The organism is Enhygromyxa salina, from assembly GCF_002994635.1.
GTDB lineage: Bacteria > Myxococcota_A > Polyangia > Nannocystales > Nannocystaceae > Plesiocystis > Plesiocystis salina_B.
This window is the reverse complement of the sequence record NZ_PVNL01000100.1, coordinates 1-57,671: the sequence shown is the minus strand read 5'-3', so window position 1 is coordinate 57,671 and position 57,671 is coordinate 1. Positions and strand designations below refer to the sequence as shown.

The following is a 57,671-nucleotide window of genomic DNA, read 5'->3' as shown; positions in this document are numbered from 1 at the left end:
CGCTACGACATCTACTGCGCGCCCTGCCACGACCAGAGCGGGCAGGGGATCGGCCCGGTCACCCAGCGCGGCGGCGGCTTCAAGGTCGCGCCGGCCAACCTGCATCAAGAGCGGCTGCTGCCGATGCCGCTCGGCTACTTCTACGAGGTCATCACCAACGGGAAGCTGCCCAACATGCTGCCTTACGCGGCGCAGATCCCCGTCGAGGATCGCTGGGCGATCGCCGTGTGGGTCCGCGCGCTGCAGATCCACGGCAAGGACAAGGGCTGGGCGGCGGCGCCCGTGACCGCGAGCGCGGTCGTCGAGCCCCCCAACCCGCACACGGTGAAGGAGGGCGCGCAATGAGTGCTCACCATAAAAAAGTCTCGGACATCGAGGACAAGCAGATCCAGATCGACAAGGCCAGCCTGTGGGCCAAGCTGCCGATCATCGGCGCGGTCTTGGCTGTGGCCGGGTTCGCGCTCGGCTACTTCTCGCCGAGCCCCGGCGGGGTGTTCGCCGAGGACGCGCACCTGTGGCACGCCAAGCAGTGGACGGCCTACCTCAACGGCTTCATGTTCGCGCTCTCGCTCGGGTTTGGCGGGATGATCTTCGTGATCATTCAGCACCTGGTCCGCGCCAACTGGTCGATCGTGGTCCGGCGCCTGGCCGAGAACGCGATGTTCACCCTGCCGTTCGTGGCGCTCGGCGGGCTGCCGCTGCTGATGGGCGACACCGGCAAGAACGTGTTCGAGTGGATGCACGTCGAGGAGATGCTCCACGACCCGATGCTGCAGGCCAAGGCCGCGTACCTCAACACCGACGCGTTCGCGGCCCGGTTCGCCCTGTACCTGTTCTTGTGGGGGGTGGTCTGCCTGTTGTTCTGGAAGTGGTCGCGGGCGCAGGACAACGCCAAGACCACCGAGGAGGCCGACGCGCTCTCGTACAAGCAGCGCTTCTTGGCACCGATCGGGCTGGTGGTGTTCGCGCTGTCGATGACCTTCGGGGCGTTCGACTTCATGATGTCGCTCGACCCGCACTGGTTCTCGACGATCTTCGGCGTCTACTACTTCGCCGGCATCGCCCTGACCTTCCATGCTTTCCTGGTCATTGTCTGCTTTTTCTTGCAGCGCGGCGGGATGCTGCAGGGCGTCGTCACGCCCGAGCACTATCACGACCTGGGCAAGTTCATGTTCGGGTTCACGGTGTTCTGGACCTACATCGGGTTCAGCCAGTACTTCCTGATCTGGTACGCGAACATCCCCGAGGAGACCGACTGGTTCCAGTACCGGGCCCACGGCCAGTGGCTGAGCCTGAGCATGCTGGTGATCTTTGGGCGCTTCGTGCTGCCGTTCTTCCTGCTGCTTCGGCGCGGGTGGAAGCGCAACCCGAACTACCTGGTGTGGATGGCCTTCTTCGTGGTCGGCATGCAGTTCATCGACATGTTCTGGCTGATCCAGCCGCCCTTCGCCCACCACGCAGCCTCGGCCGCGCACAAGGCCGGGGCCGTCGAGGTCGCCGAGTACTTCCACAACAGCATCACGCTCACGGGCGCTGACTTCGGCTACTTCATCGGCTTTGTCGGCCTGTTCCTGGCGCTGTTTGGGTGGTCCCTGACGACCAGCAAGCTGGTTGCGATCAAAGATCCGCGGCTCGAAGAGTCGCTCAACCACGAGAACTTCTAGGAGCCGCGAACATGTCAGACCACGGACATCACGATCCCGGCGGACACGAGCTCGAGGCGATCAACACCAAACTGTTGTTTCGCCTGCTGGTCTCGCTCTCCTTCATCACCCTCCTGGCCTGCGTGGTGGTGGTGCAATGGTTCTACGCCCAGCGGCGCGAGCTCGACGCGCAGTACGCAGCCGACGGCTCGACCTTCCTGCTCGAGTACAAGGCCAAGATGGCCACCGACCTCGAGGGCATCGATCGGGTCGCGCAGGATATGGCTGGCAACCCGGCGCTGCTGGCTGCGCCGCCGGCCCCGCCGGGCTGGATGCACCCCGACGATCTCGTCGCGGGCGTGGCCGCGGCCCCCGCTGGCTCGCACGACGATCACGGCCACGACGAGCCCGATCTCGACGCGCCAGTGCCCGTCGAGCCGGCCAACGGCGAGCCGGTTCCCGAGGGCGAGGGCGAGATCGATACTAACGATGATGACGCCACGCCCGAGCCCGCAGAGGCCGACAGCGGCGACGAGGCCGCGCCCGCCGACAAGCCCGACAAGCCGGCCGACGACCAAGACGCGCCGAAGCCAGCCAAGCCCAAGCCGGCCAAGCCCGCCGAGCCCGCGCCCGCCAACGACGGCGAGTGAGCTCCCGATCCACCCCGATCCTCATCGTTCAGATCACCAGTCGCGTCCCATGACCACCCGCACCACAGCCGCCAAGCTGCTCGCCGTGACCATCACGTCGATCGGGCTATTGGTTGCGGGCCTGCTGGTGTTGGGGACGGCGCAGGCCCGGCCTGGCCGCGACGGTCCGCGGCTCGGTGACGCCCGCGCGGGCAAGAACCTCTCGCCCGAGGCCAACGAGATCGCGGTCGACGAGATGCTCGGCGGCCGGCTCGACATGGATCTGGCGTTCGTCGATCACGACGGCAAGTCCGTGAAGCTCGGCGACTACTTTGACGGCGAGCGGCCGGTGCTGCTGACCCTCAACTACTACCGCTGCCCAACCCTGTGCAGCCTGCAGCTCAACGGCCTGACTCGGACCCTCGACCAGTTCGACTGGCAGGCCGGCGAGGAGTACCGGATCGTCACGGTCAGCATCGATCCCCGCGAGGGGCCCGAGCTCGCGGCCAGCAAGCGGGCCTCGCACCTCGAGGCGCTCGGGGTCACGGATCTCGACTGGAGCTTCCTGACTGGCGACGCCGCGCAGATCCGCATGCTCGCGGCCCAGCTCGGGATTGGCTACGCCTACGACGCCGAGCAAGATCAGTACGCGCACCCGGCCGTGCTGATGTTCGCCTCGCCCGAGGGCAAGGTCGCCCGGTATCTCTACGGCCTCGAGTATCAGCCCAGCGACGTCAAGTTCGCGCTGATCGAGGCATCCGAGGGCCGCGTCGGCAGCCCCGTCGACAAACTCATCTTGTCCTGCTTCCACTACGACGCGTCGTTGGGGGAGTACGGACCGTTTGCAATGGGGATAATGCGCCTTGGCGGCGCGTTGATGGTCCTCATTGTCGGAATTCCACTGGTCTTCGTCTGGCGGCGCGAGCGTCGTCGGCGGATTCACCCCCTGGGTGGAAACCCCAGCGAGCTGGAGGCTACGGCGTGATCGCTACTTTCATCCCTCCCGAAAAACTCGGCACCCCCAAGATGTCGGACACCCCCTGGGAGCTGCTCCCGACCGCCTCGAACCATGCGGCCTCGCTCGATGGCCTCTATGTGTTCTTGACGATCATTTGCGGCATCTCCTTCGTGCTCGTGATCGGCGCAATGGTGTACTTCATGGTGAAGTACAAGAAGCGCAGCGACAACGACAAGACCTCGCCGCTGACCCACAACGGCAAGCTCGAGTTCGGCTGGAGCGCGGTCCCGGCGGTGTTCTTGATGCTGTTCTTCGTCTGGGGCGAGCTCGACTTCGTCAAGCTGAGCGCGCCCCCGGCCGACGCGATCGACATCCGGGTCACCGGTCAAAAGTGGTACTGGACGATCGAGTACCCCGGCCGGCCCGTGGCCGCGACGACCGCGGCGCTCGACGGTGAGGTCGCGCCCCTGCTGATCGTCCCGCTGAATCAGCCGGTCCGCCTGCTGATGACCAGCAAGGACGTCATCCACTCGTTCTACATCCCCGCGTTCCGGGTCAAGAAGGACGTGGTCCCGGGTCGCTACGCCTCGGTGTGGTTCACGGCGATCCAAGAGGGCACGTTCCCGGTGTTCTGCACCGAGTACTGCGGCGACGAGCACTCCTCGATGCTGGCGATCGTCAAGGTCGTGCCCCCGGACCAGTACGAAGAGGCGGTCCGGGCCGCGACCACGCTCGAGCAGGGCGAGGGCGAGACCGTCGAGCAGTTCGGCGAGAAGGTCTACAAGTCCTTCGCCTGCAACTCCTGCCACAACACCGACAGCACCATCAAGGTCGGCCCCGGCTTCGGCGGCGTGTTTGGCAAGACCGAGACCTTCACTGACGGCGCCAGCGTGGTCGTCGACGAGAACTACATCCGCGAGTCGATTTACACCCCCAACGCGAAGGTGGTCGCGGGCTTCACCCCGCAGATGCCGTCATTCGCCGGGCAGATCAACGACGAACAGATGAACGCGCTCATCGCGTACATCAAGTCGCTCGAGTAATCGGGAGATAGAGCATGTCTGACGACAGCAAGAAATCCCAGTCGGGGGCCCAATCAGGGGCCCAGTCCGAGGCCCAGTCCGAGGCCCACAAGCCGGAACCCAGCTATCTGACCGCCCAGCGCGGCCTGATGTCTTGGGTGGTCACCATCGACCACAAGCGCATCGGCCTGATGTACCTGACGGCCACGCTGTTCTTCTTCTTGATCGCTGGCCTCCTGGCCATCACCTTGAGGACGGAGCTGTTCACCGGCCAGCAGGACTTCATGTCGGCGGCGACCTACAACAAGGTCTTCACGCTGCATGGCGCGATCATGGTGTTCTTGTTCATCATTCCGTCGGTCCCGGCGGCGATGGGCAACTTCGTGCTCCCGCTGATGCTCGGGGCCAAGGACGTCGCGTTTCCCAAGCTCAACCTGCTGAGCTTCTACATCTACTGCATCGCCGCGGTCATGTTGATCCTGACCCTGGTGTTGGGCTCGCTCGACACCGGCTGGACCTTCTACACGCCCTACTCCAAGACCACCGGTACCGCGGTGATCATGGCGACGATGGGCGCGTTCGTGGCCGGGTTCTCGTCGATCCTCACCGGGATCAACTTCGTGGTCACCACCCACAAGATGCGCGCGCCAGGCATGACCTGGAACCGCATGCCGCTGATGGTGTGGGCGCTCTACGCGACCGCGCTGATCCAGGTGATGGCGACCCCGGTCCTGGCGATCACGCTGTTCTTGCTGGTCATCGAGCGGACCTTGAGCATCGGGATCTTCGATCCCGCGATGGGCGGCGACCCGGTCCTGTACCAGCACTTCTTCTGGTTCTACAGCCACCCGGCCGTCTACATCATGATCTTGCCGGGCTTCGGGATCATCTCGGAGCTGATCACGGTCCACAGCCGCAAGCACATCTTTGGCTACCGGGCCATCGCGATGTCCTCGGTTGCGATCGCGGTCATCTCGTTCGTCGTGTGGGGCCACCACATGTTCGTCTCGGGCCAGTCCGAGCTCGCGGGCATCGTGTTCTCGTTCCTGACCTTCGTGGTCGCGGTGCCCACGGCGATCAAGGTGTTCTCGTGGGTCGCTACGCTCTACGGCGGCTCGATTCGCTACACCACGCCCATGTGGTACGCGCTGGTGTTCCTGTGGACCTTCACGATCGGCGGGCTCACGGGCGTGTACCTGGGCACCCTGTCGATCGACGTGCACCTTCACGACACCTACTTCGTGGTCGCGCACTTCCACTACGTCATGGTCGGCGGCACCGTGGTCGCGTTCCTTGGCGGGCTGTTCCACTGGTGGCCCAAGATGTTCGGCCGGATGTACAACGAGACCCTTGGCCGGATCTCGGCGCTGTTGGTGTTCATCGGCTTCAACACCACCTTCATGACCCAGTTCTTCTTGGGTCACCAAGGCATGCCGCGTCGCTACTACGCGTACCTGCCCGAGTACGAGGCCATGCACCAGGTCTCGACCATCGGATCCTGGATCCTCGCGGTCGGGCTGTTCCTCGTGCTGTTCACCCTCATACACGCGATCAAATACGGCGAGCGCGCCTCCAGCAACCCGTGGAACGCGGTCTCGCTCGAGTGGCACACCGCGAGCCCGCCGATCGAGCACAACTTCCACACCACTCCGACCGTCACCGGGAGTCCCTACGACTTTCCGGAGATCGACAAGACCGGCAAGCACTGACATGCGACTGCGACTGGAGCGACTTCCATGAGCACCAAGGCATCAGAACACGAGGACCGTCCGTGGTTCCTCGCTCACCACTTCGACACCGTTGGTCAGCAGGTCAGCTCGGCCAAGCTGGGCATGTGGCTGTTCGCCTGCACTGAGGTGCTGATGTTCAGCGGCCTGTTCCTGGCCTACTTCATCATCCGGCAGCTGTACCCGGAGATGGTGCTGACCGCGTCCGAGGAGCTCAACAAGACCGCCGGTGGCTTCAACACCATCGTGCTGTTGACCTCGTCGTTCACGATGGCGCTCGGGGTCCGGGCCGCGCAGACCAACAACAACAAGGCGCTCCAGCGCAACTTGTTGATCACGATCGGCTGCGCGATCGCGTTCATGATCGTCAAGTACTTCGAGTACACGGCCAAGATCGAGCACGGGCTGCTGCCGGGCGAGTACTACAGCGCGCTCGAGCACGGCTACATGCTGCCCAAGTACTCGCGCGTGTTCTACGGCGTGTACTTCACCATGACCGGGCTGCACGGCGTCCACGTGTTGGTCGGCATCGGCGTGCTCTCATGGATCTACATCCGCGCGCGGCGGCGCGAGTTCAGCTCGGAGAACTACGTCGCGGTCGAGAACGTCGGGATCTACTGGCACATCGTCGACCTCGTGTGGATCTTCCTCTTTCCGCTCCTCTACCTGGTGAAGTGAGGCAGTCATGGCGCACTCAGACTCCACTCAAAACTCCACCGTTTATCTGAACGGAAAGCTGGTCGAGAACCCGCACGAGGACACCCACCACGTCAGCCCGGTGTGGGAGTTCTCGCTCGTGTTCGGCGCGCTGCTGTTCCTGACGATCTTGACCTACCTGGTCTCGTACGCGGGGCTCGGCCCGGCGAGCTTGCCGGTCGCGATGCTGATCGCGTTCATCAAGGGCTCGCTGGTCGTCGGTTTCTTCATGCACCTCAAGTATGAAGACCGGTTCTACGCGTTCTTGCTCTGCGTCACGATCTTGTTCGTCTCGATCTTCTTCACGTTCGTGTTGTTCGACATGAGCACCACCGCCGAACTCAATGAAGAGGCGGGCATCGAGTACAAGCGGCACGTCGAAGACAGCGCCGAGGCGGCCGAGGCCGCCGCCGCGCGACAGGCGGCCGAGGCCGCGGGGGCCGCACCTGCACCCGCGGCTGCCGGTCACCACTGAGCTCGAGCGATCGATCGAGCTGTCTCGAGAGCCCGGCCCTGCGCCGGGCTCTTTTGTTTTGGTTGGCGCTGGTTGGCCCAGCGAACTCGGCGCCTGTGCCCGTTCGCGCGGATCCTGGCGCAACCTCCCGTGTCCGGACGGGTGCGGGTGGGTGCATGGATCCTCGCGCTGTGGCAAGCTATGCGCGCGAATGCGGCGTTTTTTCTACGTGTGCGCCCGTTCTGTGCGGACTTCAGCGGGCGTATGCCCTCACGCTCGCGTGGGGCGACGCGCCACGGTGCGGCCATGAGGCTGGTTCAGCTGCGCAAGCCTGCCGCCGTTTTGGCGGCCGGGCAGTCAGTCGGGGCAGGGGACGACGGTCCCGTGCTCGTCGATCGGCTCGAGCGCCGGGTTCGGTACCTGCGGGTCTCGCTGACCGATCGCTGCAGCATGCGCTGCACCTACTGCATGCCGCCCGAGGGGATCGAGCACGTCGATCGCAGCGAGGTGCTCAGCCTCGAGGAGGTCGCGCGCATGGTCGCAGCGTTCGCCGCCTGGGGGGTCGAGCGCGTGCGTTTGACCGGCGGTGAGCCAACGTTGCGGCGCAACCTGACGTGGCTGGTCCAGCGCCTGACACAGCTGCGCACCCCCAGCGGCGCGCCGCTGCGGGTCGTGATGACGAGCAACGGCGAGCTGATCGAGCGGCTCGCCGGGCCCCTGAAGGCGGCCGGGCTCGAGACCCTGACGATCAGCCTCGACAGCCTCGACCGCGAGCGCTTCGCCGCGATCACCCGGCGCGACAAGCTCGACCAGGTCGTGGCTGGGTTCGCGGCCGCCCACGCGGTCGGGCTGCCGCTCAAGCTCAACACCGTGGCCGTGCGCGGCTTCAACGACGACGAGCTCGGCGCGCTGTGTCGGTTCGCGTGGCAGCACGACGCGACCCCGCGCTTCATCGAGCTGATGCCGATGGCGGGCGGTCGGCTGTTCGTGCCCGGCGAGCTGATGCCAGCGGCGGAGATCCGCGAGCGCGTCGGCGCCGAGCTCGGCGCCGTCGTCGAGCTCGCGGACCAACCGCAGGGGCCGTTTGGCCCAGCTCAGTACTACGTGCTGCGCGGCGGCGCCCACGACGGCCGGCGGTTCGGCACGATCGCCGCGATGACGGAGAATTTTTGCGGGAGCTGCAACCGGCTGCGGGTCTCCGCCACCGGCCAGCTCCACGCCTGCCTCGCCCGCGACGACGCGGGCGATCTTCGCGGTGCCCTGCGCAGCGCGCAGGGCGAAGCTGGAGCCGCGGCGCTCGAGCGGGTCGTCCGGACCGCGCTGGGTCACAAGCGTGACGCGCACGGGTTCGAGCAGACTGGCGAAGGCGGCCCGCGCAAGGCAATGATCAGCATCGGCGGCTAATCGGAGAACCACATGGCACTCAGCACAGGCACCCAGATTGGCATCGGCTTGGCCGTCATCGGCGCGGTCGCGTTCTTGGTCTTCTCGTCACCCGACGAGGGCGTGCTCGAGTACGTCTACGCCGACAAGGTCGTGGCCTCGCCCGACGACTTCGTCGATCGCGAGTTCAAGGTCCACGGCAACGTCGTCGAGGGCACGCTCGCGCAAGACCCCAGCGACGACACCTATCACTTCGTGATCGAGTTCAAGGGCAAGCGCCTCAAGGTGATCTACGACAACCTGCTGCCCGACACCTTCGTCGAGGGCGGCGAGGTCGTGCTCACCGGCACCTTGGATCCCCAGGCGATGATCATCCGCTCGACCGAGATGACCGCGAAGTGCCCCTCGAAGTACGAAGAAGAGGAAGCCGCGCCCGTCAAGCGCAGCTGAGCCACCATCATGAGCGTCGCGACCCTCGGCACCATCACCCTCCTCGTCCTGTTTGCGGTGTGTCTGACGACCATCGCCCTCGCCATGATCGGCGCGCACCGCAAGTCGGCGCGCCTGGTCGAGGCCTCGGTTCAGGGCATCTACGCCGTGGCCACGCTCGCGGCGTTCAGCTCGTCGCTGATCATCTACGCGTTCTTGGCCGACGACTTCTCGATCCAGTACGTGCACCACACCAGCGACTCGGCGATGCCGCTGTTCTACAAGATCACCGCGTTTTGGGGTGGTCTCGACGGCTCGCTGCTGTTTTGGGTGCTGCTGCTCAGCGTGTTCTCGGCGCTGGCGGTCAAGGCCAACCGCCGCCGCCACGAAGACATGATCCCGCACGTGATCTGGATCCTGGCGGCGATCGATCTGTTCTTCATCGCGGTCCTGATCTTCACCAAGAACCCGTTCGAGCCGTTCATCCTCGAGCCGGAGCTGGCCGGGAATTCGCGCGGGCTCAACCCGCTGCTGCAAAACTTTTACATGATCATCCACCCGCCGAGCCTGTACCTCGGCTACGTGTCGCTGGCGGTGCCCTACGCGTTTGGCATGGCCGCGGTGATCACCGGGCAGGTCGACACAGCCTGGCAGCAGAGCGTGCGCCGCTGGACCTTGTTCTCGTGGACCTTCCTGGCCCTGGGTCTGATCCTGGGCGGGCTGTGGGCCTACGAGGAGCTGGGCTGGGGCGGCTACTGGGCCTGGGACCCGGTCGAGAACGCGGGGCTGATCCCCTGGTTCACGGCGACCGCGTTCCTGCACTCGATCATGATCCAAGAGCGCCGCGGCATGCTCAAGCGCTGGAACATCTCGCTGGTGATCCTCAGCTTCTGGCTGAGCATCGTCGGCACGTTCTTGACCCGATCGGGCATGGTCCAGAGCGTGCACGCGTTCGGTAAGGATCCGCAGCTCGCGTGGATCTTTGGCGTGTTCCTGATCGTGATCTTGGTCGGCAGCTTTGGCGCGGTCGCCTGGCGCTGGCAGCTGCTGCGCTCGCACGCCGAGCTCGAGAGCCCGCTCAGCCGCGAGTTCGCGTTCCTGCTCAACAACTGGGTGCTGCTGGCCATGGCCTTCTTCGTGCTCGGCTCGACGATCTGGCCGACGATCAGCGAGTGGCTGCTCAGCGATCGCATCACGATCCGCGAGAGCCACTACAACCACTACATGGGCCCGGCCGGTCTGGCCTTGCTGTTGTTGATGGGCATCGGGCCGCTGCTGGCGTGGCGCCGGACCTCGACCGAGAGCTTGCAGCGGCAATTCTTGATCCCGCTGGTGTTCGGGGTCCTGACCACGCTGCTGGCGATGGGGCTCGAGTGGCTGCGGCTGCGCGAGCAGCTGGCGGTGATCGGCGCGATGCCGAGCGCGGCCGAGCTCGGCGCGGCCTGGCGCGACCACGTGTGGGCGCTGTCTGGGTTCGGGCTGTGCGGGTTCACGCTGGCCACGATCATTCAGGAGTTCGCGCGCGGGCTCGCGGTCGCCAAGCGCAACAACCCCAAGCTGTCGCTGCTCGACGCGGGCATCCGCCTGCTGGTCCGGGCCCGTCGCCGCTACGGCGGCTACATCGTCCACCTCGGCGTGGTCTTGATGATCTTCGGGTTCATCGGCAAGGCCTACGGGATCGAGCGCAAGGTCAACGTCGTGCCCGGCGAGGTGGTCCCGCTCGGCGACTACGAGATCAGCCACATGGGCCTGCTCGCAACCGAGGACTGGCAAAAAGAGATGATCACCGCCGAGCTCGGGGTCCTGCGCGACGGCGAGCTGGTCGACGTGCTCCGGCCCGCGCGCTGGTGGTACTTCCAGCTGCCCGACCAGCCGACCACCGAGGTCTCGCGCTACATGACCGTCAGCGAGGATGTCTACGCATCCATGCAGACCGTCGACCTGACCACGGGCAAGACCCAGCTGCGCCTGTTCATCAATCCGCTCGTCAACTGGGTGTGGCTGGGCACGGTGATCATGCTGTTCGGCGCGGCGATCTGTATTGGGACCCGGCGCGAGCAGGGGGCCAACCATGGCTGACGCCGGGCAAAAGCCTGGCGCCGAGCCGCGCGACGGCAAGTCGTTCTGGGTGTTCGTCGCGCTGTCGCTCGCCGTCGCCCTGGCGGTCCTGCTGGGCCTCGCGTTTGGGGCCGGCGCCGAGCTCGACGCACCCACGCTCGCGCTCACGGTCGCCTGCGTCGTGATGATCTGGGCGCTGCGGGCCATGTGGGGCATTGTCGTGGCGCTCGCGCGGCCGGGCGTGCAGAGCCTGATCGTCGAGGCCGACCTCGGCGCCGATCACTCCACGCTGACCGAGCTGCGCGAGGAGAAGCGCCGGGTGCTGCGGGCGATCAAGGAGCTCGAGTTCGACCACGCGATGGGCAAGCTCTCCGACGAGGACTTTCGCAAGGTGGGGGATCGCTATCGCGTGCGCGCGATCGAGGTCATGCGCCAGCTCGCTAGTGACGACGACCTGCACCCGCAGCTCATCGAGCACCTCGCCGCGCTGGGCGTGAAGTTGGCCGCGGCGGGCCAGGCGGTTGGTTCCGACGCCGAGGCCGATGCGAAGCATGAGCCTGAGCCAAACACTGAAGCACAGGCCGAGGCGGTGACCTCATGAGCCGCCACTGCCTTCGCCGCGTGCTGCTCGGGGCGACCCTGACCTGCGCGGCGATCTCTCTGGCGACGCCGGCTGTCACTCACGCCGCGCCGCCGCCGGGCATGCCCGACCCCGCTCAGATGTCCGGGATCCCGCGGCCGGATCCCAACCTGATGCCCGGCACCGTCACGGTTCGCTGCCTCGACGGCGGGTTCGCCAACCCGGAGCTCGGCGTCGAGGTTCGGCTCGAGATCTCGACCGCCGCGGGCCAGCAGATCCGCACGGCGACCACCGCGGATCAGGGCCGGGCCATGTTCACCGGGCTCGACGAGTTCCTGGGCAACCAGGTGGTCGCCACGGCGACCGTCGCCGGCCAGAGCTTGCGCTCGCAGCCGTTCAACCTGGGCCCGCAGGCGGGCGTCGCCCTGTTGTTGGTGGCCACCGATGCAGGCGCTCAGGCCACGCCCGACGCCGCGCCCGGCCAGCCGCCGCACGCCCAGCCAGCCGATCCCCACGGCGGGCAGGGGGCTCAGCCGCTGCCGGGCATGCCGTTCCCGCTCGCGGGCCGACCCCCCGGCACGCTGATCGTCGGGGCTCTGGATCTCGGCAGCGCCGATCCAGCTGTGGGCGGGATCGCGGGCCCGCTCGCCAACATCGAGGTCACGCTCACCGCCACGATCCCCGACTCGGATCAACCGCACGTCGAGGTCGCGACCACCGACGTCGACGGCCGGGCGATGTTCGAGGAGCTCGACCAGCGCCTGCCCGAGGGCGCGACGATCGTCGTCGAGGCCGTGCTGCAGCCCGGCGAGGCCCCCCGGCGCTCACAGAGCTTCAGCCTGGGCGAGAGCGCCTACGCGCTGATCCTGACCCGCGGTGAGCAGGCTGCCCAAGCGCCGCCTCCACCACCGCAGCCGCAGCAGGGCCGGATGCAGGTCCCGCCGCCCCGGGTCGATCGCGGTCTACAGCCCGGCCAGGTCCGGGTCCTGGTGTTCGACGCCCACGATCAGCCGGTCGCCGATCAAGCGGTGATCATCAACAGCAGCCAGGCGACCGGCGGCGCTGGCAATCGGGTCGGTCACACCGACGCGCAGGGCATGGCGATCATCGACGACGTGCCCGTCGAGGCCGACATGCTCTCGCAGGTCCGCGTGATCCACGAGGGCGCGCCGTACTCGAGCACCCTGTTCGAGATGCCCACGGACGCTGGCGCGGTCGTGATGCTGCGGGTGTTTCGGCCGACCGGTGACCGCACGCGGGTCCGCAGCGCCCTGCAGATCGATGTGTCCCCGCGCGAGAACGACATCGCCGCGGTCAGCTTCAACTACGCCGTGTACGTCGACGGTGACGAGGCCTTCTGGGCGCCGGGTGGCATGACCCTGTTCGGCCCGCCGGGCACCCGCAGCATGCACATCATGGAGGAGTCGAAGGCGTGGCTCCTGCATGACGGCGAGACCCCGTGGGCCCAGCTCGACCGCCCGCTCGAGCCCGGCGTCGAGCTGCGCCTGAGCTTCGCGGTTGGCGTGGCGCACGACGGTGAGCTCGCGATCGAGTGGAGCACCCCGTTTCCCCTGGTCGAAGACGCCTCGCTCGTCAGCGTGCCCGAGGCGCTCGCGGTCACCCACGGGGTCGCTGGCACGCCCGAGGTCGATCCCCACGCGGGTCGCGACGGCGGCCCGATCGAGCTCTACGAGCTCGGGGCCCAGCCGTTTGCGATCGGCGTGTGCGACCTGCTGGCGCGGGCCGGGCACGGCTGCCCGATCGCCGGGTGGGGCGGGTCCGACGTCTCGATCGTCGTCGAGGGCCTGCCGACCCGCAGCCGGGTGTGGCCCTACACCGCCTGGGGGTTGCTGGGCGTGACCGGCCTCGGCGTCGCGATCAGCATGCTCTTGCGTCGCCGGGTCGGGCCCCGAGAGGCCCTGCTGACCCGGCGCGACGCGTTGATCGCCGAGCTGGTCGCGCTCGATGAGCGAGCCGACGACACGCCGAAGGTTCGGACCCAGCGGGCCCAGCTGCTGCTCACCCTCGACCGGGTGTACCGTCAGCTCGAGGCGCTCGGCTCCGAGGGTGGGGCTGGTCCTGGTGCTGGTCCCGGTGCTGGGCCCGGGGCTGGGTGAACTCGACCGCGAGCCAGGCCTCGATCTTGCCGGTCGAGCTGCGCGGGGTGACCTGCCGGTTCGGTCGCAAGGCGGTGCTGCGTGGCGTCGAGATGGAGCTGCGCGCGGGCGAGATCGTCGGCCTGCTCGGCCAAAACGGCGCGGGCAAGACCACGCTGTTCACGATCTTGGTGGGCCTGCGCCAGGGCGACGCGGGCGCGCGGCTGTTCGGGGGGGTCGAGCGGCGCGAGGTCGAGCTCGAGATCCGCGCGCGCCTGGCCTGGCTCGCTCACGATCCGCAGCTGTACCCGCTGCTGAGCGCGCGCGAGAACGTCGAGCTGTTCGTGGATCTGGCCGGCAGCACCCGCCCGAGCGGCGCGCCCACGCCCCGCGCGGTGCTCGAGCGCCTGGGCCTGGCCGACGTCATCGATCGTCCGGTCGGCACCTTCTCACGCGGCATGGCCCAGCGCGTCGCGCTGGCGCGGGCGCTCGCGCTGGAGCCCGAGCTGCTGATCCTCGACGAGCCATTCACGGCCCTCGATCGGGCCGGGCGTGAGCTGCTCGCCGACTTGCTCCGGGCCGAGGCAGCTCGCGGCGCCGCGGTGTTGCTGTCGAGCCACGATCTCGACGTCGTCGCCGAGCTCGTGGATCGGGCGTTGCTGCTCGACGCAGGCGTGATCGCGCTCGAGGTCCAGCGCGAGCGGGGCCAGACCACCGACGAGTTTCGGCGGCGGCTGAGCGCGAGCTTGTGAGCGCCTCCGCCCGCGCGCGGACGCCTTGCGCAAGGTCACACGCTCGAGCTGGCCGGCGGCCAGAGCTCGAGCCGCCGCCACCGCCGGGACCGCTGACCCGCTTGGCATCGGCTGGGCGCTGGGCCCCGCGTGGCGTACCTTCCTCCGCAGCGCATGCGCCTGCTGCGACAGACCTGGCTCCTCGCACGCAACGACCTCCGCCAGGAGGCGCGGCGGCTCGAGCTGGTGTTGACGGCCGGGTTCTTCACGCTGGTCGTGGTCGTGATGTTCGCGCTGGCGTTCTTCGCCCTCGATGGATCCGTGCAGCGCAAGGCGATCCCGGGCATGGTGTGGCTGTGTATCGCGTTCGTCGGCGCGCTGACGCTCACCCGGGTGTTCGATCGCGAGCGCGAGTCGAACACCCTCGCGGCGCTGCTCGCCGCCCCGGTCGAGCGCCTGGCGATCTATCTGTCCAAGCTGCTGGTCACGCTGGTGGTGTTGCTCTCGTGCTCGGCCCTGCTGGTGCCCGGGCTCGGCCTGCTGTTCCCCAGCTCGCAGGTGTTCAGCGCCAACCCGCTCGCGCTGGTCGCCCTGATCGTGCTCGGGTGCCTGGGCTACGCCGCCGTCGGCACCCTGTTCGCGGCCGGGCTCGCAACGAGCAGCGGCAAGAACGTGCTGCTGTCGGTGATCCTGTATCCCCTGACCACGCCCGTGCTGCTGTTCGCGCTGGTCGCGACCCAGCGGCTGCTCGAGGGGCACCCCGAGCTGTGGGGAACGCTCTCGCAGATCGCCGCGCTCGACGTCGTGTTGATCGGCGTGGGCGCGTGGCTGTTCGAGACGGTGCTGATCGGCGCGGCGCACTCGAGCCCCGCGCACTCGAGCCCTGCATCCAATGGGTCCGCTCGCGCCGCTGCGGTGTCCGCCCGGGCTCGATCCAAACCAGTGAACTGAGGAGCTGAGCGCATGAAGTACATCCCCTACGCGCTGTTGGTCGGCGCCGCCGCGCTGTTTCCCTACTGTGTGCAGCGCGTGTTTCTGCACACCCCGATCGAGGCCGAGATGGGCACGGCCCAGAAGATCTTCTACTTCCACGTGCCGCTCGCGTGGATCTGCATGCTGTTCGCCGTGATCTGTGGGATCGCGGCCGGCGTTCAGCTGCGACGCCGATCGGAGCGGGCCGAGGCGCTCGCGGTCGCGGCCGGCGAGATGACCGTGCTCGCGGGCGTCGGCGTGCTGATCACCGGGCCGATCTGGGGCGACGCGACCTGGGGCACCCCGTGGACCGGCGACGCGCGCCAGGTCTCGACCGCGCTGCTGTGGCTGGTGTTCGTGGCCTACCTGCTGGTCCGCGAGTACGGCCCGCCCAACTCCGAGCGGATCGCCGCCGCGCTGGCGATCTTTGGTGCGATCGACGTACCGATCATCTACTACGCCGTGAAGATCTGGAAGACCACGCACCCGCAGACGGGCGTGGTCGGCTCGCTGCCCCAGAGCATGTGGAACACGCTGTTCATCTGCCTGGCCGCCCTGATGATGCTGAGCATCGCGCTGGTCTGGATCCGCGCCGCGCAGGCCCGGCTGGCGATCGCCCTCGACCAGGCGTGGATCGCCGCCGACACCCAACAGCGCGCCGCGCAGCCGGCCTGAGGAGCTTCTCATGGACGAACTGAATGTCTTCGAGCAACCCGAGCAACCCGAGCAAGCCCAAGCTTCGACGGAGGCGCCTGGCGAGGCACCCGGCACCACGAAGGTCGAAGGCCGCGACCCGGCCACCGTTCGGCTCAAGCGCGCCTACGAGGCCGAGGTCGAGAACAAGGTCGCCTCGGACTACAGCCACATCGTGTGGGCCTACGGGGTGATCTGGGCGATCTTTGCGATCTACGGCGCGATCTTGTGGCGTCGCGCCAGCGCCCAGCGTGCCGATCTCGCCGCGCTGCAAGCCAAGCACAAATGACGCTCGGCCACTTCATCTACATCCCTGGCATCTTGTTGCTCGGGATCGTGATCGGCTACGTGATCGGTGGTCGCCGAGCCGAGCTCGCGGCCGATGATCAAGGCGAAAAAGATCAGCGCAAGGCCGCCCGCGACGCGCGTCGACGGGCCCGCGATCGAGTGAGCGAGTGACCGCGCTTGCGACCATCCGGTGCTGCGGCTATCAATGCCCGCCCGAGTCCGAGCAGGTCCCATGTACAACCCACAGATCAGCGACGAGCAAAATCAGCTAGTCGACACCGCGCGCAAGTTCACCGCCGAGGTCATCATCCCGGCCGCGCACGAGTACGACGAGTCTGAGACCTTCCCCACCGAGATCTTCCGCCAGGCCTTCGACCTGGGCCTGATGAACGTCGAGATCCCCGAGGCCTACGGCGGGCTCGGGCTCGGCACCGTCGAGGGCTGCCTGATCTCCGAGGAGCTCGCCTACGGCTGCCCGGCGGTTGCGACCTCCATGATGTGCAATCACCTCGGCGCGCTGCCCTTGATGGTCGGCGGCAGCGAGGAGCAAAAGCACACCTGGCTCGAGCGCCTGATCGAGAATTTCGAGTTCATCAGCTACGCCTGCTCCGAGCCCGACGCCGGGTCCGACGTCGCGGGCATGAAGTCGCGCCTGATCGCCAAAGACGGCGGCGGCTACTCGCTGACCGGGCAAAAGCGCTGGATCACCAACGCCGGCCAGGCCAGCATGTACACCGGGTTTGCGACGATCGACCCGGCCCTCAAGCACAAGGGCATCACCGCGTTCGTGGTCGACCGCAAGACCAAGGGCGTCAGCGTCGGTCGCAAAGAGAAGAAGCTGGGCCAGCGGGCCTCGGAGACCTCCGACGTGCTGTTCGACGACGTCGAGATCGCCGAGCAGAACATCCTGGGCGAGCCGGGCAAGGGCTTCTATATCGCCATGGAGGTGTTCGATAAGTCGCGCCCCATGATCGGGGCCTCGTGCGCGGGCATCATTCGTCGCTGCCTCGACGAGTCGCGCGCCTACGCGCTCGAGCGCAAGACCTTTGGGGTGCCGATCGCCAATCACCAGGCGATCCAGATGATCCTGGCCGACATGGCGATCGCCTACGAGGCCACCCGCGCGCTGTACCTCAAGGCCGCGTGGGAGGTCGACAACGACGTCAAGCGCACGATCACCTCGTCGCTGGCCAAGTGCTTCGGCGCCGACGCGGCGGTCAAGGCTGCGACCGACGCCGTCCAGGTGTTCGGCGGCTACGGCTACACCCGCGAGTACCCGGTGGAAAAGCTCTACCGCGACGCCAAGCTGATGCAGATCTACGAGGGCACCTCGCAGGTCCAGCGCATGGTCATCGCCAAGAACCTGCTCCGCGGCTGATTCGGGGAAGCGCCCCGGCTCCCTGCACGTCGCCAACGCATGCCGGATCCACTCAGTCCGATCGGCGTGTTCGACAGCGGCGTCGGGGGCCTGACCGTGCTCGCGGCGCTGCGCGAGCGGCTGCCGAACGAGCGCTTCTTGTACCTCGGTGACACGGCCCGGCTGCCCTACGGCAGCAAGAGCCCCGACACCGTTCGTCGCTACGCCCGCCAGGCCGCGGGCAAGCTGGTCGAGCGCGGCGTCAAGCTGCTGGTGATCGCCTGCAACACCGCCTCGGCCGTCGCCGTCGACGATCTCGCCCAGGCGTTCGCGCCGCTCCCGGTGATCGGCGTCGTCGAGCCCGGGGCCGCGGCCGCGTGCGCGGCGACCCGCAGCGGCCACGTCTTGATCACCGGCACCGAGGGCACCGTATCCGGCGGCGCCTACCAGCGGGCCATGCTCGCGCGCCGCCCCAACCTGAAGATCGACGCCGTCGCGTGCCCCATGTTCGTCGCCCTGGCCGAAGAGGGCTGGATCGACGGCCCGATCCCCGAGGCCGTCGCCCGCCGCTACCTCGAGCTCGAGCTCGCGGGCCCCGAGCGAACCCGCGTCGACACCGTCGTGCTCGGCTGCACCCACTTCCCGGTGCTGCGCTCGGTGCTCGAGCGCGTCTGCGGCCCCACCGTCACCTTCGTCGACTCGGCCCAGACCACCGCAGCCGTCGTCGCCGACGTCCTCACCCGCCAGCGCCTCGCCAGCTCGACCCCCGATCCCAGCAACCCCGTCCAGCTGCTGGCCACCGACGCCCCCGCCCGATTCGCCCGCGTCGGATCCGTCTTCCTCGGCCACCCCCTGACCCCCACCGAAGTCGAACTCCTCGACCTTTAGCGGAGGGATCTCAGCAACGTCCCCAACACTGGCCAGGTGTACCGGTACCCACCCACGCCCGCTCACGATTCATCCCCTCACGCGTTCGCCAGTCCGCCCACGAACCAAGGCCCCGATCCGCGGATCCGCCCGCAAGTGGGCCAGAAACCTGGCCCACGCTTATATAAGCCTGGCCCACGCCTCCATAAGTCTGGTACACAGGGCCTGTAAGTCGGCGACTGGCGACCCGTTGCCCGACGAGCCAACACCTCTCGCGCAGCCGCTTGCACGCCGCACGAGATCGCGTCTTCCGAACCACTACATCTTCGATCCAGCGTGCGCGGTTCGAGCTTGCTCGCTCGGCATGTTGGCCGTGGATCGCCCCCGTATGCGCTCGAACCTGTCCTCTGTGTCCCGAATGATCATCCCCGGCAGCACACGAACCGGTAAACAGGTCGGGGCTCTTGTGATATATCAGGCCGCCTCGGTTACTACCCGTGCGGCTCGTCCGACTGGTTTCGCACCGACAAGGAGCCCCCTCCTGTGAAGCGTTCCCTGCTCAAGTCCCTGATCTCCGTCTCGCTCGTGACGGTCCCTGGCTTCGCGCTTCTGCTCACTCCAGAGTTAGCAGAGGCTGCGCCACCGTCCAGTGACAAAGGCGTCATCAACGGCGTCGTCAAGAACTCGACCAACAGCCAGCCGATCGAAGACGCGATCGTGATCCTGCAGTGCACTTGCCTCAGCGGCGAGATCGAGCGCAGGACCAACAGTCGCGGCATCTACTCGTTCGCGGATCTGCCTTCGGGCAACTACACGATCCAGGTGCTCTCGGGTAAGGCCAACGTCTCGAAGATCACCCAGCTGCCGCGTGGCGCCAAGTTCCGGGCCAACTTCGCGCTCAACCCCGAGCAAGATCAGGTCATCGAGATCGTCGTCGAGGCCGCGCCTGTCGCCTCGAACCCGGCGGCCGCCATGACCATCGGCATGGAGGAGGCCAAGCAGCTCCCGGTCGGCTCCAACACCAGCCGCGACTTCACGGCCGTGGTCGACATCTCGCCCACGGCCAGCCGCGACGCCGCTGGCATCTCGCTCGCGGGCACGACCGGCGCCGAGACCAAGTACACCGTCGACGGCGCCAACATCACGAACCCCGCGTTCGGTACGGTCGGCGCGTCGATCGTCCAGGAGTTCATCCAGGACGTCGAGATCAAGGAATCCGGCTACGACGCCGAATTCGGCGGTGCCTCGGGCGGTCAGGTCTCGGCCCGCCGCGTCGCTGGCACCAACACCCTGCGCGGTGAAGCCGGCGTTCGCTTCACCCCACGGCTCGCCGAGCCCCGCCTGATCACCGCGACCGACGAGGCCCTGCGCGTGACCCAGGTCGGCGACTTCCAGGCCCAGGCCTACGCGGTCGTGTCTGGCCCGATCAAGAAGGACAAGGTGTTCTTCACGATCGGCCTCGCGCCCGGCGGCACCCAATTCACGCTGACCCAGAGCTTCTATAACCGCCAGGATCTCGACGGCTCGGGCGGCTACGAAGACTGCCCCTACGAGAACGGCACCAACGACTGCGTCGAGGGCGGCAACTACATCGCCTCCACCAAGTTCGCCTCGCAGAAGTTCCGAACCGGCGCGATCAACTTCCAGTACATCGCCGGCATCGACTGGGCCGTGACCCCACGCCACAAGATCGGCGTGACCGCGCTCGGTGGGCCCAGCTTCCTGCGCACCACCTACCGGCTGCCGTTCAGCTTCGATCCAAACGCGTTCGGCACCAACCCCAGCTCCGATCCACTCGGCGGCGCGGCCCGCATCGCAACCGGCGTCGTCAACGATCACTTCGGGACCACGCTCGGGCACACGACCTCGGTCGGCCTCAACTACGAAGGCCGCGTGCTCGACGACAAGATGGAGATCGACGCGGGCGTCTCCTACTACCAGTCGGTCTACGAGGACGCCTGGCGGCTCGACAACCCCAACCTCAAGAACCTCCCGGCCACCCAGGAGCAGGACTCGCAGGGCCGCAACCTCTACGAGTTCCTCGATCGCGCTGGCGCGGTCGGTGACGTCGAGGGCGTCGACGAGGCCTGTAACGGCGCGGATCTGCCAGGTATCGCCTGCCCAACTCGGCGCTGGCTGTCGGGCGGTATCGGCGAGTACGACCGCGACATTCAGCGGCGCGTCCAGGCCAACCTGGCCTTCACCCACTTCTTCGAGGCCGCGGGCTCGCACCAGGTCAAGTGGGGCGGCGCGATGTCGTGGGACAACCGTCGCAGCATCTACACCTACTCCGGCTCCAACGAGGCCAGCTTCTACGACAACTGCGCCGCGGGTGAAGAGGGCGGTGGCGAGTACTGCTACAACCCCGCCGACAACACCTACGAGTTCGATCGCGCGACGCGGGTCAACAACCACCGCTTCGTCCGGGTCGACACCGACAACCCCGATAACCGGTTCACGCGTGGGTTCGGGTCGGTCCGCCACGAGCAAAAAGATCTGCGCGCCATCGCCGATCCGCTCGGCCGTGGTGTCCGCATGGACAACTACGACGAGACGCTCTCGACCTTCAACTACGGCGTCTTCCTGCAAGACAAGTGGGCGATCTTGTCCAACCTCTACATCAGCGGCGGCGTCCGCTGGGAGGTCCAGGACATGCGCGACATCTTCGGCGACACGAAGATCCTGATCTGGGACAACGTCGCCCCGCGCGTCGGCGTCGTCTACGACTGGACCGACGAAGGTAAGAGCCGCCTCTACGCCAGCTACGGGTGGTTCTACCAGCCGCTCCCGCTGCAGCTGAACAGCCGCGTGTTCGGTGGTCTCGTCGGCGTCAACCGGTTCTACAACCAGAGCGACTGCTTCAACCAGACCACCACGATCGACGGCGTCTCGCATCCGCGCGTCGACGACCAGGGCCAGCCGACCGAGTACTGCGTCGACACCAACCAGGGCACCACCGGTCTGACCGAGGGCGCGATCGTCCCGCGGCTCAAGGGCAACTACAACCAGCAGTTCCAGGTCGGCTACGAGCAAGAGGTCGTCGAGGACCTGGTGCTCGGGTTCCGCTGGCTGCACACCGACCTCGGCCGCGCCGTCGAGGACGTGTCCGTCAACGGCGGCCAGACCTTCATCATCGCCAACCCCGGCGAGGCCGTCAGCAACAAGCACATCGAAGAGCAAAAGTCGCTGTGCTCGGATCTGCAGGCGCAGTTCGACGCGTTCGACCCGAACGACGAAGAGAAGAACACGATCGCCCGCGAGCTCAACGCTTGTAACAACAAGTCCCTCGCGTACGAGCAGATCAACGAGCAGTTCGACAAGCCCACCCGCAACTACGACGCGTGGACCTTCCAGCTGCAAAAGCGCTTCGCCAAGAACTGGCTGCTGCTCGCCAGCTACACCTACAGCCGCCTGGTCGGCAACTACGACGGCTTCGTCGACCCGATCAACGGCTCGGTCAACATCGGCGCCAGCGCCCAGTACGACACGCCCGAGCTGGTCCGCAACAGCTACGGTCCGCTGTCCAGCAACATCCCGCACCGCGCCAAGATCGACGGCTTCTACAGCTTCGACCTCAAGCAGGCCGGTCGCCTCACCCTAGGCACCAGCTTCCGGTTCCAGTCCGGGTTCCCGGTCAACGTTCGCTCGGACACCCCGAACTTCAACTACGCCGGGTCGTTCCTGATCTACATGCTCCCGCGCGGAGCCGGTGGCCAGGTCCAGCCCAACTATCAGTGGAACCTGAGCGCCGGGTATGCCTACCCGCTGCCCAAGGACCTCGAGATCGAGTTCAACGCTCGCGTGTTGAACGTGACCAACGCCAAGGCTGTCTTGCGCGTCGACGACATCTACACCTTCCAGGCCTCGCGTCCGATCGCCGGCGGCGACCTGGGGGATCTCAAGCACGCCAAGGTCTGGGCCCAAGGTGGCGGCGCGGACAACTTCTTCGGCCGCACGATCGTCCAACCGCAGGGCAACTACGGGGTCGAGACCTCGTTCCAGCAGCCCCTGTCCGCGCAGTTCGAGCTGAAGCTTCGGTTCTAACTCCAGGCTCACCTGCTCCCAAAAAGGGCGGCCTCTCGAGGTCGCCCTTTTTGTTGTTGTTGTTTTCAGCTCGGGCGAGGAGCCTCGCCCGAGCTGAAGACAGCCTCGCGTAAGTCGGGCTGGATGAGCGCGTTGCCGAGACGAACCCGCTGCGAACCGGGGTTGAACGCTCAGGGCCCGAACGCGAGGCCAAGGTGTCACGAATTACGCTTTCGAAGCTTGCGGTGGTTGCATCACTGCTGGCTACCGGGATCTGCATGCTCGGATTCACTGGCGAGGCCCAGGCCGCGCCGCCATCGAGCTCACCCGCGAGCACGAGCGGGAGGATCTCGGGGGTCGTCAGCGGCGGCGATGACAAGGCACCGGTCGCCGAGGCGCTGGTGGTGTTGTCCTGCGCCTGCCTCGGGGCGGAGATCCAGGTCTACTCGAATGCGCGGGGGGTGTACTCGGTGGCTGGCCTGCCGGCCGGGCAATATGTGGTGCAGGCTTTCTACGACGACGCGACGGCCACCAGTCGCGTGGACCTGCCGCGCGGCGGCAACCTGCGGGCGCATCTGCGGCTGCGCGGGGATCGTCTGGCGGATGAGACGACGATCACCGTTCGTAGTCCCGTCGACACCCGCACGCCCGCGACGATCATGCGAATTTCGGGCGAGGAGCTGGAGCTCCAAAATGGCGGGAGCGCGGTCGACAATGGCGCGTTCTCGGGCGTGATGGACTCGGCTCCGACCGCGAACGACAACGGACCGCGCAGGCAAATGATCGGGCTGTCGGACGCGGAGCAGAACTACTCGATCAATGGCCACAACGCGAATGACGCGATTGGCGGATCGGCCGGGACGGATCTCATTCGCGAGTTCGTCAGCGAGGCCGAGGTGCTCGAGGCCGGGTACGAGGCCGAGCACGGCAACGCCTCTGGTGGGCAGATCAACGTGCGCCGGCTGGCGGGGACCAACCAAGTGCGGGGGACCGCGGGGCTCCGGTTCTCGCCGCGCTTGGCCGAGCCGCGCACGATCCTCGCGACCGACGAGGCGCTGCGCGTCACGCAGAACCCGGATTACGGGGGCGCGGCGTATGTGGCGATCTCCGGGCCGATCGTCAGGGAGCGGTTGTTCTTCTCGGTTGGGCTCAACCTGGCCGGCGCCAAGCACACGCTGACCCAGAGCTTCTATCATCGAGTGGATCTCGACGACTCGGGCGGATACGCAGATTGCCCCTACGAGAACGGGACAAACGACTGCGTGTCGAGCGGCAATTACATCGCCTCGCAGAAATTTGCCGATCAAAAATTTACGACCGGTGGCATGCAGGTCAGCTGGCTGGGCGGCCTTGACTGGCGTATTCGGGCCAATCACACGCTGGGGCTCACGGTGCTCGGCGGGCCGAACTTCTCGAAGACGAGCTATCGCTTGCCCTTCTCCGTCGACCCCGTCGCGTTTGGGACCAACCCCGACGCCGCGCTGGGTGGCAGCGCTCGGATCGCCACGGGGATCGTCAACGATCACTTTGGCACCGATCTCGGTATCAGTAACTTGGTCGGGCTCGAGTATCACGGTCGCGCCAACGAGGGCCGGATGGAGATCGACGCCCAGGTCAGCTACTGGCAAGGCTCGTCGCAGATGGCCTGGCGGCTCGAGGATCCATCCCAGCGCAACCGCCCGGCCACGCAAGAGCAGACCGCGAACGGCCGCAGCCTGATCGAGTACCTCGACCGCGAAGGCCGGACCAACCTGGTCCCCGGGGTCGAGTCTGCCTGCAACGACGCGACGCTGCCCGGCAACGCGTGTCCGGTCCGGACCTGGGTGTCGGGTGGGCTCGGGCAGTACGAGCGCGACGTCGCCCGGCGCGTGCAGGGGAGCCTGGATCTCACCCACTTCCTCGAGTCCGAGCAGGCCCGCGGCGGCAGCCACCAGCTCAAGTGGGGCGCGGCGGTCAGCTGGATGCAGCGCCAGAGCAGCTACCAGTACTCGGGCAGCAACGCCGACGACTTCATGGATCACGGCTGCACGGCCGATGAGGACGGGGGAGGGGAGTACTGCTACAGCGACGCGGGCGGGTACCGCTTCACTCGCTCGGATCGGGTCAACAACCACCGCTACGCGCTGGTCGACGGCAACAACCCCGACAACATCACCACCTTCGGCTACGGCACCGCCCGCCACGAGACCGGTGAGCTGCGGGCCCTGGCTGATCCGCTGGGGCGCGGGGCCCGGGTCGACGGCTACCAGGAGACCCTGTCGACCATGAACTACGGCGTGTACCTGCAAGATCGCTGGGCTGTCACGCCCAACTTGGTGCTGACCGGCGGCGTGCGCTGGGAGCTGCAGGACATGCGCGACATCTACGGTCGCAGCCAGGTGCTGATCTGGGACAACGTCGCGCCGCGGGTCGGGGCGGTCTACGACTGGACCCAAGAGGGCCGCAGTCGGCTCTACGCCAGCTATGGGTGGTTCTATCAGCCGCTGCCCTTGCAGCTCAACAGCCGCGCCTTTGGTGGGCTGGTCCAGGTCACGCGGAGCTACCAAAACAGCGACTGCTTCAATCGCGTGACCCAGATCAACGGTGAGAGCCATCCGCGGGTCGACGATGGCGGCCAGCCGACCGAGTGGTGCGTCGACGGGGGTGGCTCGACCACCGGCCTGACCGGCGGGGCCGTGGCGCCCGGCCTCAAGGGCCCCTACAACCAGCAGTTTCAGCTCGGCTACGAGCAGGAGCTGATCGAAGATCTGGTCATCAACATGCGCTGGGTCCATCAGGATCTCGGCCGCGCCGTCGAAGACGTCTCGACCAACGGGGGCACCGACTTCATCATCGCCAACCCGGGTCGCGAGGTGTCGAAGTCGGCGATCGCGGCCCAAGATGCCCTGTGCGCCGAGCTCGAGGCCACCTTCGAGGGCCTGCCCGAAGACGCTGACGCCCGCGGTCAGCTGGCCCGCGAGCTCTCGCGCTGCGAGTTCACGGCCGACGCGTTCCGCGAGATCGGCAGCATGTTTCCCAAGCCGATTCGCAACCTGGACGCGTACACCGTGCAATTGACCCGCCGCCTCGCCAAGGGCTGGAGCGTGCGCGCGAGCTACACCTATTCGCGCAATGTCGGCAACTATGACGGGTACACCGATCCCGTCAATGGCTCGATCAACCTCGGCGCCAGCACCCAGTACGACACGCCCGAGCTGGTCCGTAACAGCTACGGCCCGCTGACCGGGACCGTCCCGCACATGCTGAACCTCGACGGCATCTATAGCTTTGATCTGCGAAAGTCGGGGCGGATCACGCTCGGGACCAACATTCGGGTCCGCTCGGGCGTGCCGATCAGCGTGCGCACCGACACCGCGAACGCGCAATACCGCGGCGCCTACCTGACCTACCTGCTGCCGCGGGGCGCGGGCGGGCGAGTCGAGACCAACTACCGCGTGAATTTGACCGCCTCCTACACCTATCCGCTGCCCAAGGACCTCGAGCTCGAGTTCATCGGTCGGATCGTGAACGTCACCAACGCCAAGGCCGCCCTGCGCGTCGACGAGGTCTACAGCTTCGACGGCGCCCGCCCGATCGCCGGTGGGGACCTCAGCGATCTCAAGCACGCCAAGGTCCATCGCCCCGGCGGTGGGGCAGGGTTCTTCAACCGCGAGATCGTCCAGCCGCAGGGCAACTTCGGGGTCGAGACCCGGTTCCAGCAGCCGATCTCTGCCCAGTTCGAGCTGGCGCTGCGGTTCTAGCGAGAGCGGTCTAGAAGGGGACCGGGCCCGAGGGTGGTGGCGCGCCGCCGTAGTCGGCCCCACCTTCGTCCCCGTCGCCGTCTCCGCTGGTCGTGTCGCCGTCACCGTCGCCGTCGCCGTCGCCGTCGCCGTCGCCGTCGCCTTCGTCGCCATCACCATCACCGGGCCCACCGTAGTCGGCGCCGCCCTCCTCCGCGGTGGTCTCGGTCGTGTCGGTCGTCTCGCCGATGCCGCTCTCGCCGCTCTCGGACTCGGTTCCCGTGTTCATGCCGGTCGTCATGCCGGTCGTCATGCCCGTGGTCTCGGTGGTGCCGTCATCGCCACCGTCGCCGCACGCGAGCATGCTGAGCCCGACGACCAGCACCATCGCGCCGAGCCGCACGGGACTCGGCGCCGCGACGGTTCGGATCCCGGCTCCGCAGAATGGACACGCGGACTCATGAACTTGAACGTGGCGATGGCAGCCATTGCAGACGAGCATGGCCAGAGCATACACAAAACTCGGCGCGCTTACCGGGTCGTGGCACCCAACGGGCGCAGATCCCCGCTCACGCGTCGAATGGAACCCGGCCGTCTGGCAGCTCGTCCGCCCGGATCGGTCGGCCCGACCCCATCTCCTCGACCAGCCGAGACACCCGCGGCTCGGTGATCTCGACCGGCCCCTCGGCCTCGCGCCGGGCTGGATCCTTGTGCTCGCGAATGATCCGAAACAACCCATTGTCGAACGGCACCCCCTGCGCGGCCGCGACCGGCTCGATCCGCTCGCGCATGCCCATGCGGTCCATCTCGATCGCGCGGTGGTGGCAAAACGGGTTGTTGCCCGGCCGGCCCAGCAGCGGCTCGTTGGCGGCGGTGCACCCCGACATGCAGGTGGTCGCGTAGTAGCACTCGCGGCAGTAGCCCCACAGATCGTCGATCGTCCGGCGCCGGATGTAGGTCATCTCGGGCGCGCCCTGCCAGATCGGATCAAAGCCGTGCTCGCGCCACGAGCCGGCGACGTTGGCCGGGCCGCCCAGGCTCGGGCAGTTCTTGAGCATGCCGTTGCTCTCGATCCCGATCGTCGATTTCCCGGCCGAGCAGCCGCGGTAGTGCAGCTTTTGGTAGCGGCGGAGCTTGGCCTCGAACGGCCCGAAGTAGCCGAGGTTGTTGGCGGGCCAGATCCGCACCTTCAGCTGGTGGGCCCGATCCGCGATCCGATCGAGCTGCTCGAACAGCTCGAGGAACCGGTAGGGCTGCAAGATGATGTCGGCGTTGTCGGCCGCGTTGCCGTGGGCGACCGTGATCTGCAGCTGCCACGAGTGCGCCCCGGCCTTGGCGATGAGCTCGAGCAGCGGCTCGTGGTCGCCGAAGTTGACCTGGTTGATCTGCGAGTTGACCGAGACCTTGGCGCCGGCCTCCCGGAGGTTGCGCATCGCCTCGAACGCGCGCTTCCAGCTGCCTTCGCGGCTGCGCAGTCGATCGTGGGCGGGCTCGAGTCCGTCGATCGACACCGACACGCTCTGGATCCCGGCCTCGACCATGGCGTCGGCCCGGGTCTTGGTCACGCCGAGCCCGCCCGTGGTCAGCGTGCAGGTCATGCCGCGCTCGCGGATCCGGCGGATGACCAGCAAGAAGTCGTTGCGCAGGTATGCCTCGCCGCCGATCAGCACGACCTCGCCGACGCCGGCCTCGGCCAGGTCATCGACGAGCCGCAGGGCCTCGTCGGTGCTCAGCTCGTCAGGCCGGGCCTCGCCGGCTCGCGGCCCACAGTGGATGCAGCGGTGGTCACACGCGAGCGTGAACTCCCACACCGCCAGCGCTGGGCGGGGGGCGTCCTCGTTGGTCATGAACTTGCGCCCGCGGCCCTTGGGCAGCGAGGTCACGACGGGCAAGCGCTTGCGGGCGTCCTTGAGGCGCATACCGAATCATACGTGATCGCGCCGCGCCGTGCGGGCCGCCTCGCGGCCGACCAGCTTACTCCAGGCCAATTCAGCTCAATGCAGCGCGAATTTGAGGAGCACGAAGGTGCCGATCAACACGACGGTGAACCCGATCGTCACCAGGTTGAAGTAGCGGTCGATCAGGTCGCGGGCCTGGTCGCCGAACCGACGGATCACCGCGGCGACCAAGAAGAATCGAGCGCCCCGGCCAATGATGCTGGTCCCAATGAACGCCGGGAGGTTGATCTTCGCGACTCCGGCGGCCAGCGTGAACACCTTGTAGGGGATCGGCGTGAACCCAGCGGCGAACACGATCGGGACCCCGTGCTGGTTGTAGAGATCCGTGACCTCCTCGAACTTCGCGGCCGAGAACACCGACGGGATCAACAGCGGCTGAACAGTCGTCCAGAGCCCGTAGCCAATGTAGTAGCCGAGCACGCCGCCGATCACCGAGCCGGCTGTACACCACGCGGCGAACCGAAACGCTCGAGTTGGAGCCGACAGCGCCAGGGCGATCAGCAGCACGTCGGGCGGGATCGGGAACACGCTCGACTCCGCGACCGCCAGCAGGAACAGCGCCGCGACCCCATAGGGCGAGTCCGCCCAGCTGAGCACCCAGTCGTAGAGCCGCCGCACGACATTGGGCTTCTTGGCCGACTTGGGGTCCGGCTGGGAGCCCGGCTCGGTGGTGGGGGCCTGCTCAGGGTCGTTCACGGGGCGGGAAGGTAGCACGGGCCGCGCCGTGTTCGCGAGGGCGCAAGTCGCAGGTCGCGAGACCGCGCGAAACGGTCGCAGCGGGGTCCAAGCATCCATTCTTCGCAATCTCGGCCCAGCCGAGATACTCTGACAACCGGCCGCGGATCGCCGGTAGGCCGCGGAAGTTACACCTTTGGACCAGGCTCACCCTGTGCAGGACTACCTCAAGATCTTCTTGATCTCGCTCGTCACCTCGGTGGCGGTGCTGTTCTCACTAGGGCCATTCATGCTGCGCATGCAGGCCGCCGAGGGCCCGCGCGCCCAGGCCGAGGCCCCCGCGCAGCCGGCCACGGTCGAGACCCAGGCGCAGCCGGCTGCCCCGCAGATGACCGCGCCCAACCTGCAGGGTCTGAGCCTGCGTGACGCCCGGGACCGCTGGCGTGAGGGCGGGATCGTGATCATCGAGGACAGCCAGCGGGTCGACGCGAGCGTCGAAGTTGGCACGATCTTATCGCAGAGTCCGGCCGGCGGGGCCCCGCTGCAGACCAAAGAGATCCGCGTCGTGGTCGCCGCCGCGCCCGAGCTGCTCACTGTACCCAGCGTGATCGGCAAGTCGGCGATCTCCGCGACCGAGGCGCTGGTCAAGGCTGGCTTCGAGGTCCCCGCGCCGCAGTCCGAGCCCTCGAGCGAGGCCGCGGGCGTCGTGTTGCGCCAGGAGCCCAACGCGGGCAGCAAGAGCGAGAAGGGCTCGCTGGTTCACCTCGTGGTGGCGGGCGACGGTGGAGCTGGGGCGATCGCCCCGGGCGAGGCGCTGATCGAGGTCCCGAAGCTGCGCAACCAGACGGTCGGGAGCGCCCGCAAGAAGCTCGAGTCTGCCGGCCTGAGCGTCGGCACCGTGCGCGAGCGCGAAGACCCCGAGCTCGGTGGCGGCCGGGTGCTCTCGCAGGATCCAGACGCAGGCACCGAGGTCGCCCCCGGCACGGCGGTCGACCTCGTGATTGTCGCGCCGAATTAGTCGGCGATCACTGCTGAAAGCAGTAGATCGGCATCAGCACGTCGCACTCGATCTCGCCGCAGCTCGACCACTCGGACATGTTCGAGGCCGAGCGCCCGATCGTGCCGAAGTCGCTGGCGACGCCCGAAGAAAAGTCGAGGCATGTGCTGGCGCCTGGGGTTCCGAACTCGGTCGTGCCGGTCCGGGCCAGGCGGGCACTGCCGCCGCACATCACCGCGGTGTTGACCGACATCGCGCCGGTCTCGGTCCGCGCGACGGCGAAGTCGAGGCTGCCGTCGATCAGATCGGCCCAGTCGTCGGCCACCTGGTTGGCGTCCGGGAGCACGTAGGGCACGGTCGACTGGGTGAAGCGGGTCGCCGGGGACTCGTCGACCGTCGACAGCCACGCCATGTAGGTGCCCGGCAAGCCGGCGTCCTGGGCGAGCATGTTGCAGATCGCGTCGGCGCCCGCGAGCCCCCCAAGGTCGCCCGTGTGGGTCGTGCTGGTCGCGAACGCGAGCCGGAACTCCCACCCGCAGCTGGGCGAGCAGCCGTCCATTGCCATCAGGTTGGCGTCGTCGCACTCCTCGCCGACCTGCACGAAGCTGTCGCCACAGACCGCGCCCACGCAGGTGTCGTCGCAGCCATCGCTGTTGTCCATGTTGGCGTCGTCGCACTCTTCGACGCCGACCTGCACGAAGCCGTCGCCGCACGTGGCCGCGCTGCACTCGACGCAGTCGTCGTTGTTGTCGTCGTTCGTGTCGTCGCAGTCTTCACCCGGTTGCACGAAGCCGTCCCCGCAGCTGGCGAGCTCGCACGTGCTCGTGCACGTGTCGGTGTCGTCGATGTTGCCGTCATCGCAGGTCTCGACGCCCTCCTGGACATAGCCGTCGCCGCAGGTGGCCGGTTGGCAGAGGACGCAGTCGTCGGTGGTGTCCATGTTGCCGTCGTCACAAGCCTCGACGCCCTCGTGCACGAGGCCGTCGCCGCAGCTTGCGAGGGCGCACTCGTTGGTGCAGGTGTCGGTCTCGATCGTGTTGCCGTCGTCGCAGGCCTCGCCGGACTCGATGATGCCATTGCCGCAGATCGGGTCGACGGCGTCGCCGTCACCGTCGCCCGTGCCCGACTCGGTGTCGGTGTCGGTGTCGCTCGTCGCGTCGGGCGGGTCGGAGTTGCAGGCACCGAGCAGGGAGCACAGCGCGGCGGCGGTGAGGAGAGACTCTAGGCGGGAGTTAAGCATGGAGGGATTGGAGCGGATCTCGGGTGCTCGCGTCCAGTGTGATGGTGGGGGGGCGGCGCGAAGGAAGCGCACGACGTGTGAGCGAGTCACTCTCGATCTGCACCCTCAGGCGCGCAGGCGGCTTCGGCCGTTGAGGATCCGCGAGGCCGAGGTACCGAACATGTCACGAAAGCCGTGGCTGAGGTGCTGGGAGTCGGCGAATCCCGCGGCGAGGCCGGCTTGGGTCAGGGTCTCGCCCGCGGCGACGTGTTGAGTCAGCAGGCGCATCCGCTCCCACACTCGGTAGCGGCGCACGGGCACCCCGGCCCCCGCCTTGAACAAGTGCATCAAGCGGGTCGGTGAGAGCCCCACGGTGTCGGCGAGCTCGACGAGGGACAGCCCGTCGCTGGCGTGCTCGCGCACGAGCGCGGCGGCTCGCAAGACGCGGGGGTCGGGCGCCCGAGCGAGTCGTGGGCCCGAGAACAGCTCGGCTTGCAGCCGCGCCCGCGTGGTCGCCCGAGCGACGTCACCCCCATGAACCGCGACGAGGGTCGAGACCAGCGAGGGCGGGAGCGTGAGGTCGAGGCTGGGTCGCTGGGGATCCACGCCGAGCCCGGCCGCGAGCACCTGCGCGTCCCCGGTGAGCGGGAACATGTAGAGCGTCGTCATCAGCGTGTCGTGGCAAGCGAGCTCGTGGGCCACGCCAGCGGGCATCCACGCTGCGTGGGTGCGTCGCCAGCTGTCGGCCCAGCGCAGGTGGAACGCGCCATCGAGACCAACCAACAACGCCGCCGCGGCGTGCCGATGCCACCGCACACGACCGAGCTGGGCCACGACCAGGGCGCGATCGGGCCACAGATCCACATGAGCGGGCGTCCGCGGGCGAGCCATGGCGCGAGTCTATCGCTGTCGTCGGGCGACCGCAGCGACAGGTTTCGACAAGCGCCAGGCCAGCGCGCGTGGCATCCACACACCCGATGCAGCTCCCTGAGAAATTCGCGCTGTGCTCGGCGATGATCTTCTTCCTCGTTGGCCTGATCTCCGGGGTGTGGAAATACGCCAAGATCCGCGGGAGCACAGACGCCAGCGCGCCCGTGTATGTGGACATCTGTCACCGGGCTTCGCTGTTGTATGCGTTCGCCTGCCTGCTGCTCGAGCGGATGGTCGAGGTCGGCACGCTGCCCGTCGTCGTCGAGCTCGCCGCCTTGGCGGCGCTCATCGGCTTCTTCGCGTTCGCGGTGTTCGGCTACGCCCTGCACGGCTGGCTCGCGGACACCGACAACCAGCTGCGTCGGCCGCATGTACTCGGTCGCCGCACGCTCGCGCCGGGGTTCGTCCATGCCAGCATGATCGCGCTCGTCGGGGCGGAGCTGGGCGGCTTCGTGGTCCTTTGTGTGGGGGTGTGGCAGGCGTGGTGAGCGATCAGCACGCCGCGAGTGCCTCAACTCGGGAGCGCGCAGATACCCACGTTCTCGAACCCTGGCTGTTCGACCTCGAAGAAGGGCACACACTCCTCGTTGCCCGTGCAGGTCGCCGAGCCGTCGAGCGGACAAAAGGGGGTGCAGCAGCCAAACTCCATCACCGCGCAGTCTTCCTGGCTGGCAGCGGCGGCGCAGGAGAGGCCCTCGAGACAGGCGTTGACGTAGTCGCAGGGGGCCCCGTCCTGTCCGCCACCCTTCGCATCGGGGTTGAAGCAGATGAAGGGCGGCTGGTCGGTGCCATAGCAGGCGGCCTGGCCCTGGCAGTCTTGCAGCAGTGGGTCGCAGGTCGCCAGGCAGATCGGCAAAGCACCGTCGTTCACGACAATGCAGACACCATCGCCCCCCGAGGTGTTGGGGCAGCTCATGTCCGCCGAGCAAAACTCGATGCAGGCACCATTCTCCTGGTTTTCGTCAACGTTGAGGCAGATGTAGCCTTCGGCGCAGTTGTCGATCCCCGTGAACATGTCGGGGCCCTCGATCGCGCACTGATCCCCCGCTACACCGCCGTTGGCCGGCTCGGCCACGCACTGATTGGCGTTCCAGAGACCAGAGGCATCCTTGTCGAAGGCCGTGCACTTGAAGCCGGCGGGGCAGTCTTGAGCGATCGGGTCACACTCCTGCATGCCGCCGCCGCTGTCGTCCGTGGTCGAGGTGTCGGATGGATCGCCCGCCTCGGTGTCGGTGTCGGTGTCGGTCGTACCGCCACCGGTCTCGTCGGTCGCCCGGGTGTCGCCGCAGGCGGCAAGTAGAACGAATAGCCCGACGGCACGCCAACGCTCGATGTTGTCGAGGATGGAGCGGCGGCTTTGGGGGGTGGGCTCGATGTCGAGGCTCATCATTCCCCCGTGGTTCCGCTGGCCATCGTTGAGATCACGGCCGGACGAAAAATTGCCGCGCACGAGTGGACCGACTGGCGGGGTGACCAGGCGCGGCGCTGCGGATGGCCGACGCTGCTGCTTCAGCGGGGCGACGTGGCGGGCGACGAGCGAAGTCGCAGCCCTCGTGGGTCACCGCTGCATCTCGGCGTAGAACTCACCCGACTCTGGGTGGAAGTAGACGTTGAGCACGTCGTGGATCTCGACGTCGAAGCGCTCCTTCCCGAGCGGGTACCGATTGAGCTTGAGGACGAGCTCGTAGCTGCCCGGGTCTTCCATCAAGCCCAGGCTCTCGAACCCGCCGTAGACCGTGGGGTATCCGCCGAGCTGGCAGTGGCCGCCATCGTTGTTGGTCAGCCGCCGACGGAGGTCGTCGAGCTCCGCCTCCCACTGCCAGTCACCCAGTCGCTTGTCGTAAGGCAGTTCTTTGCCGTCGTTCAACACCAAGGCGCGGGCGGGAATCACCCGAACTCCGTCAGGCGCGCGAACTGGCGCGAGGTCCTCTCCTGCACCGTGAGCCCAGATCGTCACGTGATCGGCGTCGCCCCACTCCACGTATCCCTCTGCTTCGTTGAGGAAGACCGTGATCCAGCGAGCGTTGCCCGGGGACCAGGAGTCGGCGGCAAACCCGAACCGGCCGAGACAGGTCATGGCGTTCGGCCAAGCCGTACCCGATGGTGCGAACGGGGTCCCGCCCAGATACGAGGTCGTGGGGTCGACGCTCGCCTCGGCCCCGGGATGGAAGATGGTCACGTCGCGGACCAGTGCGTTCAGTTCTGACTCGTTCGGCATCTTGTCTCTCCGCGTGAGGCTACCAGTCCGCAGGGAGAAGGGGCGAGTCAGACCGTAGCGTGGGCACATCTGCGCGCTCGGTGGGGTCTGAGCAGGGGCGAGATGGGCTCGAGTGGCTCGACGTGAGTCAACCGACGTCGTGCAGCGAGGGTGGGCCCGAAGCCGAGTCGATGCGTGTGTGGCGAGTTGAATGTGTTCGTCGACGTCCCAGCCGCGCCGAGACGATTGATGCAACGCAATCGAAGAACACCGTCGGCACGAATACGAGTCGCCGTGCCAACGGCATCTCTAGAGCTTCTTGCCGAAGCGGTACAACACGCCGTTCCTGGTCGAGACGAAGCGCGTTGGGCTCACGAAGTGAACCATGAACTCGTCACCATTCGAGATCGAGCAGGCGTAGGAATGGTCCGAGCCGGGGATCAGCTCGTACTTGCCGGTCCAATGTGGCGACGCGTTCATCGTCCCGTCATCGGCGAAGGCCCAGGGGGTCGGGTGGAAGCTGCCGATCGCGCCGCTGTCGTTCATGGCGGTGACGGACCAACGTGTATCTGCGGGGTTGAAGCTCATGACTGTATCCTGGGGTGTGATGATGGGGACGGAATTTTTAGCGTTGCTCAGAAACTGCTCGCGCAGGACCGCGTAGAGCTCGAGGATCTTGGCCTGGTAGTTCAGATCGCTGACCGTGAAGGTCCCGTCCGAGTTGGCCGTGAGCGCGTCGATCGGGGTCTCGACCGACGAGCCGGGGATCCCCTCCTCAGGGTCGAGGCGCGAGAATTCGTAGTCGTAGACCTGCTGCGTGGTCGGCTTGCCGTCGCGGTCCACGACCTGGGACTGGGCGTTCGTCAGCAGCTTGCACGTGAGCTTGTACTCGGACTTCGTGTCGCTGGCCGAGGCGTTGATACCCGGACTGGTCCCGTTGCTGGGCTCGAGGAACATCTGGCTGAAGTTATGGGTCCGCGTGGTCCCCCCGGTTCCAGTCAGGTGCGGGGCAAAGCTGAGCGAGTCGGCGGTCGCCCGGTCCGAGCCACCAGCGATGTCGAGGACCGTGTTGTAGACATCGATGATATGGGCCGGGGAGGCGACGGTCCGCGCGGAGCCTTGGATGTAGCAGGGCGCCTTGCCCGCGAGCAGGCCGCCGTCCGCGACGATCATCGGGACGTGGATGCCACCGATCGACTCGGTGCTCTTATCGTCGCCGAGCCGCTTGTCGACGCTCTGGTTGGTGTCGGCGTCGCGGTCTTGGGTGCCGTTGTCGCCGACGAAGATGATCACCGTATTGTCTAGCTGCTCGTCGATGGCCTGGAGCAGATCTCCGACGTAGTGGTCCATCGACTCGAGCATCGCAACCAGCATCTCCTGGACCGTCGGCGCGGCCGGGTTGGTGATCGTGTCGGCCCGAAAGGTCCCCGGCGGGGGCACGTGGAAGGGGTCGTGTGGCGTGATCAGGTTGAGGGCGACGCACCACGGGCGTTCGCCGGCCTGAGCAGCGATCCAGCGCTTGGCGTCCTCGACCTGGTCTTCGGTGGCGTAGGGGTAGTCCCGCGCGCTCGGTGGCTGGTTGGCCTCGACGGTGCCGTCGGCTTTGACGATGTCCTTCTCCCAAATATAGAAGCGCAGGTCGGGGTTGTTGGCCAAGAATGTCTCGTCGTACTTGGCGGCGAGGACGTCGGCGGCGGCCCTGCACTTCTCGGCTCGACTGCTGCCCTCGGCGTTGCGCAGCCGATCATAGCCGATGCGCGAAGGCGGCGGCGGAAAGCCGTACTGGCGGACACCATCGACGCGTAGGCCTCCACGGAAGATCCCGGCGAAGTAGTTCCAGCCCCACTCGACAGGGTTCTTGCTCGGCCCGAGGTCCCACTTGCCGAACATGGCGCAGCGATAGCGGTCGCCGAGGGCCTGGGCGAGGCTGACGACCGGCTCGCCGGTGACAGTCTGGTCTGGAAGCTCATCGCCGCCGCCGGTCGGATAGCCGAGGCCGGTCCTCCACGGCTGGGTGCCCGTCCACAAGCTGGCGCGCGTGGGCGTGCATACGGGGTGGGCCCAGGCATGCGCAAAGTGAACACCGTTGGCGAGCAGATTCGAGAAGGTCGGCAGGCGCACCGGACCGGCGGTGTCGCTCTCGCCCTCGACCTTGGCGAACACCGTCTTGGCCTGTGGGTTGATACGAAACGCATCGACGCCGATGTCGTCCGCGAGGATGATCAGAATGTTGGGGGTCATGTCGCTTCTCTTTCGTGACTTCATCCAAGTAGATCAGCCGTGCAGCTCCGATCCAGGTTCTCCCGATCAGGCTCATGACCAGGCTCACGCACCCGCCGGACCCGCACCGCTGCGGACCAGTCGGGGCTCACGATCACCAAGGACGAACGGCGCTGCCTCGGTGTGCCACAGATCATGACCCGCGCCAACGCGCAGTGAGACCAACATGCCCGGCCACGTCCAGGCGGGGCGCGACGCGACCTTCGAGGTTCAGAGTCAGAAATTCGAAGGCGGACCCATAGGAGAGACCTACGAGCTGGGGCACGGGCGCGCGCGTGTTCGCGGTGGCGTCCGTCAGCGCGCTGTCGACGCGCGTATCCGCAGGTTGGGTGATATCGTTCGCGGGTTAGATGTCTGCTAGTTCCGGGTCTCCAGGAATCGGCCCCCGATCCACCAGCGGGAGTTGTCACTCGCTCGGACGGTAGCGAGCGAGCTCTCCAAAAAGGGTAGCGTCCTCACGCTCCACTGGCCCTGATGATAGTGAAAGATCTCGTTGGAGACCATCGCGCGAGTCCAGACGTCACCCGTTTCGTCGAGACCCAGCACGTTGAGGTTTTCGGGGGTGAATGGGTTCGGGCTGATATCGTGCTCCGTCCAATCGAGACCGTCCCACTGCAACACCGTGTCGTTGCCTCCGACAATCCAGATGTTGTCGGGTCCGGTGCCCTCGATCGCCGAAAAACTCGCGTTGTTGTCGAGTGGGATGTTTGGAACGACGGCCCAATCACTTCCGTTCCAATGATAGAGGGTCGCGGCGCCAGAGAGCATGTAGGCGTTGTCTGTGTCGATCGCGTAAACTCGGCCGCCGTTGAGGCCGGGGACAGTGGCGTCTGACCAAATGTTGTTCTGGAGGCGAAGTAGTCGGTAGACTCCACCGGAAGAGCCGGTGGCCCAGCCTTGCCCTTCGGCGAAGATCTCCAGCGACGAGATCTGCACGGTGGCGACCGGTACATTCTGTGGGATCCAGGCGTTGCCATCGAACTTCCACATCAAGCCGATGGGACGGGCGATCCAACCAGTATTGCCGAAACCGTCGATCCGCAACAGCTCTCCGGTGTTTAGGTTTTGTGTCTGAGTCCAGTCACTGCCGTCATAGTGGACGACCCTCCCGGTGGTGCTGCTAACTGCCCAGATGTCATCGTCGCTGCGGCGCCAGGCCCCACGCATGGGGAAGCTGAACTGATCGGATAGTGGGACTTCCGTGAGCCATCCGCTCTGCGGGCTGAGGCTCTGAATGCCGCCTTCTTCGTCCGTCGCAACCCGACGCTGGTCGTCGAGCTCCGTCATCGTATCGATCCAGTCCGTGGTCGACGCGGGCTTGACGTGCTCCCAGAAGTTTCCGTTGAAGCAGGACATGTACCCCTCATCGAACTCGTTGCCACCAACGGTGCAGCGCTTCCCCGGAGCGGGCCACCAGATGTCGTAGTACGCGTACGTAGGTAAACCGACATTCTTCCAGATCTGTCCGTCCCACTCGCGCTGAATACCGGTGCTCGTCACCGCCTGAATGTTGTTCTCATCAATGCCGCGGATGCGCACGAACCCCTGGTTGACCTGATCGTCGATTGCCCAGGTGTTGCCATCCCAGCGCAGGACCGTCCCCGAGGTCGTCACCGCCCAGATGTTGTCGTCGTCGGTGCCCCATAAGCTCGACACGTCCTCGACGACCGGGCAGGGGACCTCCTCCCACGTGTTGATGATGGTCCTGCGCAAGATGATGCCGTCTTCGGCCCCAATCCAAATCACCCCGGTTGGGCTACGCCAGACTCCCTCGACGTTGTAGGGCTGCTCGAAGTCGACGACTGCCCACCCCGAGCCGTCGTAGTGGTACATCTTCTGGATCTCGGTCGCCCAGATGTCGCCCTCCGGCGTGACGGCGTGGTCGAGCATCCACAAGCCTTGGCCAAAGGGAACTTCGTAGGACGTCAGCCAGCTGCCGTCGAAGTGGACGACGGATTGGCCGAGGAACCACACGTCATCATCGGCCAGGTTGACGATGGTTCGGAACCGATGGTCACTCCTCCCACCCCACGTGTTGGTGCGAAACAGCCAGTTGTTGGGTGGATTGGGCTCGGTCGTGCAGATCTGTGAGCAGCCGTCGCCGCCCACCATGTTGCCGTCGTCGCACTCCTCCAACCCCAGCCACAAGAAGCCGTCACCACAGATCGCGTTGGCGCACTGCGACGAGCAGGCGTCGTTGTCGTTGTCATTGTTGTCGTCGCAGTCTTCGACGTTTGCGTACTCGAAGCCGTCGCCGCAGTAGGCCGCGATGCAGGTCTCGGGACACGCGTCGGTGTTGTTCGCGTTGCCGTCATCACACTCCTCGTTGTTCGCCCATGTGTACCCGTCCCCGCAGCTCGCGTTCACGCAGGTGTTCAAGCACGCGTCGGTGTTGTCGAGGTCACCGTCGTCGCAGCTCTCGCCCGGGTGCAGGACGCCGTCGCCGCAGGTTGCGAGCGCGCACGCGTTTGTGCACTGGTCCTCGTCGACTGCGTTGCCGTCGTCACACCCCTCGCCAGGACCGAGATAGCCGTCGCCACATATCGCCTCGACGCAGCCCAGCACACAGTTGTCAGTGTTGTCATCGTTGGCATCGTCGCACTCCTCGTTGCCTGCCCAGATGTGTCCGTCGCCACACTCCGCGGACTCGCAGGTCTCCGTGCATGCGTCGGTGCTGTTGAGGTTGGCGTCGTCGCACTCTTCGTTGTCGGCCCAGGTGTAGCCATCGCCGCAAGTCGCGTGCGCACAGAGTTCTGGGCAGTCGTCGGTGTTGTCGGCGTTGCCGTCGTCGCAGGCTTCGAAGCCGGCCCACACGTGTCCATCCCCGCAGCTGGCTACGACGCAGGTGTTCAAACACTCGTCGGTGTTGTCGGTGTTGCCGTCGTCGCAACCCTCTCCGACTTGGACCATCCCGTCGCCACACGACGCCAACGCACACGTGTTGGTGCACGCATCGTCGTCGACCATGTTGCCGTCGTCGCAGCCCTCACCCGGCCCGACGTAGCCGTCGCCACAGGTCGACTCGAGGCAGTTGTCGAGGCAGTTGTCGGTGTTGTCGCTGTCGCCATCGTCACACTCCTCGTCGCCCTCGACGACGCCGTTTCCACACTCCTCCACAGCGTCGCCGTCTCCATCTCCGGGGTCGCCATCGCCGTCCCCACTCTCGTCCGCGTTGCCAGTGTCGGTCTCACCGCTCGTGCCAGCGTTGGCGACGGTCGTGTCATCGGTACAGGCAAGACTGCAAAGGAGAACGGGGAGGACGAAGCAGCGGGCAGTGTAGGGAGAGCTTCGACCGGGCATCGGCGCACTCTAGCTCAGCCGAAGGGCGTCGATCAGTTTGAATTGTGAATGAATTTCAATCGAGCCAAGCGAGCAAGACTGCGCATCAGCCCCCGACAAACACGGGACGAGCATCAGTCAGGTCCAGCAGCACGCGTACATGGCCGGGTCGTCCGGATTGGGCGACGCCGGGATCGGCTCGTCGCAGCCGAGGTCGAGGAACATCCCCCACTCACCGGTCATCGGGCACCAGGGATCCCCACCCAGGGCCGTAGCGCCCCCGCAACCACCTGCGACACAGGTCTCGCCGAGTCCTGCACAGACGTCGTCGCAAGTCCGCTGTGGATCCCAGTCCATGCAGCCTTGCCAGCATGGCTGGGCGGGACCCACGCAGCCGCATGTTCCGGGCGGATCACCATCGCCATCACCACATGGGCCGCCGCCGTCGTCGTCGCCGTCGCCACTCCAATCGCTGTCGCCGTCGCCGTCGCCATCACCGTCGCCGTCGCCGTCGCCATCCCCATCGCCGTCGCCGTCGCCGTCCCCGTCCCCGTCTCCGCCCTCCAACCCGGTCTCCGAGTCTCCACCGGCCTCGTCGACCGGTTCCACGACGCAAGCAGCCGCAAACGGTCCCAACGTGAGCAGTGAAATGCGCCTCATCTCGACCTAGTGCCAGCGGCCAGCGTTTCGATCATCACCCGAGCATCATTTATCAGTCGTCGGCGCGAGTTCGCGCGCCACCGATCCCGTTGGGTCCATCGACGAGTCACTCGGCTCGCGTGACGCTGCCGTCGACGTCGATCATCCAATGAGCGCTCGATCCGGTCATGACGGCGAGCTTGATCCGATAGTTGAGGGCAACCCAAACGTGCAGCTCGGTCGGGATCGGGTCGAGCAGGTGCGTGACGACGAGGGCCTCGAGGCTCGCGCCCTCGGGCATGCCTGCCGGGCGCAGCTCGAGCGCCAGCGCGGTCTTGCTGAACGCCCGCCAGTCGACGACCTGCGCGCCGTCGGCCGAGACCAGGAACTGATAGTGACGACCGAGCATCGCGAGGTTGGGATCGACGGTCGCTGCGATCATATAGACCGCCCAACGCGAGTCGGCGGTCGGGACCACGACGTGGTTGTAGCGCTCGGAGGTCGGCTCGAAGCTCGGGTGCTGGCTGGCGGTCGCGACCGCGCGCTGCTGCGCGGCGTTGCGCTCGGACAGCGGCGGCGGCTCGGCGGGCCGCTCGACCGTGCAGGCGCTGGCCTCGCTACAGCGCACGCGCAGCAGGCTGTGCGGCCCACCGTCGAGCTCGGCGACGAAGTGGACCAGGCTCGGATCATCGGCGTCGAGCACCCAGCCGCGCAGGACCTCCGCGTCCGCGGCCGTCAGCTGGGGCACGGCCGCGTCGCTGGCCCACCACGCGAACATGTCGCGGCGATGGATCTCGCGACCGGTCGCGGTCACCTCGGCGAGCGCGGACGCGAGCTCGGCGGGGTCGTCCGCCTCGGGTCGGTCCGTCGAGCGACCGCGCTCGCAGCCCAGCGTGTCTACGCCGACGACCGCGATGAGGGCCGCGATGAACAGACCTGTCCCATGTGTTCGCACCGTCGCAGCATCGCACGAGTCACGCGCAGCTTTCACGCCGTTCGCAACACCCGGGCGCTGTGCACCGTGACACTGAAAGCCTGCGTCTCCGATCCGGTTGCTCGTCGTGCCGTTCGCTCGCTGGATCGGGGTGGAAACACTCGCGCTCGTCCTGGCCGTGGGTGGCTGCACGCGAGATCGTGCCTCGCTCGAGCCGACGAGCGCCGGGCTCGAGGCCAGGGGTTGCGAGCGGCTGCTTGTGATTGGGATGCACGGGGTCGAGCGCTGTGTGCCCGAGCCGGGGCCTGATGAGATCCATCTTTGCGGGGTCAACGTGCGGCGCGACGCGACCGAGTTGAGGTGCCCCGACCTCGTCGAGGCTGACGACCTCGAAGGTGTCGAGCAACTCGAGCGGCTCGAGGTTCTGATCTGCGAGCATCGCTACTCGCTCGCCGACCAAACTCTCGAGCGGATCTCCGCGCTCTCCCATCTGCGCGAGCTTCGGCTGACCCGCGGCCAGATCACCGATCGCGGCCTGCTGTCGCTCCTGCGGCTCGAAGAGCTCGAGGTCCTCGATCTCGCGAGCACGAATATCACCGACGCCGGAATGGCGACCATCATCGGGCTCGCGCCGCTGACCGAGCTTGGGCTCCGGCACACGGCGGTGACGGATGCGGGCATGACGAAGCTCGTCGATCTGGGTGAGCTGCGGCGCCTCGACCTGCGTGGGACAGCGGTGACGAACGCGGGCTTGATTGAGCTCGAGCACACGCCGCAGCTCGAGGTGCTCGAGCTCGAGGACACGACCGTCGCCGACGCGGGGATGGTCGCGGTCGGCAAGCTTTCCCAACTGCGAACGCTGGGTCTGAGGGGAACCCCTGTTGGCGATGATGGCGTCGCTGCGCTCGCCCAGCTCGGGCGCCTACGCGAGCTCGACCTCGGTCACACGGCCGTGACGGACGCGGGCATGGCCACGGTCGGGCGTCTGCCTGTGCTCGAGGTCCTCGACCTACGTGGGACGCAGCTCGGCCCAGCGGGGGGCGCCGAACTCGTAGGCCTGACACAGCTGCGCGAGCTCGATCTCGACGGTGTGCCGCTCGGGGACGCGGGGGCGCGCCACCTCGCAGCGCTCGCCGGCTTGGTCAGCCTGCATGTCCACTACACCGGACTGAGCGACGCGGGCGCGGCTCGGCTCGCGCAGCTGAGCTCGCTGCGTCGACTCGACATCGGCGCGAACGACCTGACCAACGCGGGCATGGCTTGGCTAGCGAGGCTGACTGAGCTGCGCGAGCTCGACGTCAGCTCGAATGATCTGACTGGCGAGGGCGGGCTCGATCACCTCGCCAACCTTCGGGAGCTCGAGTCGCTCGGTCTGCACGACACGCGGATCGATGGCTCGGGCCTCGTGTACCTGACCGGGCTGGCCTCGCTGCGCAGGCTCGACCTTTCGTATACCCGGGTCGTCGATCGTCAGCTCGTCCACGTCGCTCAGCTCGAGCGACTCGAGTGGCTAGATCTCATGGGCGCCCGCGTCACTGGCCGCGGCCTCGTCCACCTGCGCCGGCTCACGCGCCTGCGCGAGGTGCTCGTCGAGTGGCAGCAGCTGCCCGCCCGCAGCATCGAGCGGCTCGAGCGGGCGGTGCCGGGCTGCGCGGTCGTCGAGATCTCGAGCAGTGATTGACAGGATGGGGCGGCGATCGAACTGGCCCGGCGCTCGCCGGCCACCGCGACTGACACTCCCAGGCGAAGTTGGCTCAGGTCGCGCCCCTACCCAGCCTCGCGCAGCGCCGCGGGCTTGGCCTCGAGGGCCAGACCGTCCGCGCCCGGATCCAGCGTGACCACGACAATGTCCCCTGGACTAAAGTCCCCCGCCAGGATCCCCCGCGACAGCGGCTCGAGGATCCGCCGCTGCAACAAGCGCTTGAGCGGTCGGGCGCCGAACTCGGGCTCATACCCACGATCCGCGAGCCAAAGCTTGGCCTCCTCGCTGACCTCGAGCTCGAGCTCGCGCCCGCGCAAGCGCTTGGCCACGCGGCGCAGCTGGATCTCGAGGATCCCCAGCATGTGCTCGCGCCCGAGCGGGTGAAACTGGATCACATCATCGAGGCGGTTGAGAAACTCGGGCCGAAACCGCTGACGCAGCAGCTTGGCCCGCGCGCGCTCGAGTTCGTCCTCGGGGAGCTCGGCCGCGAGCAGCTCGGATCCAATGTTCGAGGTCATCAAGATCAGCGTGTTGCGAAAGTCGATGGTCCGGCCCTGGCTGTCGGTCAGACGACCGTCGTCGAGCACCTGCAGCAGCAGGTTGAAGACCTCGGGGTGGGCCTTCTCGATCTCGTCGAGCAGGATCACGCTGTAGGGCTTGCGGCGCACGGCCTCGGTCAGCTGGCCGCCCTCGTCGTAGCCGACGTAGCCGGGCGGGGCGCCGATCAGGCGTGAGACCGAGAACTTCTCCATGTACTCGCTCATGTCGATGCGGACCACGTTGCGCTCGTCATCGAACAGGAATTCGGCGCAGGCCTTGGCGAGCTCGGTCTTGCCGACGCCGGTCGGACCCAAGAACAAAAACGATCCGATCGGGCGGTCGGGATCGCCGAGCCCAGCTCGCGCCTGACGGACGGCGGACGCCACGGCGGCGATCGCCTGGCCCTGGCCGATCACGCGCTTGTGCAGGTTGTCCTCCATCGCCAGCAGCTTGGCTTGCTCGCCCTGCAGCATCTTGGCGACCGGGATGCCCGTCCACTTGCTGACGATCTCGGCGATGTCTTCGTCGGTCACGACCTCGCGCAGGAACGAGCCGTCGGCCTGGGCCTCGTGGAGCTCGTCGCGGGCGGCGACGCGCTGGGCCTCGAGCTCGCGCAGGGTCCCGTAGGTCAGTTGTGAGGCGCGCTCGAGATCACCAGACTGCTGCGCTCGCGCGGCGTCGGCCTTGACCCGCTCGATCTGCTCGCTCAGCTGCTTGATCGCGCCGAGCCGGTCGCGCTCGGTCTGCCAGCGCCCGCGCAGGGCGGCCGCCTCTTCACGCAGGCCAGCGAGGTCCGACTCGACGGCGCGCAGCCGCTCGGTCTGGCGCTCTTGCCTCTGCTTGTCCTCGTCGCTCTGGCCGCCCAGCATCGCGCCCAGCTTGTCGCGCAGGCCGCCGCCCTTGGCCTCGCGCTCGAGCGCTTGACGCTCCATCTCGAGCCGCGTGATCCGACGCTCGAGCTCGTCGATCGGCAGCGGCACGCTCTCGACCTCCATCTTGAGCCGGGCCGAGGCCTCGTCGATCAGATCGATCGCCTTGTCTGGCAAGAACCGATTTTGGATGTAGCGATGGCTGAGATTGGCGGCGGCGATCAGCGCGGCGTCCTCGATCTGAATGCCGTGGTGAGCTTCAAATCGATCTCGCAGACCCCGGAGGATCGAGACGGTGTCCTCGACCGAGGGCTCGTCGATCATCACGGGCTGAAACCGGCGCTCGAGCGCTTTGTCCTTCTCGATGAACTTGCGGTACTCGTCGAGCGTGGTCGCGCCAATGCAGCGCAGCTCGCCGCGAGCCAGCGCAGGCTTGAGCATGTTGGCCGCGTCCTGGGTGCCCTCGCTGCCGCCGGCGCCAACTAAGGTGTGGAGCTCGTCGATGAACAGCAAGATCTGTCCATTGGCCTGCTCGATCTCGGTGAGCACGGCCTTGAGCCGCTCCTCGAATTCGCCGCGGTACTTGGCGCCCGCGACCAACGACGCGAGGTCGAGCTGGACAAGCCGGCGATCTTTGAGCGACTCGGGCACGTCGCCGGCCGCGATCCGCAGCGCGATGCCCTCGGCGATCGCGGTCTTGCCGACTCCGGGATCGCCGATCAGCACGGGGTTGTTCTTGGTCCGCCGCGACAACACCTGGATCGCGCGGCGGATCTCCGCGTCGCGACCGATCACCGGATCGAGCTTCTGGGCCCGGGCCAACCCGGAGAGATCACGGGTGTACTTGGCGAGGGCCTCGTAGGTGCCCTCGGGATCTTCGGTGGTGACGCTCTGGCTCCCGCGCATCTCTTGCAGGGCCGAGAGCACCAGCTCGCGCGAGGCGCCGAGCTCTCGCAGGATCCGCGTGGCCTTGATCTGCGCCTTGTCGGCCCTGTCCGAGAGCATCGCTAGGACCAGGTGCTCGCTGCTGATGAACTTGTCCTTGAGTGCCTCGGCCTCGTCGGCGGCGAGATCGAGGGTGGCGTGCAGCTCGCGCGAGACGCTGAGATCCGCGCCGCTGACCTGCGAGCGCTTGCCGAACTCCGTCGAGACGGCCCGCTCGATCGCCGCTCCGTGCACGCCCGCGCGCTCGAGCAGCGGACGGACGAGGCCGCCGTCTTGCGAGATCGCGGCGATCAACAGGTGCAGGCTGTCGACCTGTGCGTGGTGGAGATCGCGGGCCATGGCCTGGGCGTGGGCGATCGCGTGACGGGTCTTGACCGTCGCCTTCTCGGGATTGAATGCCGCCATTGTCGATAGCTCTCTCTGCGCCCGTCCGGACGCGGGGTTGGGGGCTCGCTGGACCGGGGCCCCTGGTGCGCCGCGAACGTGGGCATCTGATCTGCCGACGCAACCCCAGCGTGACCTGACGCGCGAGCTTGCCTCAGTTGGTGAACGCGGCCATCCTGGGCGCAATGTTCTCGCTCTTCGCGACCGTGCTGTGGGCGGGGACGACGATCGCCGCGGCGCCGCCCGGGGACGAGCCGCCGCCCGGTGGCTACTGGACCCTCGGTGAGCAGCGCGAGCGGCAGGGCGAGCCGCACGACGGTGAAGACGAGCTGACGATCGGCGCGGTGCTGTTCTCGCTCGGGCTGCTGCGGACGGGGGCCGGGGTGCTGAACATCTGGATGGCCGACCAACCCTCGATGTGCTCCGACCCTGAGCAAGGCTGCTCGTCCCTGCGCGCGTTCGGCTGGGCCGGCCTGGGTGAGGGCGGGCTGCTGACGGGCACCGGGATCGTCTACCTCGCGATCGGTGCGTCGCGTCGCTCCCAGCATCAACGCTGGGAGCGAGGCGAGCCGCTCGTCCAGCGCTTGCAGCTGAGCCCATGGCTCGACGCCTCGCGCGGGCCGGCGGGCTCCGTTCGGCTCACGGGCGGCGGCGCGTGTGTTCAGCTGCGCTTTTGAAGGTCCACGCTGAGGCGCTGCTCGGGCTCGGCGGCCGCGAGCTCGGCCGCGGCGGTGTCCTGCGCGGCGTCCAACAGCAGCGAGAGGACCCCGGCGTGGGTCAACCCGTAGCAGTCGGGCTCGCGGCTGGCTGCGATCCACAGGGCCATCAGCGCGAGCGCCAGGTTGGGCTCGGGTCGCAGCAGCAGCCGCTTGGCTTCCTCGAAGTACGCGCTGGCCTCTGGATCAATGACCCGGCGCTCGTACCTGGCGGTGAGCCTCGCGACCGCGGCCCCCTCGTCAAAGCTGAGCTGCACGAGCGTCAGCACCGATTGGAGGTGAGCGCTAGCGCGCTCGACGGTCTCTTGGACTAACATTAACTCGGGCATCGACCTCATCAGTGCTGGCTCCTATGAGTTCGTTGTCGCATCAGGCTGTATGATCGGAAATTGGCACCTGAGAATACTCACTGTCCCAGAGTGGGCCGGTTTGGCACGGTCAGCGCAAGGTCTACGGGGCAAATGAGGGATTGTGTAGGTGAAAGCTTTGCTGTGATTGACCCAAAGATCACTAGTGGCGAATTGCCCCGTTCGTTGATGTGATTTGGCAGACGTCTGCTCGCGCGGGCATTTGGGCGCAGCATTTACTCACTGTCGCGGTGCTCGCCACCCTGGGTTCGCTCGGTATCGCGACCCAGCCGCTGGGGGCGCCAGCCCAACGCGCGACGGTGGGCCGGCTTGCGGTGGGCCTGGCCAGCTGGAATCGTCCCGGCCAATGTCGGCCACGATCGACCACCCCAGCTTTCGCGTCATCGATGATTTCCTCGAGGAGGACGCGTGGACCGAGGTCTGGAGCCACTTTCAGTTCCTCGAGCTGCTCCCGGTCACTCGCAGCCGCGGCGCGTGGAAGCTCGACGATGGCGTGCCGCTCGGCGGCCACGAGCTGTGTACCGACGACCGCAGCGCCGAGCCGCGCCACGATCCGGGGCGACCGCAGCGCTACCCGAGCCAGACCCCGATCGATCGGGTCATCCACGCGCTGCTGACCCGGCCCGAGCTGTACGAGGGTCTGGTCGCCGACACCTGGGACCGACTCAGCGCCCGCCCCTACGTGTACCCCCACGGGACCGGGCTGTCGTGGCACGTCGACGATCACGAGCTCTATGCGGGCGCGTTCATCTATTACGCGCACCCGCACTGGAACGCGCACTGGGGTGGGGAGCTCCTGATCGGCGAACTCGGCGAGCTCGGAGATCCCGACCCCGAGGCAGACGCCGAGCCCGAGCTCCCGATCATGGCCTATCGGTTCGAGACCGAGCCCTACTCCGAGCGCCTGCTCGACATGGGCTGCGGCAGCTTCGTGATGCCCAAGCCCAACCGCCTGGTGCTGCTCGCTGGTGCCCCCCACATGATCGCGCCGGTCAGCCCGGCGGCCGGGCACAACGTGCGCGCGAGCGTCTCGGGCTTCTTCCTCGAACGCGTCAGCTGAGTTTTGCCTGACGTCGTGCGATTGAGGGACACATGAGGCACGATGGAGCCCGCCCATGGCTCGCCCTGTTCCCGTCTCGCTGTCCAAGCTTCACCCGGTGCGCTTCCCCGACCGGTGCCCCGTGTGCGGCAAGGCCTCGCCTGGGCACACGCTCGCGCTCGTCGAATTCTTTGGGTTCTACCGGCCGGTGTCCGATGACGTGCTGGCGCGCTGGCAGTCGCAGCTGCCGGTCTGCAAGGATCACGTGAAGCGACTTCGGCTCGCGCGGCTGAGCGATCTGCTCTCGGTCGCCGGGTTCGCGCTGGCCGGGTTCGCGGGGTTGCTCTACCTCACCGACCGATTCGAGTGGTTTGCCGCAGGCTGGTGGTCGTGGGCGTTGGTGCTCGCGGCCGGGCTGCTGCCGATCGGGTTGATCCGGCTGGCCCTGCGGCCAATCTTCGACGTCTCGCCCGACGACGACCTCGTCGAGTTCGAGCTGCGCAGCCCGACCTACACCAAGGAGTTCATCGCGCTCAATCGCTAGAATTTTCGCCCGAACCGCAGGGTGTCTGGCAGCGGCATCGCCGGTATGCTGCGTGTTCATGCCGTTGCTTGCGCTGGTGCTCGCTAGTACGTGGTTCGCGGGGGGCCCGATCCCCGGTCCCGGCCACATCGATCACGATCCCCCAGGTCCGTTGATCTACGGCGGTGAGGAGGTCGAGCCGGGCGCGTGGCCGGCCGTGGTCGCGGTCCAGACCGACAAGCTGTGCACAGGCACCTTGGTCGCGCCCAACCTGGTGCTGACGGCGGCCCACTGCTTTGACCCGGCGCCCTCGGGCGAGGTCCGGATCAGCTTTGGTGACGACCGGCTCAGCGGCGTACAGATCATGTCGAGCGAGTGGGGGAGCCACCCGGAGTTTTGCTTGCCGTCGGAGTGCGGCGAGGATCTGCACGACTTCGCGTGGGTCCGGCTGCCGGGCGACATGCCGATCGCCCCGATCTTGCCGATCACCAACCAGGCCGAATTCGACGAGCTGATGCAGGTCGGTCACGAAGCGATCTTCGTGGGCTTCGGCGAGGACGAGGACGGCGTGGTCGGGATCAAGCGCGAGGTCGAGGCGACGCTGACCTCGTTCAACGAGTCGGGTCGAGAGTTCCGGGCCGGCGGTGGCGGCAGCGACACCTGCCGCGGGGACTCGGGGGGCCCGGCGCTGGTCAAGCTCGCCAGCGGCGAGTGGCGGCTCGGTGGCGTGATCTCGCGCGGGGGCGACTGTGGGCTGGGTGGCATCTATGGCGTGCCGCTGCCGGAGCTGTGCTGGCTGCGTGACGACAGCGGCGTGGATCTGCTGCCCAGCGGCTGCGACCAGTGTGACTGCGTCGCGCTCCTGGGCGAGCAGGCCGACGACGGCTGTGGCTGTGAGACCCGCGGCGGGTCCTCGCCGGACACGCCCCCGCGCATGTCGTGGTGGGTGCTGCTGCAGCTGGGGCTGGTCGCGGGTCTCGGTGCTAGGTTGTGGTGGCGACGATGACGACGACGACGACGACGAACTACGAGGTCGACAACCACGAGGGCGCGGTCCCGGTCAAGCGCTGGACTCACGGGGTCCCGATCGAGGACGCGGCGCTGCGGCAGCTGGCCAACGTCGCGCGCTTGCCCTTCGTCCACAAGTGGGTCGCGGCGATGCCCGACGCGCACTGGGGCATGGGCGCCACGATCGGCTCGGTGATCCCGACCAAGGGCGCGATCGTGCCAGCGGCGGTCGGCGTGGATCTCGGCTGCGGGATGATGGCGGTCGAGACCTCGCTGCGCGCCGAGGATCTGCCCGACACGCTCGCGCCCGTGCGCGCGGCGATCGAGCGGGCGGTGCCCCACGGTCGCAGCAACAACCGCCGCAGTCGCGACAGCGGCGCGTGGGGCGACATCCCCGACCGGGTGGGGAAGCGCTGGGCGACCGAGCTGTCGGCCCGGTTTGACGTGATCGTCGACAAGCACCCCAAGATCGCCGACGCCAACCACGTCGTGCACCTCGGCACGCTCGGGACCGGCAACCACTTCATCGAGCTGTGCCTCGACGAGCGCGAGAAGGTGTGGGTGATGCTGCACTCGGGCTCGCGCGGGGTCGGCAACCGGATCGGCTCGTACTTCATCCGGCTCGCCCGCGAGGAGATCCGGCGATGGTTCATCAACCTCCCCGACGAGAACCTCGCGTACTTTCCCGAGGGCACCGATCACTTCAACGACTACGTGCAGGCGGTCGGGTGGGCCCAGGACTTCGCGCGGATCAACCGCGAGCTGATGATGGCGGCGGTGCTGTCCGCGCTCGAGCAGGCCCCGGGGCTGCGGCCATTCTCGACCCCGAGCGTGGCCGTGAACTGTCATCACAACTATGTCGCGCGGGAGCACCACTACGGCGCCGACGTGTGGGTCACCCGCAAGGGGGCGGTGCGCGCCGGGGAAGGGGAGTACGGGATCATCCCCGGCAGCATGGGCGCCAAGTCCTTCATCGTGCGCGGCAAGGGCAACCCCGAGAGCTTCTGCTCGTGCAGTCACGGGGCCGGCCGGGCGATGTCCCGGACCGAGGCACGCAAGCGCTTCAGCGTTCAGGATCACGCCGAGGCCACCAAGCACGTCGAGTGCCGCAAGGACGAGGGGGTGATCGACGAGACCCCGGCCGCCTACAAGCCGATCGAGGCCGTGATGGCCGCGCAAGCCGACCTGGTCGAGATCGTCCACACCCTGCGTCAGGTCGTGTGCGTCAAGGGCTGAGCGGGCCAACCGACGCGTCACGGGGTGTGGTAAGGCTGCCGCGATGGCAACCAGTCGGACCCGAGACAAACAGCTCGTCGTCGTACGCAAGCTCCGCAAGCGAGATCTCGAGCAGGTTCGAGACCTCCAGCGGGAGTGCTTCCCCGGCATCGCGCCCTGGTCCAAGGCTCAATTCAACCGTCTGATCGAGCTGTTCCCGGACGGCCAGATCTGTGTGGATCTCGACGGCAAGATCGTCGCCACGTCCAGCTCGCTGCTCGTCAACGGCGCCGCGTACACCCAAAACCACACGTTCAAGGACGTGGAGATCATGGGGACGGCGGCCGCCTTCGACCCCGAGGGCGACACGCTGTACGGCATCGACATCGCCGTGCGCCCGCGCAGCCGCGGTCAGCGGTTCGCTCGACGCCTCTACGAAGCTCGCAAGGAGCTGGCCCGAACCCTCAACCTCCGGCGCATGCTCATTGGCGGGCGCGTGCCCAATTTCCACAAGCACGCCAGCGAGCTGTCGATCCACGACTACGTGGCGCAGGTCGTCCGCAAGCAGATCCGCGACGCGACCCTCAACGCCCAGCTCGCCAACGGGTTTGCGATCCGCCGGGTGCTGCCCAACTACCTGCCCTCGGACACCGAGAGCTGCGGCTACGCGGTGCTCATGGAGTGGCTCAACCCGCACTACACGCCGCCCCAGGGGCTCGCGCCCGACTCGGTCCGGGTCGCGACGGCGAACTACCAGATGCGCTCGGTCGGGAGCTTCGAAGAGTTCGCGACCCAGTGCGAGTTCTTCATCGACACGGCGGCCGACTATCACTGTGACTTCGTGCTGTTCCCCGAGCTGCTCACCAACCAGCTCCTGGGCCTGTTGCCGCCCGAGCGCCCGGCGCTGCAGGCCCGCAACCTCGACCGGTTCACCGAGAAGTACATCGACTATTTTCAGCGCAGCGCGATCAAATACAACGTCAACGTGATCGCCGGCAGCCACCTCACCGTCGAGAAGGGCCGGCTGTTCAATATCGCGTACTTGTTCCACCGCGACGGGCGGGTCGAGAAGCAATACAAGCTCCACATTACCCCGGCCGAGCAGCGCTGGTGGGGCGTCGAGCACGGCAACGACGTCCAGGTGTTCGAGACGGACATGGGCAAGGTCGCAATCTTGATCTGCTATGACGTCGAGTTTCCCGAGCTCGCTCGGGTCGCGGCCGGTCGCGGGGCCCGGATCATGTTCATCCCCTACAACACGGACATTCGCGCGGCCCACATCCGCGTGCGCTCGTGCGCGGCGGCCCGCTGCATCGAGAATCACGTCTACGCCGTGCTCTCGGGCCCGATCGGCAACCTCCCGCAGGTCGAGGGCGCCGACATCCACTACGCGCAGGCGGCCATCCTCACCCCCTCGGACATCCAGTTCCCGCGCGATGGGATCGCCGCGCAGGCCAACGAGAACGTCGAGGCGCTGATCATTCACGACCTCGACATGGCCGTGCTCCGGCGCACCCGCAAGCTCGGCAGCGTGCGGCCGTGGGTCGACCGGCGCACGGATCTGTACAAGGTCATGATCAAAGACGGGGACACGCCGACCGAGTATTGACGAGCCCGCAGTCGGGCTTGCAGTCGGCCTGGTGCGTCAACGATGGGCGACGTGACAGGTCGGCTGACCCGCAGCCTTGGCGGGCAGCTGTGTGGGCTGAGCGGTGTCCGTGGCGCCGCTGGGCGGGGCTTCGATGACATCGAGGGTTGGCCTGTCGACGGCCGGCATCACGGATTTGTCGGCGGCGAGCAGCTGCACGAGCAGCACGAGCACGGCGATGAGCAGGATCAACGCCGTCGCGCCGCCAACGAACGCCAGCCAAAACGACCAGGTCAAGCTGTCGTGGCTGTGGTCGGCGCCAGTGCGGGTGTTGGCGTCGGCGAGCGGGGTCGACACGCTGTCCTCACCGGTCTCGGACAGCTCGTGCTGCTCGGCCCGGTCGATGTGTACGCGGAGACTCGACTGGGCTGGCAGGATCTCGGTGGCCTCGATCCGATCGTGGTGATCGCTCCCGTGGGTGGGGCTGACGGCCAACCCCGTCGGTGGCTCCGAGGTGGGGCGACGCGGCGGATCGGGCTCGGTGATCTCGCGGTGCGGATCGGGCACCGCTGAGCCGCTCGCGCCCGCATGACTCGAGCGGTTGGCGGGGCTCGAGTCCGCCGGGTCAGGACCGACCTGCGCGGGCAGCCCGTGCACGTGGACGTCATCACTCGCTTGCAGCAGCTGCGTGACCCCCGAGCGGCGCCGGCCGATCAGGCGCGCGTAGCTGGTCTTGAGCCGCTCACCCGCCGCGAGGTAGCGGGGGCAGTGTTCGATCAGCACGGCTCGCGCCTCGCTGGCGCGCGGCCGATCCCGGTGATCGGTCGCAATCATCCGCCGCCGCAGCGCATCGAGCCAGCCGGGGACGTCAGCGCGGGAGAGCGGCGGCGGCGGGCCATGGAGCACGCGCTCGCGAAATTGATCGGGGGTACAGCCGTCGAGGAAGCGCTTGCCGTCGAGCATCTCGTGGAGCACGACGCCGAGCCCGTAGATGTCGGTCTCGCGCTTGGGATCGCCAGACAGCTGCTCGGGCGACATGTATCGCGGGGTCCCGATCGCCCGGGCCATGGGGCCAGCGGTGGCGGCGAATCGTGCGATCCCAAAGTCGGTGAGCTTCACCTCGCCGCTCGACGAGATCATGATGTTCCCGGGCGTGACGTCCGAGTGGATGATGCCCGCGTCCGCGCCCCCGACCGTGCGCTCATGGGCGTAGTCGAGGGCGGCCAGCACCTCGCCGACGATGAAGGTGGTGATCTCGATGTCGAGCGGGACCTGCTCCTCTTTCTCGGCTTCTTTGAGGAAGCTGCGCAGGTCGATGCCGTCGACCCGCTCCATGACCAGGAACGGCCGCCCGCCCTTGTCGGTGCCGATGTCGATGACCTTGACGATCCGGCTGTGGTCGAGCTGCGTGGCGATCCGGGCCTCATCGAAGAACAGCTGCCGCTCGCGGGTGGTCTCGGTGAAGTCGAGATGCAGCAGCTTGATCGCGCATGGCACCACCACATGGTTCTCTTTGATCCGCGCGGCCTCCCAGACCTCGCCCATGCCCCCGCGGCCAAGCCGTCTGAGCAAGCGGTACTCGTTGTTGAGCATGTGCATGCGAGTGCGCCGAGAGAACAGGATGTAGCCGATACGGGTGAGCGGGGAGCAGAGCTTATTCCAAGATCGAAAAGTGGCATTGATCCGCTCCACCTGCAAAGCCGGCTGGCCACGCGCAGGACGGGGTTCCGTGCGTGGCGCGCGGTGCAGCAGCGCCGCGGCCGTGAGTCGCAATGGTTCACGTTAATCGGCATTTTGACAGTTCGGGCGATCGCACGGGGTGCGCAATACGAGCGGCGATGACCGGTCCGACGTCGAGAACGTTGTAGGCACGCCGGTTGCGGCCGGCCGTGCGCGCTGGCGGCGTGGCGCAAGCGGTGCTGATCAGGGCCGGCGCGGACGCGGATGCGGGTATGGAACGCTCCCACCATTCGTATGTGGCGACTACATCGAGATCGAGATCGACGGCGAATACCTCGGGTCCGGTAGCAAAGATTGCAGAGACCGCCCACGCGTGCGGCAGCGATTGCCGTCAGCGGCAACGCAGATACTGGTCAACGTGGCGGCGCGCGAGCGTCGTTGGCGGGTGGCTGACCCGGTCCCCCGGGGCGACTTGCAAACGAGTCCGAAGTCCTCTCGCAGCGTCGCTGCGATCTCTGGATCTCTAGATCTCTAGGCCCGCGCGGCGCATGCACACAAGCAGCGACGCGTGGCTGTGGGGTCTGCGGTTACCTGATACGATCGGTCCGCCATCATGATCGCCTCGGTACAAGCCAACCGGTCGCAGTGGTCGGGTCGCGGATTCGAGATCTGGTTCTTCGTCGTGCTCGTGCCCGGGGTCGAGCGAGCGCTGTGGGTCCGCTTCACCCGGTTCGCGAGTGACAGCTCGAGCGACGCGCGAGTGTGGGCGGTGGTGTCCGAGCGCGGCACGACCACGGCCGCGCGCGAGATCCACTCGCTCGGCGCGATGTCGACCGAGGCCGCCGCGGGTGAGTTTCGGGTCCGGGTCGGCGACGCCGAGCTTGGCCACGGGCACTCCAAAGGTAGCTGTGTGGGCGGCAAGTCGGCGATCCGCTGGGACCTGCGCTACGAGGCCACGGAGCCGGTGATCGAGCGCGTGCCCAAGCTGCCGGGGTTCGTGCCGGTGGGGACCCACGCGACCCACCCGCACGCCGACGCGGCCGTGACCGGCTGGGTCGAGCTCAACGGGCAGCGGCTCGATCTCGACGGCGGCTTGCTCACCCAGATGCACCTCTGGGGTCAGCAGCGGCTCGAGTGGCTGCGCTGGATCTGGGCGCCGCGCTTCACCACCCACGACGCCACGCTCGAGCTGACCGCGGTCGCGCCCAAGGCAGGCGGCGCCAACCTGTGCGCGCTGTGGGCCCAGATCGACGACGAGGTGGTCGACAACACCAGCTTGACCAAGTCGGCGCGGGCCAGCGTGGAGTCGATCCGGGCGGGCGTGCTGCATCACGCCACCACGTACTCGGGCGGACGGCTGCTGCTGCGTGGGTGGGCTCCGGCGGCGACCTACGCGGGCTGGGACTATCGCAAGCTCGCGGGCGGCGATCTTCACGTCGCGCAGACCAACCTCGCGCAGGTCGAGATCGAGCTGTACGAGCGGGTCGGCCTGGGCTGGCTGCCGAAGACCCGACTGCGCTCGACCTGCGCGGCGATCGAATTTCATGGGCCGGAGGACTACGAGGACTTCGCGTACGTCGGCTGGGACGAGACCGAGGCCAAGCCGCGCGCCCGGGCGGTCACGTCGACCTCGCCGCCGGCCGATCCAGCAGCTGGGCCGCCGGAGCCGGGCGAGTGGATCGACACGCCGGCGCCCGCGGCGATCATCGCCCTGGGGCTGACGTACAAGGCCCACGCCAAGGAGACGGCGAGCGGGCTCGACCCGGTCGTGTTCGCCAAGGATCCCGCGGTCTGGAGCCCCGGTGATGGCGAGCTGCTGCGGCCGTCGTCCCCGCGCCTGCGCGCGGTGATCGAGGCGCTCGATCCTGCGCTGGCCGAGGCCATGCGCCCGTTCGGGTTCGTGCCCGCCATGCTCGACTACGAGGTCGAGCTCGGCCTGGTGCTGCTCGATGGCCTCGAACACCCGAGCAAGATCGACGAGCTGGCCAGCGGCGGTCGGGTCGCGCTGGTCGTCGCCAACGATGTGACCGCGCGCAGCGTGCAGATCCTCGGCGAGGGCCAAGACGATCGGCTGGCGTACTGGACCGCGGCCAAGTCGCTGCCAGGGTTCGCCCCAACGACGGCGCGGGCGTTTGTACCCGAGCAGTTCAACCTCGACGCCTGGCCAGCGCTGCGGCTCGAGACTCGGGTCAACGGTGCGGTCCGGCAGGACGCCGGGCTGGACCTGCTGATCGAGACCCCGCGCCAGATGTTGAGTCGTGTGTGCGAGGCCCGCGGGGCGATCTCGCCGGGCACCTTGTTGCTGACTGGGACCCCATCTGGCGTCGCGTTCTCGGTTCCGCGGTGGAAGCGGATCATGGGCGAGCGCCTGCTGGACCGGCTCGGCAGGTTGCGGGCGGCGATCGGCAGCTTCAGCGCGTCGACCATGTTCCTGCGGCCCGGCGACGTCGTCGAAGTTCGCGCGGGCTACCTCGGTTCGATCGTGCGCGTCGTCGGCGTGGAGCCGGATGGGCTCGGCGGCGACCCGCACCCGCGCTGACGGTGCCGCCGGAGCCAGCGGTCGGGGCCAGCGAAGAGCGGTACACTCCGACCCCAAGGATGGTCGAGTCCCGAGATCCACCCGCTGGCGCAGACACGATCGTGAGCCCGGCGGCGCACGACGACGCGACGGTGACGGCGGACGCAGACCAGGCGACGATCGTGGGGTCGGACCAGGATCTGACCGGCCACCAACGAGTGGGGCCGGGCTCGATGCTCGGCGCCTACAAGCTCGATCGCAGGCTCGGCGCGGGCGGCATGGGCGAGGTGTTCGCGGCCCGCAAGGGCAAGCACGGCCCGTTGGTCGCGCTCAAGGTGCTGTCGGACATTCACGCGGCCCGCCTGTATCGATTCAAGCGCGAGTTTCGAGCGCTCGCGGACGTCAAGCACGACAACCTGATCGCGCTCGACGAGCTGGTCGTGCTGCCCAGCGGCCAGGCGTTCTTCACGATGGAGCTGGTCGACGGCGAGTCGTTCGTCGACTACGTCCGCGGCGACACCCCCGAGGGCCAGCTGCCCAACCTGGTCCGGCTCGAGCTCGCGCTCGGTCAGCTGATCGCAGGTGTCCACCACCTCCACCTCGCCCGCTGCGTCCACCGGGATCTCAAGCCTTCGAACGTGCTGGTCACCCGCGAGGGGCGGGTGGTGATCCTCGACTTTGGGGTCGTCTCGGAGCTGTCGGAGGTCGACGACGGCATGACCCGCGAAGGCCAGATGATGGGCACGCCGGCCTACATGGCGCCGGAGCAAGCCGGCGGTGAGGTGGCCGGGACCGCGGCCGATTTCTATGCGCTGGGCACCATGCTGTTCGAGTGCCTGACCGGCGCGCTGCCGTTCACGGGCTCGGTGATCGACATCCTGGTCAGCAAGCGCCACGGTGAGATCCCCGATCCGTCGTCGCGCCTGGATCCGGGGGTGACCCGCGGTGGCCAGGTCGAGACCCTGCTCGATCTGTGTCGCCGCGCCCTGCAGGTCGCGCCCGAAGATCGTCCGAGCAGCGAGGAGTTGGTCGCGTACGCCAGCCGGGTGTCGGCGTCGCGTGTCAGCCCGGCCGAGCGTCGGGCCAAGACCACGCCCCCGCCGGTCGCGGGCGGCGGGGGGACCCCGGCGGCGCCGTCCGCCG

47 protein-coding genes (1 of these 47 running past the window's edge) are annotated in these 57,671 nt (G+C 67.3%); 33 read left to right on the top strand and 14 right to left on the bottom strand.

Translation table 11 applies throughout. The annotated features are described in order from the left end of the window. The 22 genes from ENSA7_RS24585 to ENSA7_RS24485 form a co-directional block, all read left to right on the top strand. Window positions 1-345, top strand: the 3' portion of a protein-coding gene (locus ENSA7_RS24585) for a c-type cytochrome (protein ID WP_106091778.1). The gene continues 342 nt to the left of window position 1, outside the view; only the last 345 of its 687 coding nucleotides appear in the window; its start codon lies off the left edge, out of view; its stop codon occupies window positions 343-345. Beyond that, a complete protein-coding gene (locus tag ENSA7_RS24580; protein ID WP_106091777.1) occupies window positions 342-1,664 on the top strand; it encodes a quinol:cytochrome C oxidoreductase in 1,323 nt (440 codons plus the stop codon). Before ENSA7_RS24585 ends, ENSA7_RS24580 begins: the two co-directional genes overlap by 4 nt. An 11-nt stretch (window positions 1,665-1,675) precedes the next feature. After that, window positions 1,676-2,293 (top strand): hypothetical protein, encoded by a 618-nt coding sequence (locus tag ENSA7_RS24575; RefSeq protein WP_106091776.1) that lies wholly within the window; start codon window positions 1,676-1,678, stop codon window positions 2,291-2,293. A gap of 49 nt (window positions 2,294-2,342) precedes the next feature. After that, window positions 2,343-3,257, top strand: coding sequence for an SCO family protein (locus ENSA7_RS24570; protein WP_106091775.1), 915 nt, complete (start codon window positions 2,343-2,345; stop codon window positions 3,255-3,257). Between the two features lie 41 nt (window positions 3,258-3,298). Continuing rightward, entirely contained in the window at window positions 3,299-4,273 is a 975-nt protein-coding gene (gene coxB, locus ENSA7_RS24565) for a cytochrome c oxidase subunit II (protein ID WP_106091774.1), read from the top strand. A gap of 14 nt (window positions 4,274-4,287) precedes the next feature. Beyond that, window positions 4,288-5,961 (top strand): cytochrome c oxidase subunit I, encoded by a 1,674-nt coding sequence (ctaD, locus tag ENSA7_RS24560; protein WP_280524033.1) that lies wholly within the window; start codon window positions 4,288-4,290, stop codon window positions 5,959-5,961. Between the two features lie 27 nt (window positions 5,962-5,988). Continuing rightward, entirely contained in the window at window positions 5,989-6,657 is a 669-nt protein-coding gene (locus ENSA7_RS24555; protein WP_106091773.1) for a cytochrome c oxidase subunit 3 family protein, read from the top strand. Window positions 6,658-6,664: 7 nt separating this feature from the next. Then, window positions 6,665-7,150 (top strand): cytochrome C oxidase subunit IV family protein, encoded by a 486-nt coding sequence (locus ENSA7_RS44105; RefSeq protein ID WP_181234063.1) that lies wholly within the window; start codon window positions 6,665-6,667, stop codon window positions 7,148-7,150. Window positions 7,151-7,435: 285 nt separating this feature from the next. Further along, window positions 7,436-8,533 (top strand): GTP 3',8-cyclase MoaA, encoded by a 1,098-nt coding sequence (gene moaA / locus ENSA7_RS24545; protein ID WP_181234062.1) that lies wholly within the window; start codon window positions 7,436-7,438, stop codon window positions 8,531-8,533. Window positions 8,534-8,545: 12 nt separating this feature from the next. Continuing rightward, window positions 8,546-8,962: a cytochrome c maturation protein CcmE gene (locus tag ENSA7_RS24540; RefSeq protein ID WP_106091771.1), complete on the top strand. Its 417-nt coding sequence runs from the start codon at window positions 8,546-8,548 to the stop codon at window positions 8,960-8,962. A gap of 9 nt (window positions 8,963-8,971) precedes the next feature. Then, window positions 8,972-11,020 (top strand): heme lyase CcmF/NrfE family subunit, encoded by a 2,049-nt coding sequence (locus ENSA7_RS24535; RefSeq protein ID WP_106091770.1) that lies wholly within the window; start codon window positions 8,972-8,974, stop codon window positions 11,018-11,020. Then, a complete protein-coding gene (locus ENSA7_RS24530) occupies window positions 11,013-11,600 on the top strand; it encodes a hypothetical protein (RefSeq protein WP_106091769.1) in 588 nt (195 codons plus the stop codon). Before ENSA7_RS24535 ends, ENSA7_RS24530 begins: the two co-directional genes overlap by 8 nt. Then, complete coding sequence (locus ENSA7_RS24525) at window positions 11,597-13,696, top strand: Ig-like domain-containing protein (protein WP_146158090.1); 2,100 nt, start codon at window positions 11,597-11,599, stop codon at window positions 13,694-13,696. Before ENSA7_RS24530 ends, ENSA7_RS24525 begins: the two co-directional genes overlap by 4 nt. Beyond that, window positions 13,693-14,427, top strand: coding sequence for a heme ABC exporter ATP-binding protein CcmA (ccmA, locus tag ENSA7_RS24520; protein ID WP_106091767.1), 735 nt, complete (start codon window positions 13,693-13,695; stop codon window positions 14,425-14,427). Before ENSA7_RS24525 ends, ccmA begins: the two co-directional genes overlap by 4 nt. Before the next feature lie 129 nt (window positions 14,428-14,556). Beyond that, on the top strand, window positions 14,557-15,357 hold the full coding sequence (locus ENSA7_RS24515; RefSeq protein WP_146158089.1) for a heme exporter protein CcmB: 801 nt from the start codon (window positions 14,557-14,559) through the stop codon (window positions 15,355-15,357). Window positions 15,358-15,369: 12 nt separating this feature from the next. Further along, on the top strand, window positions 15,370-16,053 hold the full coding sequence (ccsA, locus tag ENSA7_RS24510; protein WP_106091765.1) for a cytochrome c biogenesis protein CcsA: 684 nt from the start codon (window positions 15,370-15,372) through the stop codon (window positions 16,051-16,053). A gap of 10 nt (window positions 16,054-16,063) precedes the next feature. Then, window positions 16,064-16,360: a hypothetical protein gene (locus tag ENSA7_RS24505; RefSeq protein ID WP_106091764.1), complete on the top strand. Its 297-nt coding sequence runs from the start codon at window positions 16,064-16,066 to the stop codon at window positions 16,358-16,360. Continuing rightward, on the top strand, window positions 16,357-16,530 hold the full coding sequence (locus ENSA7_RS44100; protein WP_181234061.1) for a hypothetical protein: 174 nt from the start codon (window positions 16,357-16,359) through the stop codon (window positions 16,528-16,530). Before ENSA7_RS24505 ends, ENSA7_RS44100 begins: the two co-directional genes overlap by 4 nt. Before the next feature lie 61 nt (window positions 16,531-16,591). After that, the gene (locus ENSA7_RS24500) at window positions 16,592-17,737 is read left to right on the top strand and encodes an acyl-CoA dehydrogenase family protein (protein ID WP_106091763.1); all 1,146 of its coding nucleotides are present in this window, start codon (window positions 16,592-16,594) and stop codon (window positions 17,735-17,737) included. Window positions 17,738-17,776: 39 nt separating this feature from the next. Continuing rightward, complete coding sequence (gene murI / locus ENSA7_RS24495; RefSeq protein ID WP_106091762.1) at window positions 17,777-18,604, top strand: glutamate racemase; 828 nt, start codon at window positions 17,777-17,779, stop codon at window positions 18,602-18,604. A gap of 522 nt (window positions 18,605-19,126) precedes the next feature. Continuing rightward, the gene (locus ENSA7_RS24490; RefSeq protein ID WP_244923897.1) at window positions 19,127-22,627 is read left to right on the top strand and encodes a TonB-dependent receptor; all 3,501 of its coding nucleotides are present in this window, start codon (window positions 19,127-19,129) and stop codon (window positions 22,625-22,627) included. A 257-nt stretch (window positions 22,628-22,884) separates the two neighbouring features. Then, the gene (locus tag ENSA7_RS24485; protein ID WP_106091761.1) at window positions 22,885-26,346 is read left to right on the top strand and encodes a TonB-dependent receptor; all 3,462 of its coding nucleotides are present in this window, start codon (window positions 22,885-22,887) and stop codon (window positions 26,344-26,346) included. Between the two features lie 10 nt (window positions 26,347-26,356). On the opposite strand, the gene ENSA7_RS44095 is transcribed toward ENSA7_RS24485, so the two are convergent. The 3 genes from ENSA7_RS44095 to ENSA7_RS24470 form a co-directional block, all read right to left on the bottom strand. Further along, window positions 26,357-26,827 (bottom strand): hypothetical protein, encoded by a 471-nt coding sequence (locus ENSA7_RS44095; RefSeq protein WP_181234060.1) that lies wholly within the window; start codon window positions 26,825-26,827, stop codon window positions 26,357-26,359. 67 nt (window positions 26,828-26,894) lie between these two features. Beyond that, complete coding sequence (locus ENSA7_RS24475; RefSeq protein ID WP_106091760.1) at window positions 26,895-28,244, bottom strand: radical SAM/SPASM domain-containing protein; 1,350 nt, start codon at window positions 28,242-28,244, stop codon at window positions 26,895-26,897. Between the two features lie 75 nt (window positions 28,245-28,319). Further along, the gene (locus ENSA7_RS24470) at window positions 28,320-28,979 is read right to left on the bottom strand and encodes a YqaA family protein (protein ID WP_244923896.1); all 660 of its coding nucleotides are present in this window, start codon (window positions 28,977-28,979) and stop codon (window positions 28,320-28,322) included. A 193-nt stretch (window positions 28,980-29,172) separates the two neighbouring features. Here ENSA7_RS24470 and ENSA7_RS24465 point away from each other — a divergent pair, with 193 nt between their 5' ends. After that, window positions 29,173-29,976, top strand: a complete 804-nt coding sequence (locus tag ENSA7_RS24465) for a PASTA domain-containing protein (protein WP_146158088.1) — start codon at window positions 29,173-29,175, stop codon at window positions 29,974-29,976. A gap of 7 nt (window positions 29,977-29,983) precedes the next feature. Here the strand turns inward: ENSA7_RS24465 and ENSA7_RS24460 are convergent, their stop codons facing one another. Beyond that, the gene (locus ENSA7_RS24460; RefSeq protein ID WP_106091757.1) at window positions 29,984-31,195 is read right to left on the bottom strand and encodes a DUF4215 domain-containing protein; all 1,212 of its coding nucleotides are present in this window, start codon (window positions 31,193-31,195) and stop codon (window positions 29,984-29,986) included. 105 nt (window positions 31,196-31,300) lie between these two features. Continuing rightward, window positions 31,301-32,065 carry a helix-turn-helix domain-containing protein gene (locus ENSA7_RS24455; protein WP_106091756.1) on the bottom strand — a complete coding sequence of 255 codons (765 nt, stop codon included), beginning with the start codon at window positions 32,063-32,065 and terminating at the stop codon, window positions 31,301-31,303. Between the two features lie 86 nt (window positions 32,066-32,151). Here ENSA7_RS24455 and ENSA7_RS24450 point away from each other — a divergent pair, with 86 nt between their 5' ends. After that, window positions 32,152-32,592, top strand: a complete 441-nt coding sequence (locus ENSA7_RS24450) for a hypothetical protein (protein WP_106091755.1) — start codon at window positions 32,152-32,154, stop codon at window positions 32,590-32,592. Between the two features lie 23 nt (window positions 32,593-32,615). Here the strand turns inward: ENSA7_RS24450 and ENSA7_RS24445 are convergent, their stop codons facing one another. From ENSA7_RS24445 to ENSA7_RS24415, 6 genes are all read right to left on the bottom strand, one after another. Beyond that, complete coding sequence (locus tag ENSA7_RS24445) at window positions 32,616-33,491, bottom strand: hypothetical protein (protein ID WP_146158087.1); 876 nt, start codon at window positions 33,489-33,491, stop codon at window positions 32,616-32,618. A 171-nt stretch (window positions 33,492-33,662) separates the two neighbouring features. Continuing rightward, window positions 33,663-34,322 carry a YwqG family protein gene (locus ENSA7_RS24440; RefSeq protein ID WP_106091753.1) on the bottom strand — a complete coding sequence of 220 codons (660 nt, stop codon included), beginning with the start codon at window positions 34,320-34,322 and terminating at the stop codon, window positions 33,663-33,665. Window positions 34,323-34,610: 288 nt separating this feature from the next. Further along, window positions 34,611-36,542 carry a sulfatase-like hydrolase/transferase gene (locus tag ENSA7_RS24435; protein WP_181234059.1) on the bottom strand — a complete coding sequence of 644 codons (1,932 nt, stop codon included), beginning with the start codon at window positions 36,540-36,542 and terminating at the stop codon, window positions 34,611-34,613. A gap of 396 nt (window positions 36,543-36,938) precedes the next feature. Then, entirely contained in the window at window positions 36,939-39,881 is a 2,943-nt protein-coding gene (locus tag ENSA7_RS24425) for a DUF4215 domain-containing protein (RefSeq protein WP_106091750.1), read from the bottom strand. A gap of 117 nt (window positions 39,882-39,998) precedes the next feature. Further along, window positions 39,999-40,469, bottom strand: coding sequence for a hypothetical protein (locus tag ENSA7_RS44090; RefSeq protein ID WP_181234058.1), 471 nt, complete (start codon window positions 40,467-40,469; stop codon window positions 39,999-40,001). Between the two features lie 157 nt (window positions 40,470-40,626). Beyond that, window positions 40,627-41,454, bottom strand: coding sequence for a hypothetical protein (locus ENSA7_RS24415; protein WP_106091749.1), 828 nt, complete (start codon window positions 41,452-41,454; stop codon window positions 40,627-40,629). Window positions 41,455-41,584: 130 nt separating this feature from the next. Between ENSA7_RS24415 and ENSA7_RS24410 the strand changes: the two genes are divergently transcribed. Continuing rightward, window positions 41,585-43,114 carry a leucine-rich repeat domain-containing protein gene (locus tag ENSA7_RS24410; protein WP_146158085.1) on the top strand — a complete coding sequence of 510 codons (1,530 nt, stop codon included), beginning with the start codon at window positions 41,585-41,587 and terminating at the stop codon, window positions 43,112-43,114. Window positions 43,115-43,200: 86 nt separating this feature from the next. On the opposite strand, the gene clpB is transcribed toward ENSA7_RS24410, so the two are convergent. After that, window positions 43,201-45,894, bottom strand: a complete 2,694-nt coding sequence (clpB, locus tag ENSA7_RS24405) for an ATP-dependent chaperone ClpB (protein WP_106091747.1) — start codon at window positions 45,892-45,894, stop codon at window positions 43,201-43,203. A 164-nt stretch (window positions 45,895-46,058) separates the two neighbouring features. On the opposite strand from clpB, the gene ENSA7_RS24400 reads away from it, so the two are divergent. Beyond that, window positions 46,059-46,550 carry a hypothetical protein gene (locus ENSA7_RS24400; protein ID WP_146158084.1) on the top strand — a complete coding sequence of 164 codons (492 nt, stop codon included), beginning with the start codon at window positions 46,059-46,061 and terminating at the stop codon, window positions 46,548-46,550. On the opposite strand, the gene ENSA7_RS24395 is transcribed toward ENSA7_RS24400, so the two are convergent. After that, complete coding sequence (locus ENSA7_RS24395) at window positions 46,535-46,858, bottom strand: hypothetical protein (protein ID WP_146158083.1); 324 nt, start codon at window positions 46,856-46,858, stop codon at window positions 46,535-46,537. The genes ENSA7_RS24400 and ENSA7_RS24395 overlap by 16 nt on opposite strands. Window positions 46,859-47,303: 445 nt before the next feature. Between ENSA7_RS24395 and ENSA7_RS24390 the strand changes: the two genes are divergently transcribed. From ENSA7_RS24390 to ENSA7_RS24370, 5 genes are read left to right on the top strand one after another with little or no spacing between them, the layout of a single operon-like run. Beyond that, window positions 47,304-48,017: a 2OG-Fe(II) oxygenase gene (locus ENSA7_RS24390; RefSeq protein ID WP_106091744.1), complete on the top strand. Its 714-nt coding sequence runs from the start codon at window positions 47,304-47,306 to the stop codon at window positions 48,015-48,017. A 55-nt stretch (window positions 48,018-48,072) separates the two neighbouring features. After that, window positions 48,073-48,540, top strand: a complete 468-nt coding sequence (locus tag ENSA7_RS24385; RefSeq protein WP_146158082.1) for a hypothetical protein — start codon at window positions 48,073-48,075, stop codon at window positions 48,538-48,540. Window positions 48,541-48,598: 58 nt separating this feature from the next. Next, complete coding sequence (locus ENSA7_RS24380) at window positions 48,599-49,525, top strand: S1 family peptidase (RefSeq protein WP_106091742.1); 927 nt, start codon at window positions 48,599-48,601, stop codon at window positions 49,523-49,525. Then, window positions 49,522-50,763, top strand: coding sequence for an RtcB family protein (locus ENSA7_RS24375; protein WP_106091848.1), 1,242 nt, complete (start codon window positions 49,522-49,524; stop codon window positions 50,761-50,763). The genes ENSA7_RS24380 and ENSA7_RS24375 overlap by 4 nt, the downstream gene beginning before the upstream one ends. Window positions 50,764-50,806: 43 nt before the next feature. Continuing rightward, on the top strand, window positions 50,807-52,351 hold the full coding sequence (locus tag ENSA7_RS24370; protein ID WP_106091741.1) for a bifunctional GNAT family N-acetyltransferase/carbon-nitrogen hydrolase family protein: 1,545 nt from the start codon (window positions 50,807-50,809) through the stop codon (window positions 52,349-52,351). Between the two features lie 36 nt (window positions 52,352-52,387). Here the strand turns inward: ENSA7_RS24370 and ENSA7_RS24365 are convergent, their stop codons facing one another. Next, window positions 52,388-53,929 carry a serine/threonine-protein kinase gene (locus tag ENSA7_RS24365; protein WP_106091740.1) on the bottom strand — a complete coding sequence of 514 codons (1,542 nt, stop codon included), beginning with the start codon at window positions 53,927-53,929 and terminating at the stop codon, window positions 52,388-52,390. 694 nt (window positions 53,930-54,623) lie between these two features. Here ENSA7_RS24365 and ENSA7_RS24360 point away from each other — a divergent pair. After that, window positions 54,624-56,549: a fumarylacetoacetate hydrolase family protein gene (locus ENSA7_RS24360; protein ID WP_106091739.1), complete on the top strand. Its 1,926-nt coding sequence runs from the start codon at window positions 54,624-54,626 to the stop codon at window positions 56,547-56,549. 59 nt (window positions 56,550-56,608) lie between these two features. Beyond that, window positions 56,609-57,671 (top strand): serine/threonine-protein kinase (locus tag ENSA7_RS24355; protein WP_106091738.1); only part of this gene is annotated, 1,063 nt, incomplete at its 3' end.

What these genes read in the sequence shown, in the direction of transcription:
- ENSA7_RS24580 (WP_106091777.1), top strand. Translation starts at nt 342, where the DNA reads ATGAGTGCTCACCATAAAAAAGTCTCGGACATCGAGGACAAGCAGATC.
- ENSA7_RS24575 (WP_106091776.1), top strand. Translation starts at nt 1,676, where the DNA reads ATGTCAGACCACGGACATCACGATCCCGGCGGACACGAGCTCGAGGCG.
- ENSA7_RS24570 (WP_106091775.1), top strand. Translation starts at nt 2,343, where the DNA reads ATGACCACCCGCACCACAGCCGCCAAGCTGCTCGCCGTGACCATCACG.
- coxB (WP_106091774.1), top strand. Translation starts at nt 3,299, where the DNA reads ATGTCGGACACCCCCTGGGAGCTGCTCCCGACCGCCTCGAACCATGCG.
- ctaD (WP_280524033.1), top strand. Translation starts at nt 4,288, where the DNA reads ATGTCTGACGACAGCAAGAAATCCCAGTCGGGGGCCCAATCAGGGGCC.
- ENSA7_RS24555 (WP_106091773.1), top strand. Translation starts at nt 5,989, where the DNA reads ATGAGCACCAAGGCATCAGAACACGAGGACCGTCCGTGGTTCCTCGCT.
- ENSA7_RS44105 (WP_181234063.1), top strand. Translation starts at nt 6,665, where the DNA reads ATGGCGCACTCAGACTCCACTCAAAACTCCACCGTTTATCTGAACGGA.
- moaA (WP_181234062.1), top strand. Translation starts at nt 7,436, where the DNA reads ATGAGGCTGGTTCAGCTGCGCAAGCCTGCCGCCGTTTTGGCGGCCGGG.
- ENSA7_RS24540 (WP_106091771.1), top strand. Translation starts at nt 8,546, where the DNA reads ATGGCACTCAGCACAGGCACCCAGATTGGCATCGGCTTGGCCGTCATC.
- ENSA7_RS24535 (WP_106091770.1), top strand. Translation starts at nt 8,972, where the DNA reads ATGAGCGTCGCGACCCTCGGCACCATCACCCTCCTCGTCCTGTTTGCG.
- ENSA7_RS24530 (WP_106091769.1), top strand. Translation starts at nt 11,013, where the DNA reads ATGGCTGACGCCGGGCAAAAGCCTGGCGCCGAGCCGCGCGACGGCAAG.
- ENSA7_RS24525 (WP_146158090.1), top strand. Translation starts at nt 11,597, where the DNA reads ATGAGCCGCCACTGCCTTCGCCGCGTGCTGCTCGGGGCGACCCTGACC.
- ccsA (WP_106091765.1), top strand. Translation starts at nt 15,370, where the DNA reads ATGAAGTACATCCCCTACGCGCTGTTGGTCGGCGCCGCCGCGCTGTTT.
- ENSA7_RS24505 (WP_106091764.1), top strand. Translation starts at nt 16,064, where the DNA reads ATGGACGAACTGAATGTCTTCGAGCAACCCGAGCAACCCGAGCAAGCC.
- ENSA7_RS44100 (WP_181234061.1), top strand. Translation starts at nt 16,357, where the DNA reads ATGACGCTCGGCCACTTCATCTACATCCCTGGCATCTTGTTGCTCGGG.
- ENSA7_RS24500 (WP_106091763.1), top strand. Translation starts at nt 16,592, where the DNA reads ATGTACAACCCACAGATCAGCGACGAGCAAAATCAGCTAGTCGACACC.
- murI (WP_106091762.1), top strand. Translation starts at nt 17,777, where the DNA reads ATGCCGGATCCACTCAGTCCGATCGGCGTGTTCGACAGCGGCGTCGGG.
- ENSA7_RS24485 (WP_106091761.1), top strand. Translation starts at nt 22,885, where the DNA reads ATGCTCGGATTCACTGGCGAGGCCCAGGCCGCGCCGCCATCGAGCTCA.
- ENSA7_RS44095 (WP_181234060.1), bottom strand. Translation starts at nt 26,827, where the DNA reads ATGCTCGTCTGCAATGGCTGCCATCGCCACGTTCAAGTTCATGAGTCC.
- ENSA7_RS24475 (WP_106091760.1), bottom strand. Translation starts at nt 28,244, where the DNA reads ATGCGCCTCAAGGACGCCCGCAAGCGCTTGCCCGTCGTGACCTCGCTG.
- ENSA7_RS24460 (WP_106091757.1), bottom strand. Translation starts at nt 31,195, where the DNA reads ATGCTTAACTCCCGCCTAGAGTCTCTCCTCACCGCCGCCGCGCTGTGC.
- ENSA7_RS24455 (WP_106091756.1), bottom strand. Translation starts at nt 32,065, where the DNA reads ATGGCTCGCCCGCGGACGCCCGCTCATGTGGATCTGTGGCCCGATCGC.
- ENSA7_RS24450 (WP_106091755.1), top strand. Translation starts at nt 32,152, where the DNA reads ATGCAGCTCCCTGAGAAATTCGCGCTGTGCTCGGCGATGATCTTCTTC.
- ENSA7_RS24445 (WP_146158087.1), bottom strand. Translation starts at nt 33,491, where the DNA reads ATGAGCCTCGACATCGAGCCCACCCCCCAAAGCCGCCGCTCCATCCTC.
- ENSA7_RS24440 (WP_106091753.1), bottom strand. Translation starts at nt 34,322, where the DNA reads ATGCCGAACGAGTCAGAACTGAACGCACTGGTCCGCGACGTGACCATC.
- ENSA7_RS24435 (WP_181234059.1), bottom strand. Translation starts at nt 36,542, where the DNA reads ATGACCCCCAACATTCTGATCATCCTCGCGGACGACATCGGCGTCGAT.
- ENSA7_RS24425 (WP_106091750.1), bottom strand. Translation starts at nt 39,881, where the DNA reads ATGCCCGGTCGAAGCTCTCCCTACACTGCCCGCTGCTTCGTCCTCCCC.
- clpB (WP_106091747.1), bottom strand. Translation starts at nt 45,894, where the DNA reads ATGGCGGCATTCAATCCCGAGAAGGCGACGGTCAAGACCCGTCACGCG.
- ENSA7_RS24400 (WP_146158084.1), top strand. Translation starts at nt 46,059, where the DNA reads ATGTTCTCGCTCTTCGCGACCGTGCTGTGGGCGGGGACGACGATCGCC.
- ENSA7_RS24390 (WP_106091744.1), top strand. Translation starts at nt 47,304, where the DNA reads ATGTCGGCCACGATCGACCACCCCAGCTTTCGCGTCATCGATGATTTC.
- ENSA7_RS24385 (WP_146158082.1), top strand. Translation starts at nt 48,073, where the DNA reads ATGGCTCGCCCTGTTCCCGTCTCGCTGTCCAAGCTTCACCCGGTGCGC.
- ENSA7_RS24380 (WP_106091742.1), top strand. Translation starts at nt 48,599, where the DNA reads ATGCCGTTGCTTGCGCTGGTGCTCGCTAGTACGTGGTTCGCGGGGGGC.
- ENSA7_RS24375 (WP_106091848.1), top strand. Translation starts at nt 49,522, where the DNA reads ATGACGACGACGACGACGACGAACTACGAGGTCGACAACCACGAGGGC.
- ENSA7_RS24370 (WP_106091741.1), top strand. Translation starts at nt 50,807, where the DNA reads ATGGCAACCAGTCGGACCCGAGACAAACAGCTCGTCGTCGTACGCAAG.
- ENSA7_RS24365 (WP_106091740.1), bottom strand. Translation starts at nt 53,929, where the DNA reads ATGCACATGCTCAACAACGAGTACCGCTTGCTCAGACGGCTTGGCCGC.
- ENSA7_RS24360 (WP_106091739.1), top strand. Translation starts at nt 54,624, where the DNA reads ATGATCGCCTCGGTACAAGCCAACCGGTCGCAGTGGTCGGGTCGCGGA.